The following is a 57,671-nucleotide window of genomic DNA, read 5'->3' on the forward strand; positions in this document are numbered from 1 at the left end:
ATTAAACTCAGTAAGAATATCAAATCTAAAATTGGGGGTACTAATGTCTGCATTAATATTAATGATGAAAATTTAGATATTGAGCTTATTATAGGAATAGATATTAAATAGCTAGAACCAATATCTTTTAAAAATAATGATATATCAAATCCATAAGTATATAATTTGTAAATATAGTATGAAATTAATATAAATAATAATCCAGTAAAAATACGTGAAATAAGTTTTAGTTCTTTCTCAAGTCCAGTCTTTACTTTTATTGCGAATAATAAATATGATAAAGATATAAAGAATAATAAAATAAAAAAGAAACCTATAGCAACTGGAATAAGTCCAACTAGCGAAATATTAGTTTTTGAAACTAGTATAACTATTAAAAATATTATCGATAAAAAAAACATTCCGACTCCCTTTATAGCACTTTTTACCATGGAATAGAATAGTATAATTTTATTATTTAATGGAGAAGGAAATAAATATTGAATATCTGAAAGTGTAAAATTTTTAGGGGTATAATCACATAAGTAAAAGGAGAAAACTCCTAAAATTAATATTGAGGCAAATATAGCTATTCCACCTAGAACTTGTGTGTAAACTATATTAGAAATAGTGAAGGTTATATTGCTCAAATTATCTGTGTTGCTATAATTTCCTGAAAATATTAAAAAAAATACTAAGAAAAATATAGCAGGTCCAAATCTTTTTAGAAATATTAATGGGTTATGAATAGCATCAAGTAATCCATTTTTTATCTTTAAAAAGTCTAAGTATAATAAAATTTTTAAATCTTTCATAAAAAATAGTCCTCCTTTTATATAAAAATAGTATAACTCTAAATACAATTATATACAAATTAGATGTAGAAATTGAAAAAAGTCCTTCAATGTATATAGTTATTTTATAAAGTGAAATAATGTATACATACAATTTGATGAAAATATAATGTATGGTATAATTAGTGAAAATAGAAGTAGTAGGTGATAAAGTTGATTGAAAAGATAAAAAAAGTAGCAACAATACAAGATATGTCGGGAATAGGAAGAAGTTCTTTAACAGTTGCATTGCCTATAATATCTACTCTTGGGGTACAGTGTTGTCCCTTTCCAACAGCAATTTTATCTTGTCAAACAAACTATCCAGAATTTTCATTTTTTGATTTAACTAAAGAAATGAGCAATTATAAAAATGTTTGGACTAAAATGAATATTGGATTTGATTGTATTTATAGCGGATTCCTAGGATCAGAAGCACAAATAGATATAGTAATTGATTTCTTTAAGTCAAATAACAAAGCTTTAATTATGGTTGATCCTGTAATGGGTGATAATGGAGTTATTTACGATACGTATACAAGTAATCTATGTAATAGAATTAAGGAGTTAGTTAGTTATGCAGATATAGTAACTCCAAATGTTACTGAGAGTTTTATATTAACTGGAGAAGTGTATAATGAAAAACAAATCAATTTAGGGTTTTTAGAAAAGTTAGCAAAAAAAATTTCAAATATGGGACCAAGTAAAGTTATTATTACGGGAATAATAATAGATAACGAAGTGTGTAATTTAGCTTATGAAAAAGAAAAAAATGAAATTTTTATAATAAAAAATAAATATATTAAAAAGTATTATTGTGGAACTGGAGATATTTTCTCATCAATAGTTTGCGGAATGCTTGTTAGAGGATTTGATTTTAAAGTTACTATAGAAAAGGCAAGCAAATTTATATACAATGCTATAAAATACACTTCACAATTTGATACAGACCCAAATGAAGGAGTAATGTTCGAAGTATTTTTAAAGGAGTTAATATTAATAAATGAACAAAAATAGACCAGAATATTATTAGTTATTTATTTGAAGATCCATTAGCTATTATTAAAGTATAATAGCTAAATAACCTTGTATAAGTATTATTATAGGGATACCTAAGGTAAACTTTAGGCTTTTTGTTTTATGTCTAAAGCAATGCATTCCTAAATAGGAACCAATAGAACCTCCAATAATAGATACAATAAATAAATTCAACTCACTAATTCTCCATTCGTGTTTAATAGCCCGTCTTTTATCCACTAACATAAGTAAAAATCCGACTAAATTAATTATGGATAAATATAAAAGTATTAAAGTTTGCATAATAATCAATCTCCTTACTAGGAATTGAAAAAAGATAACTAATCTCAAAATTCCTTATATAATAGTATATTATATAGTCTACTTTAGTATAATGTATATGTTTTTTTTATTATATCTTAAATTCTATATAATTTTATAGGGTGTTATATAGAAATTAAGGTATAATAATAGAAGTTGATAACATGGGATTTTACTTTGGGAATCTTCAAAAAGTGATATAATACAAACATAAATAAATTTGGGAGGAAAACATATGAAAAAAATTGCAGCGTTCTTTGATATTGATGGAACAATATATAGAGAAGGGTTAATTACAGAAGTTTTTAAAAAAATAATTAAGTATGAATTATTAGATGAAAAAAAGTGGTATAGAGAAGTAAAACCTGCTTTTATAAATTGGGATAAAAGACAAGGCGATTATGATACATACCTTTTAAAAATGGTTGATATTTATATAGAGGCTATAAAAGGTATTAATAAATATCATATAGATTACATAGCTAAAAAGGTTATAGAACAAAAGGGAGATAGAGTATATACATTTACTCGTGAAAGAATAAAGTGGCATAAGGAACAAGGACATATAGTTATTGCCATATCGGGATCACCTATAGAATTAGTTAGCGAAATGGCTAATAAATATAATATGGACGATTATAGGGGTACAATTTATAAATCTGATGAAAATAACATGTATAATGGAGACATAATTCCAATGTGGGATTCTGAAAGTAAAGAGAAGGCTATACTAGAAATGACTTGTAAATACAATATAGATTTAGATAAAAGTTTTGCTTATGGAGATACATCAGGCGATTTCACAATGTTTAAATCCGTGGGAATACCATATGCTATAAATCCTACTAAAGAACTTTTAGATAAGGTATTAAATGATGAAGATATAAAAGAAAAAATTAAAGTTATAGTAGAGAGAAAAGATGTTACATACAGCTTAGACATAAATTCATTAAACATAGTATAATTATAAATACAAGATAAAAGTATTATAAGACTTTTATCTTGTATTTATTTTTAAAGTGTCTTAAATATATTTATAAATCACTGAACTTGTATTTTATAATCATTTAAACTAATTTTATACTCTAATAACATTTCAATTACAGTATCTCTTAATTCATTTTCATGAGATTTTTTTAGTACAATAGTATTGTGCTCAGGAAAAATCATTTCAGATTCTTTATTATCTTTATAATTTTTAGTTAACATAGATGCAGTTTTCATTATTAAGTCATCCCAATTTTCAACATCTACAGAAAAATTGTTAAGTGAAATCCTAACTGGCGTTAGACCTGTAAAATCATTATAAATAGGTTTATATATATCTAAATTACTTTCTTTAATTTTATCATTTTCTATAAGAGATGCTTTATCACCAATAACATCCATCCATTTAACATATTCATTTAAACTTGTACTGATTTCATGTAATCTTACACAAGTTTCTCTATACTTGTTACTTAGTTCAAAATCTCTATTAATTTTAATGATTTCACTTGATTTATCCTCAATAAAATCAATTGATTTTTCTAGAGTAACTTGAAGGTTTACTAATGCTTGCCTTATATCTTTAGTAGGGGTTGGGAATTCATTGATAATATATTCAATAACCTTAGTATCAATTATTGGATCATCTCTCATATCTTTTTTTGTTTGTAATTCTCTATTGGCTAAAAAATTTAATTTTATAGCAGCCAAAATATCACACCCTTTATTAAAAGTATATAAATAGGAATTTATCCTATAATTAGAGTATATTAATTAGTTAATTAATATATAACTTGAAAATTTAATTAATAATGTTATTGTTTAAAAGTTGTGTTTAAAAATATAGTTGTATATAATATATTCGAGGTGAAATACGTGATTATAGAAGATTTAGAGAATATTGTTCTTAATAATACTTCAGGACTTACCTTAACTAATGGAGAAAGATATTTTAGAAGAGGATTAGTTAAAGAAGTGTCGACAGACATTCACGGTGGTCTTTTAGATTTGTTTGGGACTGTACAGTCAGAGTATAACAATGAAATATTTAATACTCTATTAGAAATAGATTTAAATTGTTTAATGATTACTGATACACAATGTGAATGTGATGATTTTTATAGAGTTTCAAAAAATAAAGATATATATTTATGTAAACATATAGTAGCAGTTTTTAAAAGATATCATAATATTATTGATTCTAGGAATAAAGGGGCTAATAGTGAAAATATAGATGCAACGGCAATAATAGAAGCAAGTGAAATGTTAATAAATTGTATAGATAATAATCTAAAAGATAAAGAAAGAATTAAATTAGAAGTAAGCTTAACTAGAGTTAATAGTTATAGAAGAGAGTATTATGAAGCCGAATTTAAAATAGGATCAAATAAATTATATGTTTTGAAAAATTTAGAAGCATTTATAAATGCTAAAAAATTTGAAACAGAATTAAAATATGGTCAAGAATTTAATTATAATCCAAATAAATATTATTTTTCAAAGGAAGATGAAAATGTAATAGATTTTATTGAAGAATATGTTTCTATTAATGAATCTTTAAGAGGAAATTCTATTTCTGGAACAATATATAGAGTTGTAAATGGTAAATCTTTAATGATATTACCCGATGCTTTAAAGAGATTTTTAAATTGTATAAAGCATAAGGAGATAAGGTTTATTTATGATGAAAAGACTGAATCTTTATTAAAAGATTCACCAGTTAAGATAATTAATGAAGATATACCTTTATGTTTTAACCTAGAAAAAAAGGATGAAGGGATAATTTTAAAAACTGAAAATGATATTCCGACACCCTTAAACTTAAAAGGTGATGTGTTTTTATATAATAATAATATATATTTACCATCAAGAGAACAGTTTAAAGCATTTAAACTGTTCTATGATTTTTTAAAAGAAAGTAAAGAAATCGAATTTAAAAAGGATAAAGCTAATGAAGTATTTAATAAAGTCTTACCTCAACTTGAATGTATAACAAATGAAATATCATTAGATAATAGCCTTAAGAAATCAATAATAAAAACTGGTTTAATGGCAGAGTTTTATTTTGATAGAAATAGAGATAAAATCTGGTGTGATATTAAATTTAAATATGGTGAAGATAAACTTGATTTAAATAGAGCTTTAGAAAAAGGAAAATTTATAATTAGGGATATTAAACAAGAACGTAAAGTAGAAAAAGCCTTAGAGGATTTTAAATTCTTTAAAGAGGGAAGTAAGTTTATGTTTGCTGGAGATGATAATGACCTATATAATTTTTTAAATGAAGGAGCTTTAAACCTTAAGGATATTGGTGAAATTTATTATTCAGATAGATTTAAAGAACAAAGAATATATAAATCTCAATCTATACAAGGAAATATAACTGAAACAAAAGAGGGGTATTTAGAATTTAATTTTGAAATTGGTGATATTGAAGAAGATGAATTTAACAGTATACTAAAAGCTTTTAGAAATAAACGCAGATTTTATAAGTTGAAAAATAATAGCTTCATTGATTTAGAAGAGGAAAAAACTTTAGAATTCATAAATCTACTGGATAATATTAGTGGTGATGGGAAGGTTAATAGTAAAAGTATAAAATTCCATAAAAATAAAGCTATATTTTTAAATGAGGCAATAGATGATAAAGGCCTTAATTTTATAAAAGGAAAAGAAAATGTTCAAAATATTGCAGATAAAATAAAGACGCTAGATAATATAGACTATAAGGTACCACTTGAGCTTAAAGCGACTCTTAGAGAATATCAGATTACAGGTTTTAAATGGTTTAAAACAATAAGTCATTTAGGTTTTGGTGGAGTACTTGCTGATGAAATGGGGCTTGGTAAAACTATCCAAACTATCGCGTTTTTATTATCAGAAAAAGGAAGTAAAACGCTTATTGTTACACCAACATCTTTAATATATAATTGGAAAAATGAATTTGATAACTTTGCACCTACAATGAAGGTTATAACAATATATGGTAGCAAAGCTGAAAGAGCAATTCAAATTGAAAATATAGATGATTATGATGTTATTTTAACAACATATGGAACTTTAAGAAATGATTTTACAGATTATGAAGATAGAAATTTCGATTACTGTATTATAGATGAAGCTCAAAATATAAAAAATCCTTTAGCTCAAAGTAGTGAAGCAGTTAAAGCGATTAAAGCAAAAGTTAAATTTGCATTAACAGGTACTCCTATAGAAAATAATCTTATGGACTTATGGTCTATATTTGATTTTGCTATTCCAGGATATCTTTATAATAAAAGTAGATTTCAAGAAAAGTTCTTAAATAATAGAGATGGTAGTTTTAACGATTTAAAAAAATTTATTCAACCTTTTATGATAAGAAGATTAAAAAAGGATGTTATGACTGAGCTTCCAGAAAAAATAGAGAAGAAGTTTTTTGTAGAAATGACTAAAGAACAGAAAACTGCTTACAGCACATTTGTAAAAGATGTTAAAAGTAAAATGGAAAATAAAGAGTTTATAGATAATAAAATAACAGTGTTTTCCTATCTTACGAAACTTAGACAATTATGTTTAGATCCAACTATTTTACTGGATAATTATACTGGTGGAAGTTCTAAAATAGATGTAGCAATAGATTTAATAGATCAAAATATCCAGGAAGGTCATAAAATATTGCTATTTTCACAGTTTACAACAGTGCTTAAGAATATATCAAAACTTTTAGATCAAAGTTCTATTAACTATAGTTATTTAGATGGTTCAACAAAAGCTAGTGATCGAATAAAAATGGTTAATGAGTTTAACAATAGTAAAAGTAAAAACATTTTCTTAATTTCACTTAAAGCTGGTGGAACAGGTCTTAATTTAACTAGTGCAGATGTAGTAATACATTTTGATCCATGGTGGAACCCCGCTATCGAAGATCAAGCAACAGATAGAGCACATAGATTTGGTCAAAAAAATGTAGTAGAAGTTATAAAACTTATAGCAAGAGGTACCATTGAAGAAAAGGTATTAGCTATGCAAGATAGTAAAAAGGAACTTATAAATAAAGTAATAAATGGCGAACTCGAAAATGGTAGTTTTTTGAAAAGCTTAACCCAAGAAGAGTTATTAGATTTATTAAGTTGACGATTATACTATAGGGGGAATATATGCAAACAGAAGTGAAAAGTATATTGGATAATGTAATATATTTAAATATTGAAACAACAGGACTAGATGAAAAAACTTCTGAAATAATTGAAATAGGTGCAGTAAAGATTAAAGACTCTATTGTAACAACTCTTAATATTTTCATAAAGCCAAAGGGGAGAATCCCCCTTTCCATTTATGACCTCTGTATAGATTTAAGAGAGGAAGACCTATTAAGTGCTAGAAATATTGAATATGTTAAAAGTGAACTATTGGGATTTTTGGAAGGCTTGCCTTTAATTTGTTCTAATGGAGAATATGTTAAAAGTTTTTTTGAATATCACATTATAGAAGTGAAAAATGAAGTGCTAGATTTAATGGAAATGGCAGCTATTTTAGAACCGTGGAGAAAAGAATATAATTTGCAATCACTTTTAAATGATGTAACAACACTAAATAAAAATCAAATGCATAGAGGGCTTCAAGATTCTCTTGATACAATTCTAGTGGTAAATTCTTTTTTATGCAGGTTATGGACTAAAGAAGAGATTTTAGGGGCTCTAGAGCCTATTTATAAAACAATTATTAAAGGTAATAGCCTTCTTAAAAAGTGGAATTGGACTAATTACTTGCTAAAACCAATTATGTTTAATAATGATGAATATATATATGTTTATTACAAAGATAATAAAGAAGAAAATATTCATTTGAAAAGAATGGATATTGACTACAATGAATATGAGGATTTACTAAAAAATTCTGAAATATGGGATAATGAAGGAGATTTTAGCTACGAGTATAGAGAGGAACAAAAGAATATTTCAGCTAAAATACGACAAACAATTGAAAATAAAGAGAGAATATTTATAGAAGCTCCAACAGGTAGCGGTAAAACATTTGCTTATGTATTAATAGTTGCTATAAGCACTTACTTAAATAAACTAGAAAGAAACATTGAAGAAAGTAGTGTAATAATATCTACAGATACAAAAGAACTTCAAAATCAATTAATAGAAAAAGATATTCCAAACATATTAAAAAAATTATCTTTATACAAAAAAATTAACTTTGGTGCAATTAAAGGTAAAAGTAATTATTTATGTACAGAAAGAGTTAGTGACTATAAAGAATTTGAGGTTGATATAAATGGTCCACTTGTAGAATTATTTATTAAAAGGCTAATTACTGGTGGTAAATATGGAGATATTGAAAATATAAGCTTTTGGGCTTATAAGCATTTTGAACTTGATAAATATATAAAGCATATATGTTGTGAAAGTGAAAATTGTAATTTAGATAAATGTATTAGAGAGTGCTATTTAAAGAATAGATATAATGAATTACCTCTTGATAATATAACAGTAATTAACCATTCACTTTTAGCTAATTGGCCCTATGGCGAAAAAAAGAAAATTTATCATTTAATTATAGATGAAGCTCATAATTTAATGGAAAAAGCTTATGATTTTTTTTCAGAAGAATTTAATTCTAAGGAGTTTTTAGATTTACTAGATGAAATTGAAAATGGAAATCCAAGTATTTATTTTATATTAAGACGATTAAATGCTAATTTTGGATATAGAGAATCAATTGAAATAAGTGATATTAAAATTAGAAGAGATGATATAGAATATAATATTTTAAATATAATTAATGAATTTAGAAATATGAATCTTCAAAATAAGGAATATAACTTTACAACTGAGTTTTTTAATTCAAGAGAAGAATATAAATTATCTATGGAAAGTGTACGGGAGCATTTAAGTAACTTGAAAGTTAGTATATATAGTTTGTATAAACTCCTAGACACATATATAAGCAACATAGTAAGTGATGAGGACCCTCATGGAGATAAAGACTATAGAAAGCTCCTTAATTATATAATGAAGCTTAAAATGCAGTTTGATGTAATTGACACCTTTATTACACAATCCAATGAGTATGCTAAAATTTTAGAAGTACATAAGGAGTTTAATTATTTTAAAATTACTAATACACCACTAAAAGTTGGAGAGTTAGTCAATGATAGAATATTAAGTGATGTTAAAAGTACAACATTTCTTTCGGCAACTTTAAGAATAGATAATTCTTTTAATAATATAAAGAAACATTTAGGTCAGGAAAGTGCAAATGAATATAAAATACCAGCAGTATTTAATTTGAAAGAGCAAACAAGAATATTCACTTTAAAGGATTTGGGAAGTTATAATAGTGTGAATTATATAAAAAATATTTCTGGTTTTATATTTGAAACTGCTAAAAAATTAAATGGTCATATGCTTGTTCTTTTTAATAATAATAGTAGAAGAGAACAAACTTTAGAAGAATTATCAATTCTAACTAAAGGAACTACTATAGAGCTACATACAAATAAAAAAGCTCTAAAATATTTAAGAGATAAAAACAGACAAATTATAATGCTTGGAACTAAAGGTTTTTTTGAAGGGATTGATTTGCCAGGGGATGCTCTGACTTGTGTAATTATTGACAAGTTACCAAATCAAAATGTAGAAAACCCTCTTGTAAAAGCTATAACAACTTATGAACATAAGAAATACTATGAAGTTAACTATCCCCAGCTATGCATTAAAGTAAAACAAAGTTATGGAAGGCTTATAAGAAGCACTTTAGACTATGGATATTTTATAATTTTAGATGGAGGAACTAATAATATTACATTAAGAAAACTTGAAAAAGATCTAAGTGGGCCAAGGATAGAAAATGTAAAATCAGAAGAACTTTTAAGTTATATGGATAATGATTATAAAATTTGGAAGATGAATAACTTAAGAACTTTACTAAATAATTTAAGAGTAAAAAGCAAGGATATACCCTCTTCAATTAAAAATGAAGCTGTTTTAAACAACTTATTTTGGGAATTTAAAAGATATGGAGAATGGAGTACAGAATGGTATTTTAAAAATATAAATACTACAATAAAAGTCAATGACTCAGTTAAGGGAGTTGAAAGAAATTGAATACAGAGACTTTAAAATTAAAGCATATACATAAAGGGCGAGTAATTGAATTTGAAGTAGTTTATAGAAAAAGAAAAACAATGTCTATAGAAGTTAATTTAGAAGGGAAAGTACGTATTTGTGCCCCTATTAAATTAAAACTTAAAAACATTTTAGATGTAGTTGGAAAAAAAGCTAATTGGATTTGTAAAAAACAAGATGAACTAATAGAAAGAGGCTCTGTGAGAAGAGTTAATAAATATATAAATGGAGAAACATATCTATACTTAGGGAATGAATATATTTTAAATATAGAATGCAATGAAGATATAAAGAAACCTAAAGTAGTGATTAAAGATAATATTATTCAAATTTCATATAAACAAATAGACAGTGATACAGTTAAGTCTATATTAGAACTATGGTATAGACAGAAAACCTTAGAAGTGGTAATTGAAAGAGTTTCTAATTATACAAAATTCTTTGCTGTTTCTCCTAAGGAGTTAAAAGTAAAACAACAAAAGAGAAGATGGGCAAGTTGTACATATGACAATAGAATTCTTTTTAATTGGAGAATATCTATGGCACCTATAGATGTAATTGATTATATAGTAGTACATGAAATGTGTCATATGGATTTTAAAGATCATTCAAACAACTTTTGGAATAGAGTAAAATCTGTAATGCCAGATTACGAATTGTATAAGTTATGGTTAAAAGATAATGGATTTAAATTAGAAATATGATTAGGAATTCTAAAAAAATGACAAGTCATATATATTGGGTTGTTGTTTTTTGAAGATTCATTAATGAAGGTAATGGTGAAAAATGAATTTTGTTGCAATTGATTTCGAAACTGCTAATGAAAAAAGGAATAGTGCTTGTTCAATTGGAATTACAGTAGTTGAAGATAATAAAATTATAGAAGAAAGATATTGGTTAATTAAGCCTTGTGAGATGAGGTTTGAGCCAATTAATATATGGATACATGGGATTAAAGAAGAAGATGTTGAAAATGAAAAAACATTTTTGGAGCTTTGGAGTGAAATTAAGCCTTACTTAGACGGGAAGCTTGTAGTTGCACATAATGCTTCTTTTGATATGAGTGTATTAAGAAAAACATTAGATAGTTATAACATTCCTTATCCAACTTTAGATTATTTTTGTTCAATGATAATATCTAGAAATTTTTATTCCTATTTAGAGAATTCTAAGTTAAATACTATTAATAATCATTTAGGATATAAGTTTAATCATCATAATGCAAGTGCAGATGCATCTGCATCTGCAAATATAGTATTAGAAATAATAAAGGAACTAAAAGTTGAGGATATAAAGGAATTATCAAAATTAGTTTGTTTTAAAATAGGTAAAATACATAACAATGATTACACTTCGGCGGGTAAATTACAAGGCACATCAATAATTTCCACAAGAGTAAATAAGAATGTGTGTAATAATAAAACTTTAATAAATACTACTGATTTTTTCAGAGACAAAATAGTTGTTTTTACTGGAGGGCTATCCTCTATGTCGAGATTAGATGCTATGCAGTTTGTAAAACAAAATGGAGGAAGCACAGGAAGTTCAGTAACCAAAAAAACTAATATATTAATAACAGCTGTAAAAAATGTTCATGATATTAGTTATACTAATATGAGTACAAAATTAAAAAGAGCTAAGCAACTTAATGAATTTGGACAAGGAATAGATTTGTTAAATGAGGAAGAATTCTTAAGCTATGTGAAATAAGGTGACTGGGGGAAATAAGAAGTCAAGGCGGTATTTATATTTTTTGAAAATGACTAATAATAAAACAGAGTAATATAATTATATATAGTACTCTGTTTTCTCATATTAATACATTTGATTTATATTGAATTTATTATCAATAAAAGCTTTTTTAACTATTTCAATATGTTCATGTCCATTAGTTTCAACAGTAACTTCTAGAAGAACATTTCTAAGCGTGTTTCTTGCCTTAAATTGATTATGTTCAAGTCTTACAACGTTTGCATTTACATCTGAAAGTATTTTTGAAATTTGAAGAATTTGACCAGGAGTATTAGGTAACTCTACTGTAAAGCAGAAAAGTCGGCCCCTTGAAACAAGTCCATTATTTATTAAAGACGATATAGTTAACATATCGATATTACCACCACTGATAACTGAAACAACATTTTTATTTTTAAAGTCTAATTTTTTTAAAGCAGCAAGTGATGTAGCTCCTGATGCTTCTGCAATCAACTTATGTTTTTCACTTAAAGTTAAAAAAGCTTCAACGATTTCATCATCTGAAACAGTAACAATATCATCTACATATTCACGAATTATATTAAAAGTTAAATCACCAGGTGTCTTAACTGCAATTCCATCAGCAATTGTATTCACAGTTTCAATAGATGTTAATTTATCTTTTTTAAAACTCTTTACCATTGCATCAGCACCTTCTGCTTGAACTCCTATAATTTTTATATTTGGATTGATTTCTTTTGCGGCTAGAGATATTCCACTTATTAAACCACCACCACCAATTGGACAAATAATAACATCTACATCTTTAAGATCTTCAAATATTTCAAGAGCAATAGTACCTTGACCATAAATAACATCAATATCATTAAATGGATGAATAAAAACAGAACCTTTTTTATTTTCAATTTTTTTTGCTTCATTATAGGCATCATCATAACAAAGTCCATGAAGAATAACATTTCCACCATAATTTTTAGTAGACTCTACCTTTAAATAAGGAGTAGTAGTTGGCATAACAATAGTTGCGTTAACATTACATAGAGAAGATGCATAGGCAACTCCTTGAGCATGATTTCCAGCGGAAGAACAAACTACGCCTTTAGATTTTTCTTCGTTCGTTAGAGAAAGTATTTTATTTAGTGCTCCTCTAAGTTTGTAAGCGCCTGTTAACTGAAGATTTTCACACTTTAGATATACATTATTATCACATACATTAGAAAATATATTGCTATATAATAATGGAGTCTTAGTTATGATATCTCTAATAGCCTCTCTTGCCGTAAGTATTTCTTTTAAATGCATTTTTTCACCTCATTAGTTTAATTTTTTTATTTTTATAGATTTATTATACCATTTTTTTATAAAGTCTTAAGTCTTTTTTGAAAGTAAGGAATTTTCACTAAAACCAAGTTTATCATGTTAAATTCGTAAAACTTGAATAAAAATAAGAAGTAGTATAAATACTAATAAAGTAAGGAGAGGATATAATGAATATAGATTCAAATTTCCCTAAAAATTTACCGCCTCAACATCAAGATAAGCAACCTGGATGTGAAAATTTAATGAACCCAAAACCTATTTATAACCTAGAGGGTTATAACTTTCCAATTGGAAAGTTAAAAGATAAAGTTGCAATAATAACAGGTGGAGATAGTGGTATTGGTAGAGCAGTATCTTTAGCTTATGCTAAAGAAGGGGCTAAAGTTGCAATTGTATATTTAAATGAGGATGAAGATGCAAATATTACAAAAAAACTAATCGAAAATGAAAAAGGCGAGTGTTTTTTAATTAAAGGCGATATTGGAAATGAAAGCTTTTGTGATTATGTTGCAGTAGAAGTAATAAAAAGATTTAAACAAATAAATATTATTGTTAATAATGCCGCAGAACAACATGAAGCTCAAAATATTACAGATATAACACAATCTCAACTTGAAAGAACTTTCAAAACAAATGTTTTTTCTGCATTTTATATTATAAAGGCAGCCCTGCCACATTTAAATAATGGAGATTCTATTATAAACACAACTTCAATAACTGCATATAATGGTCATGAAACTTTAATAGATTATTCGGCTTCAAAGGGAGCGTTAACAACTTTAACAAGATCTCTTGCACTAAACCTTGCAAGTAAAGGTATTAGAGTGAATGCAGTAGCTCCAGGACCAATCTGGACACCTTTAATCCCTTCATCTTTTGATAATGCAAAAGTGGCTAAATTTGGTCAAAAGACACCGATGAAAAGGCCAGGGCAACCAGTTGAACTAGCAGAGGCTTATGTGTTTTTAGCTAGTAACGGTGCTTCATTTATAACAGGAGAAACCATTCATATTAATGGAGGAGAATTTGTTACTACATAAAATTCAAATAAAAAGAGCTAGATATAACACTATTTTAGCATTAAATCTAGCTCTTTTATCAATAAGGTATCTAAAAAATAAATCAATATGATAGTATGTTTTTTATTATAATTTGTTATTTTTAAAAAATGATTAATTTATAGGTTCTAAACTTTCATTAACATCTAAATGTATATTTTTAAGAGCAAAAATTAAATATACAATACCTATTCCATAATAAAGTATAAAGAACACAGGTATTGTTATTCCAACCAATTTTAAAAATGTTTTAAGTAAAATTGGAACTGTTAGTGCATATGCACTAATTTTTATAAGATTACTGTAAGATAGTTTTTTATTCAATATAGATGCAATTATAAGAGCAGCTAAAGGCATTATTGCAAATACACTTATTAATTTACCTATAAGTAAAAATATAAATATTAATACTAATCCAATTATTATAAATATATTACCGAAGGTATTTACTATACGATTAACATATTCAGAAGTTAAGCTGTTTTTTAATTCTAATGATGAGTATTTGATAGTTGTAAACTTAGTGGAATTTTCTTTAAAAATCAATTCATTTTTACCTATAAAAATCCCACTATTATACTTGTCAAGAGATTTAATATCTAATTCATTGCTAGTATCAATAACAAAAATAGTATTATCCTCTTCATAAATAATAGGCATTTCAGAATCAATTATAAGTTCATCATTATCTAAAGTAAATGAGGGCATTTCTTCATTTAATATTGTCTTCATTTTAGAAAATTCCTTGTTAAAAGAAAATCCCTCCTTTAAAACCATAAAGCCTGATGATACAAAAGCCAATAGTAATAAATAAAGAACAGCCTTTGAGAGTTTTTCTGAAATAAAGTAATTGTAAGACTTAAAATTATAGGTGCTATTTATAAACTTTTTTAAAAAGCTCATTTTTTCATTTTCATACATATTTATAATTATCCCCCTTTTTTATTAGTTATATAATTGTAACATATTAGAAAAAAATAAGATATATTACTAATAATATACCTGCACTAAAAAAATTAGTAATCTCCAAATAAAGAGATTTCAAATGAAATCTCTAGTTAAAAGTACTTGTATTAGAAAGAATTTAATCACAAATTAATAAAATAGAGCAAAGTAATGTAAAACTTTGTTGCAATAATGCTTATGTAATAGTAGTATAATAATAGTTAATTAAAGAGATGGAGTGATAATAATGGAAGAAAGATTACAAAAGTATATGGCTAAATGTGGTATTGCATCTAGAAGAAAATGTGAAGAATTAATTTTAGCTGGCAGAGTTAAGGTTAATGGAGAAATAATAAAGGAACTTGGAGTTAAGGTACTTGAAAATAGAGACATAGTTGAATATGAAAATAAGGTAATAACTCCTGAAGAAAGAAAAAGATATATAATATTAAATAAACCAGAAGGATACATAACTTCTCTTTCAGATGAAAAGGGAAGAAGAACTATTCTTGATATAGTTAAGGTTGAAGAAAGGATATATCCAATTGGAAGACTTGATTATGATAGTTCAGGCTTAATAATACTAACAAATGATGGAGACATTTATAATAAAATAATTCATCCAAGAGTAGAACTTGATAAAAAATACATAGCTGTTTGTGATGGAGCTTTTACTGAAGAAGATATACAAAAATTTAAAACTGGTATTAATATTGATGGGTATGTAACGGCGCCTGCAACTATAAGAACAATAAGTGTTGAGCCAAGCCGTGATAGACGTTTCTCTGATGATGCCAAAATATCTACAGTTGAAATAACTATTCATGAGGGAAAAAATAGACAAGTAAGAAAAATGTGTGAAGCTCTTAACGTCCCTGTTTTAACTTTAAAAAGAATATCAGTTGGTGAGTTAGAACTTGGTTACTTAAAAAGAGGAGAGTTTAGAGAACTTACTGAAAATGAATTAAGTTATATTAAGGGACTATAAAAGGAGATTTAATATGTTTAGATATGTTGCAGATATAAGTAATTTATCTCACTTTATTATAAAGAATTTCTTAGAAAATAGAGTTGTTGCAATAGATGGAACTTTAGGAAATGGATTCGATACAGATTTTCTTTCAGATAATTTTGAAAAGGTATATTCATTTGAAATACAAAAAGATGCCTGTAATAAATATAAAAATAAAAATAACGTAGAAGTAATAAATGATTCACATCATTTATTTAAAGATTATGTGAAAGAAGATGTTGATTGTATAATGTATAATCTTGGCTTTTTGCCAGGAGGGGACAAAGGTATAACAACAATGCATATAACATCCTTGCAAAGTATTAAAATTGGGCTTGAAATGCTTAAATCTGGTGGGATAATGACAATATGTATTTACAAGGGACATATTGAAGGTCAAATTGAAGGAACTTGCATTTTAAGTTATTTATCTAAGTTACCTAAGAGTAAATACGGAGTAATGTCTCATAATTATTTAAATAGGGCAGAAGCAGCACCTTTACTTGTAGTTATAGAGAAAAAATAAACTTTTAACAAAAAAATGAAGTATTGATATAATATTCATTAGATGATAAAATTAATTAGACTGAATATTGGATGAAAAGAAGGGATAACGGATGGATAATAACCGTACAGAAAGCTCAAAAGATTTAATGAGATTAATTCAATTAAAATTTTCAAGATTGAGTAAAGGACAAAAACTTATAGCTGAATACATATTAAAAAATTATGATAAAGCAGCCTTTATGACGGCAGCAAGACTTGGTAATTCTGTAGGAGTATCAGAATCGACTGTAGTAAGATTTGCAAATGAGCTTGGTTTCTCTGGATATCCAAAATTGCAAAAAGCGCTTCAGGAATTAATAAAAAATAAGCTTACGACGGTTCAAAGGTTAGAGTTATCAAATGACTATGTAATGGAAGGCCATGCACTTAAAGGTGTTTTAAAAGCTGATATGGAAAATATTAGAGCGACACTAGAAAAAATAAATTATAATACATTCGAGGATGTTGTTAATAAAATATTTGAAGCAAAAAGAATTTATATAATTGGTCTTAGAAGTTCCACAGCATTAGCAGAATTTTTAGGGTTTTATTTAAATATTATTTTAAAAAATGTTAGAACTGTAAGTTATGGAATATCAGATATATTTGAACAAATGATAAATGTTTCTGAAGGTGACTTAGTTATTGGAATTGGATTTCCAAGATATGCAGCTAGAACAATAGATGCATTAGGTTTTGCAAAAGATAGAGGGGCTGAAGTTGTAGCTATTACAGATAGCTTATTATCACCTCTAGCAGCTAAGACCGATTATACTCTTATTGCACAAAGTAATATGGCTTCTTTTGTTGATTCATTAGTAGCACCATTATCAGTGATAAATGCACTTATAATTGCAGTTGGAATGAGAGAAAAAGAAAATATAGCAGATACTTTTGGAAATCTTGAAAAAATATGGAAAGAATATAATGTATATTCATATAATAATAAAAATGTCGGTGACGATTAGTTGAATAATTTAGTGGTTAGGAAATTATATTTCCTAACCACTTTTCTCTTGGAAATATAATGAAAATATATATATCAACATTGAATAAGCATTACTAAAATGGTATTATGTTAAAAGGTATATTCAAATTACCATTAGGAGGATACACTATATGAAAAAAGTAATTGTAATTGGTGCAGGACCAGCTGGGATGATGGCAGCAATAACAGCAGCAAAAGAAAATGAAGTTGTTTTAGTAGATGGAAATGAACGTGTTGGAAAAAAACTATTCATAACTGGTAAAGGAAGATGTAATGTTACAAATGCAAAAGATATATCAGAATTTTTTGATTTTATTCCAGGTAACCCACATTTCCTATACAGTGCTTTATATACATACACAAATTTAGATACTATGAAGTTCTTTGAAGATGAAGGAATAAAGCTAAAAATTGAAAGAGGTGGAAGAGTATTCCCAGAATCAGATAAAAGTTCAGATATAATTAAAGGATTGTCTAGTGGGCTTTCTAAAGCTAATGTAAAAGTAAAACTTAAGAATAAAGTAACAAATATTATTTATAACGGAAATGAAATAATTGGAGTTGAAATTAATAATAACGAAATTTTAAAGGGTGATTATTTTATAATGGCTACAGGTGGAGCCTCATATCCATTAACAGGTTCTAGAGGAGAAGGCCAAGAATTTGCAAAGAAACTTGGACATAAAATTATTACTTTAAAACCAACTTTAGTGCCTATTGTATTAGATGAACCTTGGGTTAAAGAAATTATGGGACTATCTCTTAAAAATGTTGAGCTTTCAGTTATACAAGAAGGTGTTAAAAAGCCTTTATATAGTAATCTTGGAGAATTATTATTTACTAATTATGGGGTATCTGGGCCTCTTATATTAAGTGCTTCAAGATTTATTCATGAAGGGTTAATTTATAAAATAAAGTTAGATTTTAAGCCAGGATTAACAGAAATAGAATTAGATAAAAGGATCCAAAAGGATTTTCAAAAGATTTTAAATAAACCTTTTAAAAATGCTTTAGACAATCTTTTACCTCAAAAAATAATACCATTAATGTTACAGTTATCTGGGATTTCAAAAGATAAAATGATAAATGAAATTACTAAAGAAGAAAGAAGATGTTTAGTAAATTTATTAAAAAACTTTAATATGAATGTTAAAGGATTGAGACCCCTAGCCGAAGCTATTGTTACAGCAGGTGGAGTTGATACAAAGGAAATAGATCCCTCAACTATGAAATCTAAATTAATAAATAATTTGTCATTTGCAGGAGAGTTAATTGATGTTGATGCTTTTACAGGTGGATATAGTGTTCAAATAGCTCTTGCAACTGGATTCTTAGCAGGAACTTACTTATAATTTATATAAATAAGGGAACTGAAATAAAATAAAGAAGAATCTGACTAGTTATTTTTTGAAGATCCCTAACTACATTTGAAAGGTGGAAATAAGATGAGAATATCAGTAGCAATAGATGGACCGGCAGGTGCAGGTAAAAGTACAATAGCGACATTAGTTGCAAAGAAATTTGATTTAATGTATATAAACACAGGAGCTATGTATAGAACAGTAGCCCTAAAGTGTAAAGATAATAATATATCTATAAATGAAACTAATAAGATTTGTACACTTATAGATAATATGGAAATGAAGTTCGAAAATGATGATTTAATATTAAATGGGGAAAATATTCAAAGTAAACTTACTATGCCTGAAATAAGTGCAGTAGTTTCTAGCTTTGCGTCTATAAAGGAAGTTAGAGAAAGACTCGTGAAGCTTCAAAGAGATATGTCAAATAAATTTGATGTAATTATGGATGGAAGAGACATTGGAACAGTGGTTTTAAAAGACTCTAAGTACAAATTTTTCTTAACGGCTACTCCAGAAGAAAGAGCAGATAGAAGATTTAAGGAGTTAGATGAAAGAGGAATAGATGTTAATTATGATGATATATTAAAAGATATTATTAGAAGAGATTATGAAGATAGTAATAGAGCAATTGATCCATTAAGAAAAGCAGAAGATGCTATTGAAATAGATACTACTGGATTAAATATTCAAGAAGTTACAGATAAAATATGTTCATATATTAGAAAAAATTTAAAATAAATATATAAAATATATTCTTAATTTTAATATTTGTAATATATATAAATATATATAGGCGAGTATCTTTTATATAGGAGTAGGAGTAGAAAAATGAAAAATATAATTTTAGCAGAATGTGCTGGTTTTTGTTTTGGAGTCCAAAGGGCGGTGGAAGAGGCTCTAAAAATAAAAAAACAAGCTAATAAAAGAATCTATACATTAGGACCGCTTATTCATAATAATGATGTAGTAAGACATCTAGAGGAAAATGATATTTATGCTATTGAATTTAATAAGCTAGATGAGTTAGTTAAGGGTGACGTAATAGTTGTACGCTCTCACGGAGTATCAAAGGATGTAATGAAAACTCTTGAAAACTATGGATTTGAAGTTTTTGATGCAACGTGTCCGTATGTAACTAATATTCAAAAAAAAGTAAATAAATATTCAAATCTTGGATATAGTATTGTTATACTTGGTGATAATAAACATCCAGAAGTAGTTGGCATTAATGGTTGGTGTGATAATAAGGCTATTATAACAACTGATGGATCTTTTAAAGAAGCTATACCAAATAAAATTTGTGCTGTTTCTCAAACAACAGAAAAAAAAGATAACTGGGATACAACGTTGAAGAATATTTCATCTAGTTGTAAGGAACTATTAGCATTTAATACAATATGTTCAGCAACCGAAGTTAGGCAAAAAAGCGCAAATGAGCTATCTAAGTTAGTAGATACTATGATTGTTATTGGTGGAAAGAATAGTTCAAATACTACTAAACTTTATGAAATAGCTAAAAATAACTGTGAAAATACTATTCACATTGAAAATTCCAATGAATTAACAAAAGAATTTATTGAAAATAATAACTTTAACAAAATAGGAGTTACAGCTGGTGCATCTACGCCAGATTGGATAATAAAAGAAGTTATAGATATTATGGAGGGGAATTTTAATATGGAAGATCAGTTAAAATTAATGGACGAGTTAGATAGAAAATTCTGTATCGGAGATGAAGTTGAAGGGGAAATTTTATCTATTGGTAAAGACGAAGTTGTGGTTTCACTTGTAGGATATAAATCAGATGGAGTAATTCCATTTAGTGAATTAACAATTTTAAAAAGTATAGAAGAAGCTATAAATGAGCTTCATGTTTCAGATAGTATTACTGCGAAAGTTATTAAACTTCAAAACGAAGATAGAAATGTTGTATTATCAAGACTAGAGTATGAAAAAGATATAGCTTTAAATGAATTAGAAAATTTATTTAATAATAAAGATACATTTAATCTAACTATTAAGGAAGCTAAGGAAAAGGGCTTAGTAGCATATTATAAAGGCGTAAGAATATTTATACCAGCATCTCAAATAGATAGTAAATTTACAAATAGTAAAATTGAGTTTGTAGGAGAAATTTTTGAGGTGAAATTAATTGATTTTTCAAGACAAAATCCATCTAAAATTATAGCTTCTAGAAGAATTATAATTGAGGCTAAGGAAACTATTAAGGAAAATGCTATTTGGGATAATATAAGTATCGACGATATTTTAAAGGCTCAAATAAAAAGATTTACGAAATTTGGCGCATTTGCTGAAGTAAATGGTGTAGATGGATTAATTCATTTATCACAAATTTCATGGAGCCATGTTAAGTCGCCTGAAGATGTATTAAAAAAAGGTGATATAGTAGATGTTAAGGTAATTGATATGGATAGAGATAATAAAAAATTATCTCTAAGTATTAAAGCTTTATTACAAGAGCCATGGGCTAATGTTGAAGAAAAATATCCAGAAGGATCTGTAGTTCTTGGTAAGGTTGTTAGACTTAATGATTTTGGGGCCTTTGTAGAGCTTGAGCCTGGAATCGACGGATTAGTTCATATATCAAAGATAAGTCATGATAGAGTTAATAATCCATCAGATGTTTTATTTGTTGGACAGGAAATAAAAGCAAAAATATTAACTGTAGATAAAGCAAATAGAAAAATTGGATTAAGTATGAAGGATGTTGAGTAGATAATATAAAAATTAGAGTAATTTACAAGAAAAGTCATGCATATAATTTTATATGTATGACTTTTTTCTTGACTAAAAATAAATGGAAGATTTATACTAACTGTATAGAAATTAATATTAGAAAATAAAAACATTGAATTTCTGGATAATAATAAAAAAAAGATACTTAAAAAGGGGACATGTTATGATATCATTAAAAAAATTAACTTCACAAAATTTAGATGAATTTAAAAAAGTATACTCTCAAAGTAAACTTAGTGAGAACTATGATAGAGATTTTTTCAAACTTTATGATGAACAAAATTTTGTTGTGAAATTTATATTTAAAAGGTTTTTAAAATTATTTACATATAATAATGATATTATTGGTTTTATGTGGTATGAAACGCCTATGGATATAAATATAAGAATTTGGGCTTTATATATTGATAATAGATATTTAAGTTTATTAAATGAAAAATTATTAAAAAGTTTTAATAATAGTCTTCTATCATATGAAGCTGTAGATAGTAATAGAAATATAGAGACTTTGCAAAACCTTGGATTTAAAATGGTTAGGCCAACAGTATTTATGAAATTACAAATAAGTAATTATAATAAGGATAGTTACTTATTAAAATACGAAAATGGAAAAGACAATACTAGTAAAATCATTACATTTAGAACCTTTAAAATAGGAGAAGATGAAGAGATTAGGTGTAAAATACAAAATGATATCTTTTCAGATTATAGTAGAATCCCTTTAACTATTGAAGATGTATATAGTGATTTAAATCAAGATTATTATATTAATGACCTTGCTATATTTATAGAAGTTAATAATGTTATAATTGGATATGGACAAATAGTTTTCAATAGAGATATCTACACAGTAGTTAATTTTGGTATTATTGCAGCCTATAGGGGAAGAGGATATGGGAGGCTATTATTAAATAAATTAATTATTCTTTCAACTGCAAAGGCTATGCAACATCTATATATTAGAGTAGATAAGAATAATACAAAAGCAAGAGAATTATATAAATGGGCAGGCTTTGAGGAAAAGTATATGATTTCAAAGTGGGAAAGATAATTGTCCTTGACAAAGGGTACATTTTATCCTAACAAGGTGTCTATTTTTGTGCTAGGAGGTATTAACTATGAATATTCTAAGTAAAGAACAAAGTGAAATATTGATATGATGCTCGAAGGTGTTAATATAAGTACTCTTTATGTATGGAAGGATTTAGGCTTTGTTAGGGTTGAGCTAGAGGAGCGCAGACGTGAACTAGGAAAGGCGGCGAGAAACCAGTTAACCAATAAGGTGACTATGTTAAGAAGATCATAGAGCTTGCTAACAATAGAACAGACCAACGTTAAGTTGCAATCTAATAAGTAAGCTATTGGATCTCCTGGTACTGTTAAAGAGGACGCTAAGGATGTTGGCAATAAAGAATACTACAAAAGGATTTGGATAGCTTAAAGTTTAAGGTTGTTAAGTAGTTTATATGACTATGCCCATAGTAAATACCGATATAAAATTTAATACCCTGACAACTGGAAAGAAGTATATGATGATTGGAATCTTAGAAAACTTACAGCTGTTGAATCTATGGAGCTTACAGTACTTAAAAAGAATACATTTTATAACTTAGTTAAAAAACATGAAGAAAAATAAAGGAATTTTAGGAATAATATCGAAATTAGTATATATCAAATTTACAATGGAGGATATATTATGATAAATAAGAGTGATAAAAATAAAGAAATACAAAATAATGGTACTCTTGAGAAGAGATCATTAGATTTTGGGCTTGAATGCGGACCTAGTCCTTCATACGATAGACCTAAAAGGCCGGGCACTATTACAGAAAATAGTAAAAAAAATAAATAACATGGTAAAAGCTGATGAGATACAAGCAATAATAGATGTATTACCAAACATTTTTATTAACTTTGTTCCAGGATATATTTATATTCAAGTACATAGATATGTATTTAATATAAAAGGGGGAGAAATTAAAAATAATATATTTGAATATATTATGTTAAGCTTTATAATTAATTCTATAGCTATATTTTTACTTAACATATTTAATTATTTTTGTAAAACAAATTTTAGTATGATAATGAAATCTGTACAATTAATCATATATATTTTAACAATCACATTAAGTTATCTTGTTTCTATACTTCTAAAATCTGAGTATTGGAGTAAGAAAATGATACAATTAGGTATAAATAGAAATAATTCGAGTAATGTTTTCCGTGAACTTATAGATTATGAGAAGGGGACTTGGGTAAAAATTTATATGAATAAAGAGAAAATTGTATATGATGGAGCACTTATAAAATTTGATTTTAAAGGGAAGTATGAAGAAAGTTTCATAATATTAGAAAATTATGAAACGTATGAATACGGTGATAGTGGACTTCATAAAAAAATGTTTATTGATAAAGGATCAATTAATAGCCATGTTGCTATAAAAGTTAGTGAAATAAGTAGATTAGAAGTAACTTATGAATCTACTAGTAAAAAAATATCTAAAAAATCAGTTAGTTGAGTTAATATAAAATAAATAAATATAAAAAAGAACTCTAGAAATAGGGTTCTCTTTTATATGGATTAGTAGCGTAATTGTAGTGCGACAGGCTGTTAACCTGTGGGTTGAAGGTTCAAATCACTCCTAATCCGCTTAATACACCCTCTTTTTGGTTTGCAACCCTTTTGTGAGTATATTGACAAAATTTAAACTGCTAATTAAAGGATTTAGAACCTCTTTATCGAATGGTAATATTTGAGAGAGGTGAAATGTATTGTGCTAAATGGTTTGAAAAAAGATTTTATTGATAAAACTAATAATAAATCAAAAATAACTTATCAGAGAAAACTTAGTGTTTTTATAGAGTTCCTTGAAAATGAGTGTGGTGTTAGTAGTCAGAATTACAAAGAAACTTTAAAAGGAATAGATGATGATAAGATACTGAAGAGTATAGTATATTATGTTCATAAATACGGGGTAAAATATAAATGTACTATTGATAATTTTTATTCTGTAATTAAACAATTCTTTGCTTATATCGGAAAAGATGAAGGAATCAAAAATAATATTTTTGATAGTAAAATAGAAGTAGTGAAATTGAACAAACAAGTAGATGATAAATGTAAAGAATTGAAATTAAATCAAACTGACTTAAAAGAAATTATGGGTGAAGAAGAGTTTAGTTCATTACTGAAAGCTTGTAATGAGAGTATTAATAAATATAGTGTTTCCAATTATGAAACAGAGAATAGTCATAAAAAAATAGCTGGATTATTTATTTCAGCGGTAATAATTAAATTGGTAATGTACACAGGAATAAAAAATATAGTTATACCAACTATTTTAAAAAATGATTATGATAGTGAATTAAATAAAATATCAATAAATGGAGTTACTTTGGATTTGCCGGACAACTTAGCTTATGATTTAAAGAAGTATGCTGAGCTAAGGTCGGCGATTTTAAGAAAAAATGGAAGATTGACTAATGATAATGAATATAGTCAATTTTTTATTACACAGAAGGGTGAATATATGAGTAAACCAGAATCGTCAGAAATATATAAACTAATGGGTGAAAAATTGGGTACAACTGAGGGGGAGAGTCTTTGTAAGTATGTTATAATGAAGCAAATTGAAGAGGGTATTGAAGTTCTTGATATTATAAATTTGACGAGAAATTCATTTGATGCTTGTATGCATTGTAAAGAAGAGCTCACTTTACTAGTAGATAAACAAAGAAGTGATACTATAACTTTAAAGTTAAGAGGTAGTAAGTTATATAATATACTATAAATTAATTAAACAGGTGGTAAAGTGAAAATACAATTTGAGTTTAATAGTGATGACGAACGTAACAAATGGTTACTTTATCACTATCTTAAAAAATATTATGTAGATGTTGGTTTAAGTGAAATTGATGCTGAAAAGAACACTGATGAAGTGATACTTCAAAACTCTAAGAATTTATTTGGGTTCCATGGTTTATCCTGGTTCCTAGGTAAAATAAGCTTAGAGTTTTTTTGTTTGTATTATAGGGGTAGCGTCAGCAAAATGCGGATTTACAACGCTAAGTAAATTTGATGTAGTATTTTCAATACTTTAACAGCTCTAATGACCTTTAAAGTAGGAGACATTAAATACTTATTAAAATTAATTAGTATTGTGATACAAATCATATGGGACACTTCAAAGTGTTGATTTTACTAGAATTAAGGAATGTATCAATAGAGTCTATCCTATTGATAAATTCCTTAGCGTTGTAAATCAGCATAAATATGACGATACCCCAACTAAAGTAGTTAGATCAAACGACTATTTGGCAGGACTGGGTGCTTCTTACTATGGACGAAATTACTTTTTAGAGGGATCAGGTAGAAATATTGACTACGCAATAACTCCGGGAGTTACCTCAACAAGCAAGATGTATTGTTCTAAACTCGTTTGGCAATGTTATGACGGAGCAGGTTTACAGTTCAAACAAGCGGATCTGAACATAGTTGCATATACACTTAGTTACAATATTCCATCAATAATATCTCCATATGATTTCGTAGATGATGCTACTGTAAAACATAATGGATTTAGTATTGTGAAAAGTTTTAACTGGTAGTAATTTCACTATCATAATTATATAACTATAAAAGAAAATATTTGAAAATTATTAGTAAAATAAAAAGGAGCTATGTCTGAATAATTAAGACATAGCTCCTTGAAAATTAAAAAATCTATAAATACCCTTTTCCTGAATTAACGACTTTAGTTTTACTTTTATCACTCCACATATAAATTTGCATTACAGATTCATCCTTATAAAATATCACTGATACACTATATGGAAGAACTCCACCTTTAAGCGGATTATAGCATGAACTTATACTTTTTATATCATCTTTAGTATAACCTCCTTCAGATAATTGCCATACAGTAGCTTCTAATATTTGTTCTCTTTCAATTTGATTTCCTGTAAAATATACTTTCTTTCCTAAAATAGCAATGATAAAAAATAATATTATAATTAATATTATTTTTACAATTTTTTTCATATTACCCATCCTTTTTATGTTTCATTTGTTTTTTTATTATATATTATAAGTAATTTAATATCAATATAAACATTTCGAGGTATATTTGGAACATTTTATCTTTGATAGCAAAGTGAATTGCAATCACTACAATACCACTAAACCCTCCTTTAAAATAAATATATGAATTATGTTTTCAAAATAAGTTTAAAAGTAATGTATTACCAATATGTACTGGTAAGTCAGCTTTTGGTGATTTAGGTCCTACGTGTTGCTTATAAACATAAAACTTATATTCTTATTTAGGTTCAACTGCTGAAAAATTCATTAATAAAACAGCAGCCAGGTCTGTACATAGATCAATAAGAGAATATTTAAAAAATAGAAATTAAGCTAGTCTTTATTTTAAATTGATAATTATGGTATAATATTTAGGAGAATTTATAATTAAAGGGGAATAATATATTATGGATAATAATATGATAAAAGTTAAAAATAAACTCTTTTTTATTCAAACCTATGGATGTCAAATGAATGAAGAAGATTCTGAAAAACTTTCTGGTATGTTAAAAACAATAGGGTATTCTAGTACAGAAGTTAAGGAAGAAGCAGGAATAATAATTTATAATACTTGTTGTGTAAGAGAAAATGCAGAGACTAAAGTGTTTGGAAACCTTGGACATTTAAAAGCATTAAAAAGAAAAAATCCAGATCTTATAATTGCAATTTGCGGATGTATGATGCAGCAAGACGGCATGGCCGATAAAATTTTAAAGAATTTTACTTTTGTTAATATAATATTCGGTACTCATAATGCATTTAAATTTCCAGAGTATTTAAATAGAGTAAAAACAGAAGGGGTACAAGTTAAAGAAATATTTAATAAAGAAACTGAAATAGTTGAGGGAATTCCAATAGATAGAAAAAGTGAAGTAAAGGCATTTGTAACTATTATGTATGGTTGCAACAACTTCTGTACATATTGTGTAGTTCCTTATGTTAGAGGGAGAGAAAGAAGTAGAACTCCAAAAGATATTGTTAAAGAAATAGAGGAATTAATTTCAAAAGGGTATAAGGAAATAACTCTACTTGGGCAGAATGTTAATTCTTATGGAAAAGGTTTAGATGAAGAAATAACTTTTGCCATGTTACTTAGAAAAATTAACGAAGTACCTGGAATAGAAAGAATTAGATTTATGACACCACACCCAAAGGATTTAACTGAAGATGTAATCTTAGCTATAAGAGATTGTGATAAGGTATGTGAACAAATACATTTACCAGTTCAAAGTGGGTCAAATAGAATATTAAAGAAAATGAATAGGAATTATACACGTGAAAATTATATAGAGTTGATTAAGAAAATAAGAAAAGAAATACCTGGTGTAACAATTACAACTGATTTAATTATAGGCTTTCCAGGTGAGACAGAGGAAGATTTTGAAGATACATTAAACTTAGCTAAAGAAATACAATATTCATTAGCATTTACCTATCTTTATTCTAGAAGAAATAATACACCAGCTGATATAATGTTAAATCAAGTTGCTGATAATATAAAACATGAAAGGTTTAATAAATTAGTAGATGTAATTAATAAAGGTGTTATTTCACAAAACAAGACATATGAAGGACAAACTGTAGAAGTACTTATAGAGGGTAGTAGTAAAAATGATTTAACTATGTTAACTGGTAGAACTAGAAACGGTAAACTTGTAAACTTTAAAGGTGAAAATATAAAAAGTGGCGATTTAGTTTTAATAAAAATTATAAGAGCTCAACCATTTTCCCTTATTGGAGAAGTAATATAGATACTTTTTATAATGCATAATAAAAAGTATAATAAAAAGAGAAACTCTGATTTAGCAGAGTTTCTCTTTTTGTGATATAATATAGGGATAAGAAAACTTAGGCAGATTTTTTTAATAGACTACAATATTAGTCTGTTATTTTTCAATACGCCTTGAACAAAAGGGGAATAATATGATTAAAGAGATATTATTAGAAAGTTTTAATAGGGATACAACAGGAAGAAATGGTATTAAAGGTAAAAGGATACTAGATAATGACTTAATATCAACTTTTAACTCATTTGTGGAAGATGATTTGATTTATATAGATGCTAAGGTTATTTCGGAAAATTTCTTTAATGAATATTCAACTAAAATTGAAATGGATTTTAGAAATAAATCTATTATTTCTACATACTGTACTTGTATAGATTATGAAAAACATGAATTTGCTAAAAGTAATTACTGCTGTAAACACTTAGTAGCAATTTTTTATAAATTTTTAAGAGAGCTCGATACAAATAGTACTCTTAAAGAAAGGTTTATAGATAGGGAAGATGGAAATGTATTTGCAAATGCTAAAAATGGAATATTAGATATGTTATTATCTGATATTAATTCTAATGAAGAGTTAAAATTAGATGTATATGTAAACAGACAAAACTGGAGTAATAAAATTAGTGCAGATTTTAAAATAGGTCCAAAAAGCATGAGCTCTAATAAGCTGTATGTAATAAAGGATATTAATCAGTTTTTAACAGCTATACATAATAAAGTTCCTGTAAAGTACGGAAAAGATTTTACTTTTGATATTAAAAAGCAAAAAATTAGTGTAGCAAATAGACGATTAATTGATTTCATGGATCAATTAAAAGATATAGATGGAAATTCTAATTCATTTACAAAAAGGCAAGATAAGAATATTGAAGGTAAATCAATTATTCCTCCTAAATATTTAATTAGGGAATTTTTTGAAAGAATACAAAAGCATAGAGTATATCTAAATGAAGGCTTTTTTTATAGACCTGTTGAAACAGATATAATACTAGGTGCACCAAATATCGATTTAGAATTAAAGCTTATTCGTGATACATACATTCTAAAAAGTTCTGGGGGAATGCCGGAATCATTAACAGATAAAGGGGATGTATTTTTTTATGGAAGCTCTATATTTATACCGAATTATGAGTTTTGTTATAAAATAAATCCATATTTAAGTGTGTTTAATAACACAAAAAGTGTGACTATTCCTGCAAGCGATGAGAAAAAGATACTAACTAAATTAATACCAGAGATGCATATGCTATCAGACAATGTGAAATTATCTGTAAATATTAAAAATAAAATAGTTAATGAAGAGGTTGAATTTAGATTTTATTTTGATAAAGAAAATAGTGCTGTTACATTAACTCTAAAGGTTAAATATGGAATTTATGAATTTAACATATTTGAAGACTGTATAGAGAAAATAATATATAGAGATACAAAAAAAGAACAACAAATGCTATCTATGCTTAGAGGTCTTGGATTTGAAGAAATAGAATGTATCTTCCATCTTATAATGGGAGACGACTATATATTTAGATTTTTCAAAAATGAAGTGGATAAACTTCAAGAACACGGTGAAGTTTATTACTCTGAAAACTTTAAAGGCATAAAACATTTAGGATCTAAATCTATAAATGGAGATATAAAAGCGGGAAAATATAATTATTTTGAGATGGACTTTATTTTAGGTGATATTAACACTTCAGAAACAAGCAATATATTAAGAGCTTTTAGAAGCAATCTTAAATATTACAAATTATCAAATGGCGAATATTTAGATTTAGAAGAAATAGAGTTAAATAAATTTCTTAAACTGCTTGATGTTATAAATCCAGATGATGAAATAATTAATAATAAAGTAAGCTTTAATAAAAATAAAGGTGCTTTTGTAGATAATTTCTTAGATGATAATAAAATTAGATTTATTAAGGGTAAAAAAGAATTGAAAGAAATTAGAGATAAATTTAAGTCTATTGATAAATTAAAGTTTAAAGAGCCTAAAGATATTAAAGCTGATTTACGTGAATATCAAAAGCATGGTTATAACTGGTTTAAAACATTAGATTATTTAGGATTTGGTGGAATACTTGGAGATGAAATGGGACTTGGAAAAACTCTTCAGGCAATAACTTTTATAGCATCTAATGAGTCTGCTAAAACTTTAATAGTTGCACCAACTTCACTAATATATAATTGGCATAGTGAAATAGAAAGATTTGCACCAAAGCTAAAAGTTGCAATTGTTAATGGAAACCCTGATGAGAGAGAAACTATGATTAAAAATATAGATAAAGTAGATGTAATAATTACTACCTACAATTTATTAAAAAGAGATTTAGAAACTTATAAAAGCTTAGAATTTGATTATTGTTTTTTAGATGAAGCACAGTATATAAAAAACCCACATTCTCAAAATTCAAAAGCAGTTAAGGAAATTAAGGCTAAATCAAGATTTGCACTTACAGGGACTCCTATAGAAAATTCTCTTATGGAACTTTGGTCTATATTTGATTTTGTAATGCCTGGATATCTTTATGATGAAAAAAAGTTTAGTGTTAGATATCATAAAAAATTAAAAGAAGAACCAGTGGTATTAGAAGAATTAAATAAACTAATTAAGCCATTTATACTTAGAAGACATAAAAAGGATGTTATAACTGAACTTCCAGATAAAATAGAGAAAAAATTAGTAGTTTCTTTAAACGACGAGCAAAAGAAAATATATGGAACATATGCAAGGCACGCTACAGATCTTATTGCTAAAAAAGTTCGGGATGATGAGTTTAAAAGTAGCAAGATAGAAATTTTATCTTATATAACAAAACTTAGACAACTTTGTCTTGATCCATCTATATTAGTTGACGGTTATACAGGTGGAAGTGGTAAAATAGATGCATTAATAGAACTTTTACATCAAAGTATAGAAGCAGGTCATAAGATTTTAGTCTTTTCACAGTTTACATCAGTATTAAAGAATATTTCAGAGAGATTAAATAATGAATATATAACTTACAGTTATTTAGATGGTTCTATTCCATCAGAAAAAAGAATGTCTCTAGTTAAGGATTTTAATGAAGGTGATAATTCTGTTTTCCTAATTAGTTTAAAAGCCGGTGGTATTGGATTAAACCTTACATCTGCAGATATTGTAATACATTTTGACCCATGGTGGAATCCAGCAGTTGAAGATCAAGCTACAGATAGAGCTCATAGAATAGGGCAAAAGAATGTAGTGGAAGTTATTAAACTAATATGTAAGGGAACTATAGAAGAAAAAATAATTTCACTTCAAGATGAGAAAAGAAGTCTAATAGCAAAGCTTATGGGTGATGATTTATCTAGTATAAATAGCCTTACAGCTTTAACAGAAGAGGAAATCATAGATTTATTTAATTAATATTATAAGCTCCTAACGGATATAGGTTATATTTGTTGGGGGCTTTATTTATATTTGTAAAATCTAATTGGGACATTTTTTAAAAGAATCCAGTATTATATCTATAAACTATTTAATAATAGTATTAGAACAAATATAGAACTTAAATATATATTAATAATGATAGTATATAATATTGGAGGTTTCTATGAGTTATAGTGATATGTATAAATCAATAGGTCTTAAGACCGAACTTAATAGGCTTGAAGTTCAAGTAAATATAGGATGGGAAAAGGAACTGCGAACACTTAAGCTACTGGGGTTAAAAGATAATGTTAAAATTTTAGAAATTGGTAGTGGGCCTGGATTTGTAACTGAACGGTTATTGAATGCTTTTCCGAGTAGTAATATAGTATGTTTAGATATAGATGAATTAATGCTTAATATTGCAAAGAAGAGACTGGGGCATTATGAGAACAATAGGATATATATTATGCAAGGAAATGTAATGAATATGAAAATAAAGGATGATTTATTTGATTTTGTAGTTGTTAGATTAGTTTTTCAACATTTAAAAGATCCTATAGGTGCTTTAAAGGAAATTTTCAGAGTTTTAAAACCAGGTGGAAAAGTTATAATAACAGATATCGATAGTGGTATGTGGGGAGTAAGCGAGCCTGAGGTTAATAAAGTTATTAATAAGTTTGGAAACATTCAAGAAGCTGGTGGAGGAGATAGAAAAATTGGAAGGAAGCTCTTAAAAATATTGAAAAGTTCTGGATTTATAGATTTAGATTTTGAAGCTGTTGTTAAACATAGTGATATGGATGGAATGGATTCATTAAAACCTAAAGTAGATATAGATTCAATAATGAAAAATAATAACTTTAATAAAGAACAATTAAGAAAAATTATTTCGATGTATGATAATATATCCGATTCTACAGAATCGGTAGTAATACTAATATTATTAATGGCAAGTGGTAGGAAGCCATCTAATTTAATAGAAACTTAACTAAATAATCTTTTTATGATAAAATAGAATAAAATAAAATAGTAATAAGGGCATTTAAAAATGTCCTTTATAAATGGAGGATACATAATGGCACTTACCCCAATGATGGTACAATATTTTGAGATAAAGGAAAATTATAAGGATTGTATAGTCTTCTTTAGACTAGGTGATTTTTATGAGATGTTTTTTGATGATGCAAAAACTGCATCTAGAGAATTAGAACTTGTTTTAACAGGACGAGATTGTGGAATGGAAGAAAGAGCTCCTATGTGCGGAATTCCTTATCATGCATCTACAACCTATATTTCAAGGCTTATAGCTAAAGGATATAAAGTTGCTATTTGCGAACAAGTAGAGGATGTTTCTGTGGCAAAGGGCATAGTTAAGCGAGATGTAGTTAAAGTAATGACTCCAGGAACATATGTAGAACAAAATGCAGATAGCAAATATAAAAATATATATATACTGACTATTTATGAGGAAGGTGGATATTTTGGTGTTGCCTCTTCTGATATATCAACAGGAGAATTTAAAACAACTGCTTTTATAAATTTAAGAGCTACTCTTTTAGATGAAATATCTAAAGTGTCACCAAAGGAAATTATAATAGATAATAATTTTTCAGATAGTTTATTAAAAGAGATAAGTGATATAACCACTGCCTTAATTACAAAGCGTGACTTGCAAAAGTTCCTAACTAGTGATGAAGAGTTAATTAGTCAATTTAGTGAAGCTGAAGTAGTAGGATTACCAAGTGCTTCTAAAATGGCTTCTGCAGTATTACTTAAGTATATATACGATACTCAAAAAATAAGCTTAAGCAATATAAATCTTTTAGAATACTATGACATAATAAATTATATGACTATTGATTGTAATTCAAGAAGAAATTTAGAACTTACAGAAAACCTAAAAGAAAAGTCCAAAAAAGGAAGTTTAATTTGGGTTTTAGATAAGACTGCTACCTCTATGGGTGGGAGAAGTATTAGAAAATGGATAGAAGAACCTTTAATTATTAAATCAGAGGTAGAGAAAAGATTAAACGGCGTAGAAGAACTCTGCAATAAGATGTATTTTAATGAAGATTTAAGAGTGTCACTTAAAGATATCTATGATATTGAAAGAATTGTTGGTAAAATATCAAATAAAAATGCTCATGGTAAGGATCTAGTATCATTAAGATCATCTTTAAGTAAAATACCTGATATTAAGACTAGACTTAAAGAGTGTAAATCTAACCTTTTAAAAGAATGGTTTAATGATTTAGATGAACTTTTAGATGTAAATGAACTTTTAACTAGATCACTATTAGATGATCCAACGCTATCACTTAAAGAAGGAAATATTATTAGAGATGGTTTCAGTAGTGAAGTAGATGAACTTAGAACTGCAAAACTTCACGGTAAGGAGTGGATAGCAGCCCTTGAGCATAAGGAAAGAGAATTTACTGGAATTAGATCATTAAAGGTTGGATATAACAAAGTATTTGGTTATTACATAGAAATTTCAAGAGCTAATTATGGATCTATTCCTGAAGGAAGATATATAAGAAAGCAAACTTTATCTAATGCTGAGAGGTTCATAACGCAAGAGCTTAAAGAGATGGAGGAAAAGATACTAGGGGCAGAAGAAAAGCTTGTAGGGATTGAATATGACCTTTTTATAGGTATAAGAGAACAAGTTGAAGAGGAAATAGGAAGACTTAAACAAAGTGCTAGAATTTTAGGTAACTTAGACGCATTATCAACACTTGCGTTAGTAGCAGTAGAAAATGATTATATAAAACCAGAAGTAAACGAAAGTGGAATTATAGATATAGTAGACGGAAGACATCCTGTTGTAGAGAAAGTAATTGGAAACGGAGAATTTGTTTCTAATGATACAATTTTAAACAGTGAAGATAATCAACTTCTATTAATTACTGGACCTAATATGGCTGGTAAATCTACTTATATGAGGCAAGTAGCATTAATTACACTTATGGCACAAATAGGTTCTTTTGTTCCTGCTAAAAAGGCTAACATATCACTATGTGATAAAATATTTACTAGAATTGGTGCATCCGATGACTTAGCAGGTGGAAAATCAACTTTCATGGTAGAAATGTGGGAAGTATCTAACATTTTAAAGAATGCAACTTCAAAGAGTCTTGTTCTTTTAGATGAAGTTGGAAGGGGTACTTCAACTTATGATGGATTAAGCATTGCTTGGTCAGTAATAGAACACATATGTAATAATGAAAATTTAAGATGTAAAACATTATTTGCTACTCACTATCATGAGTTAACAAAACTTGAAGGTGTTATTCAAGGAGTTAAAAATTATTCAGTAGCAGTTAAAGAAATAGAGGACAATATTATTTTTCTAAGAAAGATAGTTGAAGGTGGAGCAGATCAATCTTATGGTATAGAAGTTGCGAAGCTTGCAGGTATTCCTATGGAAGTTATAAATAGAGCGAAAGAGATATTAGGTTCTCTTGAAGGAAATAAAACTTTGGAAATAGCACATACTAGAAATACTAAAGAATCTATTATTAATTTAGATACTCCTTGTGATGAACAAGAGATTTGTATAACTTTAGTGAAAGAAAATAATAAAACAGATGAAAATGTCAAGGTAGACAAAGTTAGTGAAGTATATGATACAATAGAAGAAAAAATAACAAATAATAAAATAGATATTCATAATAATAACTTCCAGATGGATTTTACAATGATGGAAAAGGAATCTTTAATAAATAACATATCATCTATTGATATTATGGGCTTAACACCTATGGATGCTATGAATACTTTATATAAAATTGTACAAGAAGCTAAAAGTTTTAAATAAAAATCAAAATAGAGGTAGGGTGGGAATATGAAAAGAATTAATATTTTAGATCAGAATACTTCAAATAAAATAGCAGCTGGAGAAGTGGTAGAGAGACCCTCCTCTGTTGTTAAAGAACTAATTGAAAATTCTATTGATGCAAATGCTAAAAATATTACTATAGAGATTGAGGATGGGGGATCTGCATTAATTAGAATTATAGATGATGGCGATGGCATACATAAGGATGACATATCAAAAGCATTTTTACCTCATGCAACTTCAAAAATTAAATCAGTTGAGGATATTTATTCTATAAGCTCACTAGGGTTTAGAGGAGAGGCATTAGCTTCTATAGCATCAGTTAGCTGTGTAAATTTGAAAAGTAAGCCTCAAGATGAAGATTTTGGCGCTGAAATTACTATAGAGGATGGAAAAATATTAGAGATTAAAGAGGTAGGACTAAATAAAGGAACTATTATGGAAGTTAAGGATTTATTCTTTAACATCCCAGCTAGAAAAAAGTTTTTAAAAACCTCATCAAGAGAAGGCTCTTTAATTAATGATATAGTAAATAGAATATCCTTATCTAACCCAGATATTTCTTTTAAATATTTTAACTTTGGAAAGAAAATTTTACATACATATGGAAGTGGAAACCTCAAAGATGTAATAAGAACTATTTATGGGAAAACTATAAGTGACAATTTAATTTATTTTGAATCTAATGGAGATGAAATATCTATAAGTGGATATATAGGAAAAGAAGAAATAGCAAGAGGTTCTAGAAATAATCAAAGCATTTTTGTTAATGGAAGATATGTGAAAAATAGAACTTTAGTTGCAGCAGTAGAAAATGCCTTTAAATCTTTTGCTACAGTTAATAAATTTCCTTTTTTTGTTTTATTTGTAGATGTATATCCTGAATTTGTAGATGTTAATATTCATCCAAGTAAAGAAGAAATTAAATTTAAAGAAGATAGAGTTGTATTTAAGAAAGTTTTCGAGGCTGTACATAGAGCTTTTAAAGAAGAGGTATTTAACTCTTTCCAAGTGCCAGAAGAAAGATATAATGAACAAAATGAAATACCTTCTGGAGTTGTAGAGAATATGTCTTTCAATATTAATTATAAGGAAGCTCCTTATAATTATGAAAAAGAAGAAAAATTAAAAGAATCACCTGAAAAAGCAGTAATAAGAGAAGTGATGACATCTATAACTATCGATGATGTTAAAAAGGAAGAGGAGCTATATAACAAGTTACGCTCCTTAGGCGATAAAGGTAAGTTAAATACTACTGACGGATCTCCATTTCAATATAATACTGACATAAGCGTTAAAGATAGACTTGTTGTTTCAGCTGATGATAAAGCAACTAATGTAATAAATAGTTTAAGTGATAACAGCATAGATTATGAGAAAATAGAAGTTTATAAATCAGAAATCCATAAAAGTGTTGAAAACTCACCTAAATTTCCAAAGCTTAGAATTATAGGTCAGTTTAATAAAACTTATATTTTAGCAGAATTTGAAGAAGTGCTTTATTTAGTAGATCAACATGCAGCTCATGAAAAGATATTGTTTGAGAAGTATTTAAAACAAATTGAAAGTGGTAGTATTATAATTCAACCATTGCTTATTCCAGCTTTAATTGATTTAACTATTGATGATTATTGCTATTACGAAGAAAATAAAGAGATTTTCAATAAGGCTGGATTTAATATAGAAGCATTTGGAGGAAATACAGTATCTATTAAGGAAGTCCCTTATTTCCTTGGAAAATTAGATCCTAAGAATTTATTTATAAGTATATTAGATAACCTTAAAAACTTAGGGTCAGGAAAAACAACTGAAGTAAAATATAATAGGATATCTACAATGGCATGTAAAGCGGCAGTTAAGGCTAATGACTATTTAACTGAAATAGAAATGCAAAAATTAATTAATGATTTAAGATTTATAGAAGATCCTTTCCATTGCCCGCATGGTAGACCCGTTATTATTAAATTTACTTCTTATGAGTTAGATAAAAAATTTAGAAGAATCGTCTAGATAAGGAGATTACTAACTATGAAAAAAAAAATACTGGTTCTTGCAGGGCCAACAGCAGTTGGTAAAACTGAATTATCTATTAAACTTGCTAAAGAATTAAATGGAGAGATAATTTCTACAGATTCTATGCAAATTTATAAACATATGGATATTGGCTCAGCTAAAATTACTGCTGAGGAAATGGATGGGGTAGCTCATCATATGATAGATATAGTTGAGCCACATGAAGAATTTTCAGTTGCAGAGTTTAAGCGAATTGCTGAAATATGTATTGAAGATGTTTTAAGACGCGGTAAGCTACCTATTTTAGTTGGGGGCACAGGGTTATATATAAATGCCCTAACTTGCAATATGACATTTACAGAGGCAAAGAAGGATGATACATATAGAGCTGAACTTGAATCCTTAGCTAATGAGCATGGAAATGAATACGTTCATGGGTTACTAAAAAAAATTGATCCTATAAGTTATAGGGATATTCATGCTAATAATAGAAAAAGAGTAATTAGAGCATTAGAGGTATATAAAATAACTAGCAAACCTTTTAGTTCTTATAATCTAGGTAAAGATATTTATAATGGTAAATATGATGTTTGTTATATAGTTTTAAATATGGATAGATCTAAACTTTATGGACGAATAGACAAAAGAGTAGATATGATGATGGAAAAAGGATTAGTAGATGAATGTATAAATCTTAAAAATTTAGGTAATACTTCAAATATGCAGTCAATGAAGGGAATAGGCTATAAAGAAGTGTTTTACTATTTAGATGGAGATATATCTTTAGAAGATACTATTGATCTAATAAAACAAGGGTCAAGAAATTATGCTAAAAGACAATTAAGTTGGTTTAGGCGTGACCCAAGGGCAATCTTCTTAGATAAAGATGCTATGAAAGGTGACGAAATATTCAGAAAAATAGTTGGTGACATTGACAGCTTATAAGGTTATAATTAATTTATAAATATAACTAATGTGTCGGAGGTACTAGAAGTGAATAAACAAATAAATAATTTGCAAGATATTTTTCTAAATGGAGCTAGGAAGAATACGGTTCCAGTTACTATTTATTTAACAAATGGTTTTCAATTAAAAGGTTATGTTAAGGGGTTTGATAGTTTTACTGTTGTTTTAGATTCTGATGGTAAACAAATGTTAGTATATAAACATGCAATTACTACTATAACCCCAGGAAAGCCGATATCATTTAATAATAATATTGAAGATAATGAATTTTAGGAAATAGGCAAAATAATTTTGCCTATTTTATTTTTCGTGTTTTTTTAGTATAATTAGTAATAAGGTGTTTAATTTTGTTTAAAAACGCTGAATTCAAGGAGGCTTATTATGTTAAATATAACTAAAGAAATGATGATGAAATCATATAATATAAAAGAAAATACTTTTGAATTATATAAAAAAGCTTTAAAAGACGTTGAAGAAAGCTTTAAAATTTACGATGAAATAAGAGAATTTAATCAATTAAAGGTTCTAAAAGCATTTCAAGAAGAAAGGATTAGTGATGCACATTTTACTAATTCATCGGGATATGGATACGATGATATTGGAAGAGATTCATTAGATAAGGTTTATGCACGAATATTTAATACAGAATCTGCTTTAGTTAGACCTCATTTTGTAAATGGAACACATGCTATAGGCTGTGCATTAATGGGAAATTTAAGACCGGGAGATACTATGGTTAGTATAGCAGGTACTCCATATGATACTTTGCTTAATATTATAGGAATTAACGGAAAAGAAAATATAGGTTCTTTAAAAGAATATGGTATCAAATATAAACAAGTTGATTTACTTAATGAAAAATTTGACCATGAGAAAATTAAAGAAGTTTTAACTTCAGATAATTCAATAAAACTTATACATATACAAAGAAGTACTGGGTACGGGTGGAGAAAGTCATTTTTAGTATCCGAGCTTGGAGAAATAATTAACTTTATAAAGAGTATAAGAAATGATGTTCTTGTATTTGTTGATAATTGTTATGGAGAATTTATAGATATAATAGAACCAACTGATGTTGGAGCTGATTTAATAGCAGGTTCATTAATTAAGAATATCGGTGGGGGAATTGCACCAAGTGGAGGATACATAGCTGGAAAAGCTAATTATGTTCAGCAAGCAGCATTTAGATTAACTACGCCTGGAGTAGGTGGAGAGTGTGGAGCTACATTTGGACTAATGCGAACTTTGTATCAAGGGTTGTTCTTAGCGCCTCATATATCTATGGAAGCGGTTAAAGGAGCTATTTTTGCATCAAGAATAATGGAACTTGCAGGGTTTGAAGTATTACCTAAATATACAGATAAAAGAAGTGATATTATTCAAGCTATTAAAATAGGTAATAGAGAACAGCTTATAAAATTCTGTACTGGAATACAAAAAGGATCTCCAATAGATTCATTTGTAGAGTGTGAACCGTGGGCAATGCCAGGATACACAGATGAAGTAATTATGGCAGCAGGCGCATTTATTCAAGGATCATCAATAGAACTTTCTGCTGATGCACCAATAAGAGAGCCTTTTATTGCTTATTTACAAGGTGGATTAACATTTGATCACGCTAAAATAGGTATTCTTATTTCGTTAAATAATATAATTTAAATATTTATTGATAAATAGGGGACGTGAAAATAAATAGCAAGTCAAATATGCGAAATAAACTCGATGTATTGACTTGCTATTTATTTAAAGTTAACCTTATTCTTTTATAGATTCAGATTTAAAATAAAAATCATATTCATTAACTATTAATTTCCCGTTTGGGGGTGCATTTTTGATAACAAAAATAAAATTTAATAAATCCACTCCAGATTTAATTGAATTTGCACTAGCTATAGCATATAAGAATAAATTAAATCCTAATAAATAGCTTGCTACAGTAGGTATAATAGTAAACACTATAAATGGCAGTATAATTAATACTAATGCTCTTGATTTAGATATAGTCCCGTCGAAATAAGAAACTAATTTTAATTTTATTAAAGAATATCTGATAATTACATTATCTTTAGTTTTATAACATAGTACATGTAAAAATTCATGAGGAATTATTATAAACAAATAACTCACTACTAATAAAACTAAGAATATAAGTCCTGTTTTTAATACTCTATCTAAATAAAAAAGATTATAACCTAGCCCAAAAGCATAAATACAAGCCATAATCAATTCAATAAGTAGTTTTATAAAGCTAAAATGTTTTTTTTTAAGTGAATGAATTGCTTTCCATTCATTATTTAAATCTAAACAGGTACAGTTATATGGAGTATTTCCTTTTAAAAATTTCATAAATAACCCTCACAATCACATATTATTATGTGACTCTAAAGGGTAGGGAACTGAAAGAAAATAAAAAGCCAAAGAACCTGACTGGTTATTTTTTTAAAATTCCTTATACATATTAAATAAAAAAGAGTCACACAATAATGTATGCCTCTTTTTTATCTAATATGTTCTAAATAATCCGACCAACTTTCCTAATATACTACAGTCTTTAACTATAATAGGGGATAAAGCATCATTTTCGGGTTGTAATCTAATATGATCACTTTCTTTATAAAAGGTTTTTATAGTTGCGTGATTATCTATTAAAGCAACAACAATATCTCCATTAACAGCTGTTTGATTTTGTTCTATAATAGCTAAATCACCGTCGTTTATACCTGCATTAATCATACTGTCACCAACAACCTTTAGCATAAATAGTTCCTGATTATGTTTAATATAATCAATAGGAATAGGAAATAAATCTTCTATATTTTCTGTAGCTAAAATAGGTATTCCGGCAGTAACTCTACCTATAATGGGTATATAAAGCATTTCTTTTTTAGGGCAATTTGGATCTATAATTTCTAAAGCTCTAGGTTTAGTAGGATCTCTTTTTAGCAATCCCTTTTTTTCTAATCTTTTTAAATGACCATGAACAGTAGAGGTTGATTTTAAATTCACTGCATCGCATATTTCTCTAACCGATGGCGGATACCCTTTATTGGCAGTGTGTATTTTTAAAAATTCAAAAATTTCTAATTGTTTATCCTTTAAAATATTCATTTTAACACCTCGCTATTATCAGATTATAACATATATATATTAGGTAATCAAACTTATGTTCTTGTTTTAATATTGGTCAATTTTATTATAGTATATACATTAAATAAAAAAAACATCATTTTTCATTGCTTAAATGTATAAAGTTAGCTATAATTAAGTTTGCTTAAATTTTATAAAATAAGTTTATAACTAATAGGTGGTGTTTATATATGAATAAAAAAATATATACAGAAGATGATTATTGTGATGTGTATGAAGGTAAAATATGTGATAATTGTGGAGATTGTTTACAACAAGAAGGTATAGATGTAAGAGCAATAAAAATTGAAGAAATATCTAAAACTGTAGAAGAAAATGAAATTTTAGAAGCAAAATTTAAAACAGAACTAGAAAAATTAAGATTAGAAGCTGATAAGGAATTGGAAGAAAAAACTATTACAGCGGAAGAGTTTCTAGTTGAGGATGATGCTGAAACAGAATACGTAGATGCCTTTGAAAATATAGAGTATCTAGATGATATGGAATTATTTGATGAATTAAATTTAGAGGAAATGACAGAAGAAGTTTTTCCAGGTGTTAGAAGATTTAAAAATAAATAATGAATACTTTTCCCTCCTTTGTTTACACTATATTTATAAGGTAAATAAAAGGAGGATATTTTTATGAAAAAAAGAGTTGTTATATCATTACTGACATTAGCTACTATAATAACTGTATTTGTATCTTGTTCTACAAATGAAAAATCAATAGATAATACTAAAAATGTAGTGGAAAAAGGAAAAGAGATGATAACTGGTGATGAAACTACTGGAAAAACAGTTAAAAACTATAGTGATAATAAAAAAGTAAGTGATTATAATCTAGAAAATTTCAAGTTAGATATGGAGTCAAAAAATTATAGAGTAGAGATCATAGCCAAAGATAAAGATTTTTTTGACGCTCCGAAGTTTGAAGTAGAAATTGGGGAAGATAAGGTTTCTGCATATGATTATGAAGAACTTAGTACTTTAGAAAAAGATACCTCAGCTATAACAGAGAAGGGGTTAGTTATTAACGGGACAAAATCATCTTGGAATAAAACACCTCATTATTATAAGAAAGGTGAACTTCTTATAATTTATGATGGAGATGATATTAAAATTATAAACTCTTTATATGAGATACTCGGTTCAGAATTATACAACACATAATAAACATTATGTAAAACTAATTTAAAATATTTTTAATTATAAAAGAGAAAAATGCCATTTTCAAAGATTTAGAACATCCGTTCTGAATCTTTGAAAATGGCATTTTAATAATATATCTAAAAAAAACAAATAGATTATTTAATATTAGCAAGAGGATTAGAATTTACAGCATCACGTAACGTATCATTATCTACATGTGTATATATCTGGGTAGTTGCGATATTTTCATGGCCTAGGATGCTTTGAAGACTACGTATATCCACATTGCCATGCTTGTACATTAAAGTTGCAGCTGTATGTCTAAGCTTGTGAGGTGTATATTTATCATTACTCATCCCTGAACTGCGAACATGTTTTTTGACTAGGACCTCAACAGTTCTTTTATTGATAGGTTTTTGACGAGAGGAGAGGAGTAAGTATTTTTTTTCATCATCAGTAGCTTTAAAATCCTCTCTAACAGCTAAGTAAGCATAAATAGATCTAATGCAAGCTGCATTTAAATAAACAGTCCGTTCCTTATTTCCTTTACCTATAATAGTTAGAATATCACCTTTTATTTTATCTATTTTAATACTGCATAACTCCGATAATCGCATACCGCAATTCAAAAATAGAGTAATTATACAATAGTCACGTTCAAAATTTTTATTTTCTTTATTCATTGAATGTAATAAATTTACACTTTCATCTAAGGTTAAGTAAACAGGTTGCCTTTTGTTTATTTTAGGAGATTCTAACTCTAAAGTTGGGTTATCATCAATAATTTTAGATTTACCTTGTAAGAATTTAAAGAATGATTTCAAGGTTGCTACTTTACGAGCCCTTGCGTGAGTACCATTACCTCTTTGTTTTTCGGTAAAGGATAAAAAAGCATATAAATCCGTAAGTTTTATTTTTCTTATGAAGCTATTGTCGATATCGTTTATTTGTATTTCTTCAAATTCTAAATTTTTATCGAATACTAGACCTTTATAAACTTTTAAAAATCTAAAAAACATAGTTAAATCAACTTTATAAGCTTCGATAGTGTTATTTGACTTACCTTTAATAGTTTCTAAATAATTCAAGAAATCTATAACACATTGAGGTAAATTAATTATTTTAGCTTCTGAAATTCCGAATTTATCTTTAATTTCTAACTTGTAATTATTATCTGTCAGTTTATTTAAAACCGGGCTAATTTTATTTTTGCTAGATATTTTGCTAGCTTTTTTTAGAGTTCTATTTAAACCTAATTCTTTAAGCCAAATTTGAATATATCGAATGCCAACATTATAAATTTTTGATAGTTGACTAGTTGGCAATTTATGCTTTTCTACTAATATATATAAATCCTCGATTATAAACTCATATATTCGTTCTGAATTCAAATTATAGTAATTAGAATATATATTATGAAGTTTCTTTTTGTCAGTAGAATTTAAATCTATATTAATTAAGTCTTTAATTTCTTTAGTGTACTCATAATTTTTATATTTATAAGATTTCGTTGTTAATTGCACTTTTTTCAAACCCCCAATAGGCTTCAAAGCCTTGAATCTATTATAACACAGCTGTTTTTTTCTTTCAAGTACACGAATTGCGCTAAATATACATTTAGCGCAATGTTTTTGAAGTGAAAGTTATAGTAATTTTTTATAATATAAAAATTTCATATTATAAAACTAGTTTTAATAACTTATTTTACTAATATACGCACTCTTTTAGTCTAATCTTAGTAAAATAGATATTATCAATGATAAATGCACAATCGATTTATAGAAAAAAATGAATTGAAGTTTTTAATAATAATAGATTTACTTGCTATGAAATATTTTAAAAATAATTTTGTCGTTAAAATCGATTATGTGTCGTATGCTATGTGTACCTAAAATTTTATATATTATTTTGCTATACATTAATTTTGTATGTTTATGTGCACAATTATATCCACAATATGTTATTTATTGCTAAATCAATAATATTAAAAATTGAAACTTTTTATAACACTTTATTTCCCGTAAAGTATTTTTTAAAAAAACGTATCTATTATTAATTATCAAAAAAAATACACCTAAACTAATAGGTGTTATAATTGCATATTTTATAAATGATCTATCAATAGCTAATATCATTATATCTATTATTTTCTAAAGATTTTAAAATCAACTCATCAGAATTAATAACTTCTTCTTTAAGTAAAGACGTGAATATTTCTTTTGAATAACCTCTAGCAAAAATATTAGAATAAATATCTTTGCTAATGCTCTTGTTTAAACTTCCCTCCTCTATTTGCCAAAACTTCAATTTTGGCATTATGTAACCGGATGTTTTCCATTTATTTTTTATCAACTGAATATCATTACTTTCTTTATATTTATGCTCTAAATCTAAATCAGATATAATTAATATGTTTTTAGGGATTTTATTGTTTGATAAATCTTTTTTGATTGAAGTAAATAGCAACAAGTCTAAGGCTGATTCAATATTATTTGGAGTTGATAACTTAAAATTTTTCATGTTATTAACTTGTTCGACTATGCTACAACTCTGCACTTTAGCAAAATAAGGATCTTTTTTAAAGTACATATAATAATCTTTAAAACTACTAGAATTAAAATTATTTAAAAAAAGAACTGTTGATATACATACTTTATACGCTTCAGCACATGCTTTTATCGCTTTATCAGATATAGCAATAATAACATAGGTATCCTGTAATATTTCTTTATAATTATCACAAACAATATTCCATATATTTTCATAAATAGATTTAGTTTCATGAGTTATACTCCCCTTATTGTTCATAATTAATTCTATTATATTAAAAGGAGTTTGGGTTAGATTCTTTATTATATCAGTATTCAATTTTAATTTATCATTTTTATTATATATTTTAATATGTTTCATATAACGTTCCCTATCATTGCGAATAAATGAGTTTTTATATCTTAAACACGTATCTAATGAAAATTTAGAATAATCTATAGAATTAAAATTTCCTGCACTAATTTTTTTCTCTATTATATCTATTTTTTTTCTTAATGATGATAAGATCAATCTATACTCTTGAGATGTATACCCTAAAAGTCTACGAGTTCTAACTGCTAGCTTCCTTGAATTCTTAGATGAGGTATTTTCAGATTTTAACCATTTACCTAGCATTGATGGAGTTTTTGAATTTAAATCAATAGAAAGTTGATTTCTGAATAATCTAATTACTTCTTCTTCTAAAGGCGTATAAAACAAAACATAATAATCATCCCATCGACCATATTTATAAATTAACTGTAAATTTTTTACTAATACTTCACTTTCATTAAGGGCTAGATAATTTATTATTACTTTAAAAACCCTTCGTTCACCTAGTCCGCAAACTTTATCACGAATATAGAAAAGAGCTTTAATTGCTAGTAATCCATTACATTCAAAAGCAGAAATAAAGCACTCTATAATTTCAGCTTCACTTTTATTGCGTAAATCTTTTGAAGTTGTTAAAAATTTTAGTATAGCCTTATTATCATTTTTTAGATCCTTAATTACATATTCAAAATCTTCCACTTCCGATACGTTGTAGAGTTCTTTTCTTAATTTAGTCAAAAATTTTATAGCCATACTAATACTCCTCCTAAAAATTATTACAAGACACATTATTATTTAAAACAAATTACATTGTGTGAATAATTGCTGTAAGTGTCTTTATCAAGATACAGTTTAGATCACAATAAGTGATTATTTGCTGTCTGTATCTTTACTTAATAATATATTATATGAAATCAAATTAATTTATAGAACAAAAAAAAGTGCCAAATTGACACTTATATCTTTTCTTGAAATTTAATTATTAACGCATTGTTTATTAACTCTGATTTAGAAATTCCTTTTCTAAAATATCTTATTTGTTTATATTTTATTCCTTCCATTTCAAAATCCAAAATATCTATCCTATCACCTGTATATATAATAGGCTCTTTTTTACCCTTTACCGTAATCCATAATTCCATAAAAGACACTCCTTTTTACTTATATATTATACTAAAAAAGAGCCTAAATAAGGCTCTTAAAATTACTTTTTAAATATTCCAAAAGGCTTTCCTACAGGTAAAAATATTCTGCCAAAATGTTTGTTTAGAACAGCAGCCCCTGATCCGTAAAATGACATTATAGCAATTGATAATTCTGACCAAGCAGCTAAACTATGTGCAAAGTGTGGAATAATTTCAAAAGCATTTAAAGTTAATCCTAAGAATAAAAAATCAATAAATACAAATATTATAAATAATACTTTATGTGTTTCCATTGCTCCTATAGTCATAAATATAGTGAATATTAAATATCCAAGAAAAGCAAAACCTAATTGCTTAGTATCTGCACCGGCTGCAAGCTTTTCTCCAAATACTCCATTTTGTATTAACCAAGTGAACCCCATAGCATACCAGAAGAATGCATATGCTCCAAAAGCAGTTGATCCAAATGTATTATCATGTTTAAAATCATTAATACAAGCTAATAATTGAGCTGAAGCACCTAAAAATATTGCCCAAGGCAAAACTAAAGATACCCCGCTAGTTAATCCTAATTTTTGTGACGATGCGACTAATGTAATTATAGCTAGTCCAAATAATCCTAATGCCGAGGGATCGGCTGTAACTATCTTAATTTTTTTTGTTTCTTCCATGATTTCCTCCTTAGTAAAAGTAATTATATTTAACCTTAACAAAGATAACAGATTTTTAAGTTGTTGTCAATATTATTATATATTAGAAGTTAACCTATAAAAATATATTATTAATAAAATAAATATGATATTTATTTTATTAAAAGTATATCTTTATATAATTTACCATTGAATATTTAGCGTTATATTACATAATAGGGTATAATATAACTTGATAAGATGTATTGTTATATTATTTAAAATTTCTTAAATAAATGGAGGCTTACTATGGATGAATTTTATATGAACATAGCTATTGAATGTGCTAAAAATGGAATTGGACGTGTACAGGCTAATCCCTTAATAGGGGTTGTAATAGTTAAGGATAATAAATTAATAGGTAAAGATTTTTATGAAAATACAGATAAAATAAATTTAATAGAAAAGGTCATATTAAATAATAATATAATCGATATGCAGTTAAACAAGTCAACTATATATATTACTTATCCCGATTTTAAAGAAGACACCATTAAATATATTGCAACGAAAAACTTTTCACGTATTGTTTCTGGAACTCTAAATCCAGAAGTAGTATTAATGAGTTCAAAAGTAGCAAAGATATGCGGATTAGGATTGCAAGTAAAGGTTGGTATCTTAGAAAATGAATGTAATAATTTAAATGAAATTTATAATAACCAATTTATTAATAATAGACCCTTTGTTCATGTGAAATGGTGCATGACACTGGATGGTAAAGCAGCCTCTTATATTGGTAATAATTTAGATATTACTACTAATAAATGTTATGCATATTCTCACGAACTAAGGAATAAATATACAGCTGTAATGGTTGGAATTAATACTATATTAAGAGATGATCCAACTTTGGTTTGCAAACATCCAGGTGGTCGTAATTCATATAGAATTATAGTAGATAGTAAATTACGAATACAAATGGATTGCAACGTTCTTAATGATGCTTATAATACACCAACATTTATAGCTGTTACTCATAATTATGATAAAGTTAAAGCTAAAATATTACAAACACGGGGAGTTAGATTTATTATATGTGAGGAAATCAATGGAAAAATTGATTTAGTAAATTTAATGGTTAAGCTATCAGAGTTAAATATTGATAGCGTTTTAATAGAAGGAGGAGGAAATTTAATATTCTCAGCAGTTGAAGCTGGAATTGTTGATAAAGTATCTGTATTTATAGGAGCAAAGATTATAGGTGGTAAAGATTCCCTTTCTCCAGTAACAGGCAATGGGATTGATTTTATGAAAAGCGGAATACCATTAAATGATATAAGTATAAAACAGTTCGGAAGTGATATATTAATTGAAGGGTATATATAAAAGAAGCCCCATAAATTAGGGCTTCTTTTAGTAAAAATTAAGAAGTCTTATACCCTTCTATTTTTAGTAGTATTTCATTTAAGTATTCCCATCTTTCATACAACTTCTCAAGTAACTCCTCTAATTCTCTTTTTGACTTAACTAATTCATTTAGCAATCCATAGTTAGAAGAATTTTCATTAATTTTTTTAGTAATTGACTCTATTTCAGATTCTGTTTTTATAATATTATCATCAATAGCTTCGTACTCTTTTTGCTCTTTAAAAGTAAATTTAGGTTTATCTTCGCGCTTCTTTTGTTCTGATTGTTTAGTTTCATCTTTTATTTTAGATGGTACAGATTCTTCTTTTTCTTTAAAATTCTCTATTTCTTTTGAAATTAAAAAATTACTATAATTACCAGGGTAATTTTTTATTTGGCCATTGCCTTCATAAGAAAATATTTTATTACAGATTCTATCTAAAAAGTATCTATCATGAGAGACAACTATTACAACACCCATAAAATCATCTAGAAAATCCTCAAGAGTTTTTAGTGTTTCAATATCTAAATCATTTGTAGGTTCATCTAGTATTAAGACATTTGGAGCTTCCATTAAAATTCTTAATAAGTGAAGTCTTCGTCTTTCTCCACCTGATAACTTAGATACCGGAGTATATTGCATGGTACCATCAAACATAAACCTCTCAGCAAGCTGAGATGCTGTTATTTTAGTGCCATCTTCAGTAGGGATAGTCTCTCCACCTTCTTTTACATAATCAATAGCTCTTAAAGAACCATCCATTTCTTTATCATCTTGAGTAAACACTCCTATTTTAACTGTTTCTCCAATTTCTAATGTTCCTGAGTCTTGTTTTAGAACTCCGGTTATAATGTTTATTAGTGTAGTTTTCCCCATACCATTATCTCCAACTATACCAACTCTATCATCTCTTAAGAATATATAGTTAAAGTCAGAAATAAGATTCCTATCACTAAATGATTTTGATATATTATATAACTCTACTACTTTTTTACCAAGTCTTCTACCAACGAAAGGCATTTCGATAGCACCTTTAACTTCTATATGTTCTTCATTAACTAAATCATCATATCTTTGAATTCTGGCCTTTTGTTTTGTAGTTCTTGCTTTAGCACCTTTTCTAACCCATGCTAATTCTTTAATAAGGAGTTTTTGCCTTTTATCTTCCGTAACTGATTCAAGTGCTAATCTTTCTGCCTTTTTTTCTAGAAAGTCACTATAATTACCTTCATAAGAAAATAGCTTTCCCCTATCAAGTTCAATAATTCTATTAGCGACTCTATCTAGAAAATATCTATCATGTGTAATCATTAATAATGCGCCTTTTCTAGCGTTAATATATTCTTCTAACCACTCTATCGAGTTTGCATCTAAGTGATTAGTAGGCTCGTCTAGAACTAATAATTCACAAGGGGTTATTAATGACGAAGCTAAGAATACTCTCTTTTTTTGACCACCGGATAATACTCCCATTTTAACAGTGTAATCCGTTATTCCAAGTTTGTTAAGTATGGATTTGGCATCACTTTCTAAATCCCAAATGTTCATATCATCGATTTTTCCTTGAAGCGATATTAACCTGTTATTTTTCTCTTCATCATAATTAGCATCATTTATATCCTCAAGTAAAGTTTCATACTCCCTTAGTAATTTCATTTCCGGAGTATCCCCTCTAAATATTTGTTCTAGTACTGTAAAATCCTTATTAAAATCAGGATTTTGGGATAAGTACTCTACCCTTATATTTTTTCCTTTTATAACTGAGCCGTTAAAAAATTCATCTCGGCCAGTTACAATTTTCAATAAAGTAGATTTTCCTGCACCATTTATTCCAATTAATCCAATTTTCTCTCCAGTTTCTATACCAAGAGATACATTGTCTAATAATACTTTCTCACTATAACTTTTACTTATGTTCTCTAATGTAATTAAATTCATACTTTTCTCCCTTATGTAATTAAATTATAACTAATGTTCAATTGTTATTCTATCACTATCATAGACAATTTAAAACACTGTTTTACTTATTTATTAATTAAACTTAAAAGGAGAAGTAATTAAACCTCTCCTTTATGCACAAAATTATTAACTTTTAGCTAAATTAAGTTTAGTCCCATATTTATTCTTTAATAATAAAGCTAATGGAACTCCTATAATTGAAATAATTATAAATTCACTTAGTCCAACCTCTACCATTGTTAACAATAAAGGAGCTCCTGACACTATATTTAACATCCAACCTATAATTACTCCGTTAAATACTACTGGCCATATAGAAGCAATTGCAAGGCTGAATTTATTAGTTTTCAATATTTTGGACGTTAAGCTTATAGATACAACACTTATAAAAGTTGCAAAAGTTCCAAGTATAATATCTAACGGACCATTACCACCAAATATGTTTGAAATTAAGCAACCAAGTGTTAATCCACCAATATAAAGTGGATTAAAGAAAGCTAGTAATACCATAACTTCTGATACTCTAAATTGAATTATTCCATAGGAAATTGGAGCGAGCATTACAGTTAAAACTGTATAAAGTGCTGCAACTACTGCTGTTTTTACTAATTTGTTTGAAATGTTTTTTTTCATATTAATCACCTCTAAATATTTGATTTAAATTCTATTCTTCATTGCTATATTTTTTAATCATATTATCTTTTAAAGTCCAAAGTTCTTTAGATAAATCTACATAGAAAGTATGTGGATTTTCAAACCTTGTTACCTCTTCCCATAAAGTATTAACTTGGATTAAGCAATATGATCTTATATCATTTAAACAAGGAGATGTATATACAACCTCTCCATTTTTAAATATAGGAACCTGTAATTCTTTAACATAAAAATTTTTAAGTTTTTTCTTCTTCCAAATATGAACTGGATCGAAGATAGTATATGGTTTATTAATATCTATAACCTCATGAGCTAATGTGATAACGTCACAAATTGCTTTGTTACTATCTTTATCAAAAAATCTATATACTTTCTTATGCCCAGGATTACTTACTTTCTCAGCATTTTCTGAAATCTTAATTCTAGCTTCGGGCTCCATATTTTCATTTTCTACAGCAACTAGTTTATAAACCCCTCCAAATACAGGCTCAGCTTTTGAAGTTACAAGTCTTTCTCCTACTCCAAAAAGATCTATTTTTGCACCTTGATTAAATAAAGATGTAATTGTATATTCATCAAGCGAGTTAGATGCAACTATTTTACAATCAGTTAACCCAGCTTCATCTAACATTTTTCTTGCTTTTATTGAAAGATATGCCATATCACCGCTATCTAGTCTTATACCTTTTAATCTACAACCCATAGGCTCTAATACTTCTTTAGATACTTTTATAGCATTTGGAACACCCGATTGTAAAACAGAGTAAGTATCTACTAAAAATGTACTTGAGTCCGGATAATTTTCAGCGTAAGTTTTAAATGCAGTATATTCGTCTTCAAACAATTGTACCCAGCTATGCGCCATTGTCCCTGATACAGGTATTCCAAACACCTGTCCAGCTAAAGTTGTAGCAGTAGCTATTACGCCACCAATATAAGCAGCTCTAGCACCATATATTGCACCATCATATCCTTGAGATCTTCTTGCACCAAATTCCATAACTCCTCTTCCATTTGCAGCTCTAACTATCCTATTAGACTTTGTAGTTATCAATGATTGGTGGTTTAAAGTTAATAAAATCATAGTTTCTATAAGCTGTGCTTCTATTACAGGAGCTTTAACTGTTAAAATAGGCTCATTTGGAAATATAGGTGTTCCTTCTTCAAACGCATATATATCTCCTGTAAACTTAAAGCTAGATAGATATTGCAAAAATTCTTCATCTAAACAATTTTTAGATCTTAAGTAATCTATATCATCTTCATCAAATTTTAAACCTTCTATATATTCTATTACTTGTTCAAGACCTGCCATAAGGGCAAATCCACCATTTTCAGGAACTTTTCTAAAGAAAACATCAAAATAAACTACTTTATCCTTTAAGCCATTTTTAAAATATCCATTACTCATAGTTAATTCATAGAAATCCATTAGCATAGACATATTTCTTTTATTTTTCAAATTTATTTTACTCATAGTCATCCTCCGTATTTATTGTACTATTTGAATCTAAGGGATGTTCAATAAAACATTTATAAATTATTATATCTTAATTGATTTTACAACCTTGATACCATTTAATTTAAGCTTATATAAGTCTAACATTTTAAAAATCATCCTATATATTTATAAATTCTTTTAATATTAGTTTTTTATTTAATGTATATAGCTTTGAAGGTCTATAACTACCTTCTCTTTTAGTATATGATGTTTCTTCAACTATTTTAGATATCCACCTTCTAAAGTTAGGTTTAGTAAGCTTGCGACCAAGCAATAGTTCATATACTTGTTGAAGTTCTGTTAAAGTGAAATTTTTAGATAGTAGGCTAAATGCAATTGTTGTATATTGTACTTTATTACTCATTCTTTCTAATGCATAGCTTAGTATTTCTACATGATCAAAAGCTAATGTAGAATTCGAACTTTTTTCAACTTCGAACTTATAATCAACTTTTGTATTGAATCCTATAAAAATATTAGTTTCTTTGATCTTATATATAATTTTTATATCTTTTTCATTACTTATTAAAGATATAATGTAGTTTTTAATAAGTTGACCATTTTGAGTTGTATAATCACTTATCAACTCTTTACTAATGGAGAACCAAGCTAAATCATTTACCTCATCCCCTGCCTTTTCTTTTAATCCTTGTTTATTAACTAATGCAATATATGAAGCAGATACTACTCTCATTCTTGGATCGCGATTAACCTCTCCCCAGGTATATAGCTGTTCCATATAAACATCTTCTATATTCGCGTCTTTGGTAAGTTCTCTATAGGCTGCATTATCTACACTTTCATTAATATCAACAAAGCCACCAGATATTCCCCAAGTTCCTATGAATGGATGCTCATTTCTTTTAATAAGAAGAATCTTAAGTTCTTTTTCAGGTAACCTCTTAATATCTTCGTTTCTAATTTCATCTAATGTGAATAATAGTATATCTACAGTTAAGGAAGGTTTTTCATATTTAGATGAATTATATTTTTCTAAATATTCTTCTTCAGTTAGACCTTTAATATCCTTCATAAATAACCCACCTTGCTTATTATCTGTTTGATAATATGTATGTTTATAATATATTACTAACGCCTTAAAATGTCAATAATAACTTAGGAATATTCAAAAAAATAACAAGTTGATATGCTCGTCTAGTTTAATAGGCTACGTCGCATTCTGACTTATTATTTTTTTGAAAGGCCTTATTAAATTTTAAATTCCAATAAAAATTCTTCTGCAATTTCTTTAATCCTTCTAATTTCACTTTTTTTATTTAACCACCAATCCCTACTCCAAACTCTAACTATATTACAACCGATACTTTCTAAATAGTTACGTCTATATATGTCAACTTCTCTAGCATTATAATTACTATTATATATAATGTCATCACACTCTAATATTAAAATCGGTATTTTATAGTTATTATTATAAAATACTAAATTAAGATTATATCCTGAAATATTAACGTTTATTCTAATTTTATAGCCTAATCCTATAAATGTATCATAAAGTTCTTTTTGCAAATAACTTTTGAATTTAAAATCATCTTCAAATAATTCATCTAAATTAGAGCATTTAGATTTCAATTTTGTAGTCGTGTATTTTGAGGAGGTAGTATTTAATAAGCACTTTTTAGGGTTTTCAACAGATTCTCCTGTAATTATATGTGTATTTTCCTTATATATATCATCTTCTATATCATCTTCATAAATATTACTTCCATCATAGAAGATAACAACATCAAATAATCCTTTTATATTAGGTAATACATTATGAACATTATTAAAATTCAATATAACACAAGGGTATATATCAAATATAATAAATTTAAATAATGTTAAAAAATCATAAATTTCTAATTTAGATTCAGGATTATTTAAATAATCAGCTATATTAGGATTAGTTATATCTTTTATTCTTAATAATTCTGAAACTTTATTATCCCAAATATATTTTATTCCTAAAGGAATAAATGAAATCTTAGTATTAATAGAAAGTTGAATTTCTTTTAATATAATCTCGAAATTTTTATAATAATAAAGAATATCTGTTTCAGTAGCTTCTATTTTTTCTATATTATAGTTTACATATAAACTAGGGATACACCTTAATAAAGTTTTTATATCTTCTTTTTTTTCAGTATTATTATAGCAGTAAGTTAGAACTTCACTTTCTATATTATCGAAATGATTTATTTCTTCAGTTGATTTTTTAAAGCTTTGATATATATTTAATATATTTTTTAAGTTTGTTAGATAATCAATAATATCTTCATTTTTTAATAAAGTTTTTATGAAATTATTGTACTCATCCTTATTTATAATATCTTTCATAAAATCAAAAGCTTTGATATAAAAGTTGATATTTTCTAGATTTTCTAAAAATTCTAAATAAATTTTTTTTTCAAGATTATTAAATATAACTTCTTTATCTTGTTGAATCTTAATTATAGATCTATGCCTTATCCAATAAATAGGACTCCATTTATTTATTATAGTATCTTTATTAAGCATAGAAGAATTATGCTTTGAATTTATAAGTTGAGCCAATGGTTTAATAGAGTCAACTTTAAGTGTATTATTAATTGAAAATGCAGAAATAAAGTCATTTTTATACTCTGAAGTATATAGAGGTAATTCAAAGGCTAAAGGATTGTTTAAAAGCGAGCTAATTTTTGATATTGCTACCGACAAACTATTTTCGCTAATATTATTAATTAATTTAGAAAATAATTTATTCTTTTTAAACCGTTTATATTTAACATATCTATCTATAATATCTTCATTAAGCAATTTATTAACAGAGCTAATTATTTCATCATATTTATAATTAACAAATGGGTTTTTAATTCTATAAATTTTATAATACTTATATAAAATATGGGTATTATTTATTTTTTCAGTTGTTTTATACATATCTAGTAAATTTAAACCACAGGGTCTAACTGTATAGAATAATTCATTTATGCTATTTAATATTTCAATTTTTTTATCTATATCTCTTGATAAAACTTTTATTTTACTTAATGTGGTACTACCAGTATTTTTTGATAATTGATTTATTGATCTAGATATATTTTTATAAAAACAATCTAAATCAATATCAGAATCTACTAGCAAGCTTATTTGATTGTTTATATAATTTAATCTTCCATAGATACTATTAAGTATATTTAAGTTCTTAGATATAAGTAAGACTCTCTTTCCTTGATATAAGCTGTTGGAAATTATATTAATGATAGTTTCTTCTTTACCACTGCTAGGTGGACCATCTATTATCAAGCTATTATCTTTATTAGCAAGGATTACAGCTCTTTCTTGTATATAGTCCAATTGGGATATAAGGAATAAATTTTCTTCTTTAACATCTAAACATTTCATAAATATACGCTGCTAAAGTGCAGCCCCCCTTTTTATATTGAATTTTAAACTATCACATTAGTTATATAGATAAAAGCCTATACTAATTGATATCTATATATTCTATGAAGACTATTCAAACATAATTACAAATACTTATTTAAATTTAATAAACACTTAAGAATAAACTATAGTAATTTATTCTTAAGTGTTTTTTTATTTCCCTTTTATTTCTTTTTCAAAATTATAAATTTCTGTTTTCTCTTCCTTGCTAAGTTCTATTTCAAGTTGACCTTTTGCTTGTTTCTCTCTTTTTTCAATTAGCTTTTTATATCTTTCAAATCTAGCATCTCCAAGTTTTTTCCTTATAGTATCACTTCTAAATTCTGAAAGTATTTGTCGTTCTTCTACAGTTAAATTTTCACCTCTTTCAACTTTGCATTTTAATACATTTAACTTTTCTTTTTCTTCAGAACTTAAAAAACTTTCATTCTCACTATTCCAAAAACTCTCAATTTTTTCTTTATCATGAGGTCTTTCTATATTAGTTTTATTTATATAATAGATTAGATTCCCTTCTATTGGATTATTTAATGTAGTTGAATTAAAGGTAAGAGTAGAATATTGCTGAAAGTTTAAGCTAGCTATTAGAATCACAAGTAATATATTTTTTTTCATCTATATCCTCCTTAAATGTATTTACACTTAATAGTATGTGAATAATAAATTTAATTAATCATATACTATACTAAATTTTTAAATATAAATACTTAAAGGAACTACTAATAGATAATGATCATTAATTATTAGTTCAGGCATAGTAGGTAA

The 57,671-nt window shown here is 27.0% G+C and carries 48 protein-coding genes and 1 tRNA gene (2 of these 49 only partly in view); 30 read left to right on the plus strand and 19 right to left on the minus strand.

From position 1 onward, the window contains the following. A protein-coding gene (locus J1C67_RS15070) for a putative ABC exporter domain-containing protein (RefSeq protein WP_167865051.1) crosses the window boundary here: on the minus strand, positions 1-794 show its start. Its footprint begins 832 nt before the window's first position; the window shows 794 of its 1,626 coding nt (coding positions 1-794); it begins with the start codon at positions 792-794; the stop codon falls past the left edge of the window. Between the two features lie 192 nt (positions 795-986). Here J1C67_RS15070 and J1C67_RS15075 point away from each other — a divergent pair, with 192 nt between their 5' ends. Then, positions 987-1,829: a pyridoxamine kinase gene (locus tag J1C67_RS15075; RefSeq protein WP_243176615.1), complete on the plus strand. Its 843-nt coding sequence runs from the start codon at positions 987-989 to the stop codon at positions 1,827-1,829. 45 nt (positions 1,830-1,874) lie between these two features. Here J1C67_RS15075 and J1C67_RS15080 read toward each other — a convergent pair whose 3' ends face one another. Beyond that, on the minus strand, positions 1,875-2,132 hold the full coding sequence (locus tag J1C67_RS15080; protein ID WP_167865052.1) for a DUF1294 domain-containing protein: 258 nt from the start codon (positions 2,130-2,132) through the stop codon (positions 1,875-1,877). A 253-nt stretch (positions 2,133-2,385) separates the two neighbouring features. Here J1C67_RS15080 and J1C67_RS15085 point away from each other — a divergent pair, with 253 nt between their 5' ends. After that, positions 2,386-3,114 carry an HAD-IB family hydrolase gene (locus tag J1C67_RS15085; protein WP_089965982.1) on the plus strand — a complete coding sequence of 243 codons (729 nt, stop codon included), beginning with the start codon at positions 2,386-2,388 and terminating at the stop codon, positions 3,112-3,114. Positions 3,115-3,191: 77 nt separating this feature from the next. On the opposite strand, the gene J1C67_RS15090 is transcribed toward J1C67_RS15085, so the two are convergent. Then, on the minus strand, positions 3,192-3,848 hold the full coding sequence (locus J1C67_RS15090; protein ID WP_167865053.1) for a hypothetical protein: 657 nt from the start codon (positions 3,846-3,848) through the stop codon (positions 3,192-3,194). Between the two features lie 156 nt (positions 3,849-4,004). Here J1C67_RS15090 and J1C67_RS15095 point away from each other — a divergent pair, with 156 nt between their 5' ends. The 4 genes from J1C67_RS15095 to J1C67_RS15110 all read left to right on the plus strand — a co-directional run bounded on the left by J1C67_RS15095 (position 4,005) and on the right by J1C67_RS15110 (position 11,965). After that, positions 4,005-7,253 (plus strand): DEAD/DEAH box helicase, encoded by a 3,249-nt coding sequence (locus J1C67_RS15095; protein WP_167865054.1) that lies wholly within the window; start codon positions 4,005-4,007, stop codon positions 7,251-7,253. Positions 7,254-7,276: 23 nt separating this feature from the next. After that, on the plus strand, positions 7,277-10,234 hold the full coding sequence (locus J1C67_RS15100; protein WP_167865055.1) for a helicase C-terminal domain-containing protein: 2,958 nt from the start codon (positions 7,277-7,279) through the stop codon (positions 10,232-10,234). Continuing rightward, the gene (locus tag J1C67_RS15105) at positions 10,231-10,959 is read left to right on the plus strand and encodes a M48 family metallopeptidase (RefSeq protein WP_167865056.1); all 729 of its coding nucleotides are present in this window, start codon (positions 10,231-10,233) and stop codon (positions 10,957-10,959) included. The genes J1C67_RS15100 and J1C67_RS15105 overlap by 4 nt, the downstream gene beginning before the upstream one ends. A gap of 82 nt (positions 10,960-11,041) precedes the next feature. Further along, on the plus strand, positions 11,042-11,965 hold the full coding sequence (locus J1C67_RS15110; RefSeq protein ID WP_167865057.1) for an exonuclease domain-containing protein: 924 nt from the start codon (positions 11,042-11,044) through the stop codon (positions 11,963-11,965). A 105-nt stretch (positions 11,966-12,070) separates the two neighbouring features. Here J1C67_RS15110 and ilvA read toward each other — a convergent pair whose 3' ends face one another. Continuing rightward, entirely contained in the window at positions 12,071-13,270 is a 1,200-nt protein-coding gene (ilvA, locus tag J1C67_RS15115) for a threonine ammonia-lyase (protein WP_167865058.1), read from the minus strand. A gap of 185 nt (positions 13,271-13,455) precedes the next feature. On the opposite strand from ilvA, the gene J1C67_RS15120 reads away from it, so the two are divergent. Next, positions 13,456-14,328 (plus strand): SDR family oxidoreductase, encoded by an 873-nt coding sequence (locus J1C67_RS15120; RefSeq protein WP_167865059.1) that lies wholly within the window; start codon positions 13,456-13,458, stop codon positions 14,326-14,328. A 132-nt stretch (positions 14,329-14,460) separates the two neighbouring features. Here the strand turns inward: J1C67_RS15120 and J1C67_RS15125 are convergent, their stop codons facing one another. Next, positions 14,461-15,267, minus strand: a complete 807-nt coding sequence (locus J1C67_RS15125; protein ID WP_167865060.1) for a DUF1189 domain-containing protein — start codon at positions 15,265-15,267, stop codon at positions 14,461-14,463. Positions 15,268-15,538: 271 nt separating this feature from the next. Between J1C67_RS15125 and J1C67_RS15130 the strand changes: the two genes are divergently transcribed. The 12 genes from J1C67_RS15130 to J1C67_RS15185 all read left to right on the plus strand — a co-directional run bounded on the left by J1C67_RS15130 (position 15,539) and on the right by J1C67_RS15185 (position 26,569). Beyond that, positions 15,539-16,279 carry a pseudouridine synthase gene (locus J1C67_RS15130; RefSeq protein WP_089965999.1) on the plus strand — a complete coding sequence of 247 codons (741 nt, stop codon included), beginning with the start codon at positions 15,539-15,541 and terminating at the stop codon, positions 16,277-16,279. Positions 16,280-16,292: 13 nt separating this feature from the next. Further along, positions 16,293-16,829 carry a tRNA 5-(aminomethyl)-2-thiouridylate-methyltransferase MnmM gene (mnmM, locus tag J1C67_RS15135; RefSeq protein WP_167865061.1) on the plus strand — a complete coding sequence of 179 codons (537 nt, stop codon included), beginning with the start codon at positions 16,293-16,295 and terminating at the stop codon, positions 16,827-16,829. 91 nt (positions 16,830-16,920) lie between these two features. Further along, entirely contained in the window at positions 16,921-17,817 is an 897-nt protein-coding gene (locus tag J1C67_RS15140) for a MurR/RpiR family transcriptional regulator (protein ID WP_167865062.1), read from the plus strand. 151 nt (positions 17,818-17,968) lie between these two features. Then, positions 17,969-19,189, plus strand: coding sequence for a BaiN/RdsA family NAD(P)/FAD-dependent oxidoreductase (locus J1C67_RS15145; protein ID WP_167865063.1), 1,221 nt, complete (start codon positions 17,969-17,971; stop codon positions 19,187-19,189). Between the two features lie 93 nt (positions 19,190-19,282). After that, positions 19,283-19,939 (plus strand): (d)CMP kinase, encoded by a 657-nt coding sequence (gene cmk / locus J1C67_RS15150; RefSeq protein ID WP_167865064.1) that lies wholly within the window; start codon positions 19,283-19,285, stop codon positions 19,937-19,939. A gap of 90 nt (positions 19,940-20,029) precedes the next feature. Beyond that, complete coding sequence (locus tag J1C67_RS15155) at positions 20,030-21,937, plus strand: bifunctional 4-hydroxy-3-methylbut-2-enyl diphosphate reductase/30S ribosomal protein S1 (RefSeq protein ID WP_167865065.1); 1,908 nt, start codon at positions 20,030-20,032, stop codon at positions 21,935-21,937. Between the two features lie 184 nt (positions 21,938-22,121). Beyond that, positions 22,122-23,009 (plus strand): GNAT family N-acetyltransferase, encoded by an 888-nt coding sequence (locus tag J1C67_RS15160; protein ID WP_167865066.1) that lies wholly within the window; start codon positions 22,122-22,124, stop codon positions 23,007-23,009. 645 nt (positions 23,010-23,654) lie between these two features. Beyond that, positions 23,655-23,810: a hypothetical protein gene (locus J1C67_RS15165; RefSeq protein WP_167865067.1), complete on the plus strand. Its 156-nt coding sequence runs from the start codon at positions 23,655-23,657 to the stop codon at positions 23,808-23,810. Position 23,811: 1 nt separating this feature from the next. Then, positions 23,812-24,480, plus strand: a complete 669-nt coding sequence (locus tag J1C67_RS15170) for a hypothetical protein (RefSeq protein ID WP_167865068.1) — start codon at positions 23,812-23,814, stop codon at positions 24,478-24,480. Between the two features lie 59 nt (positions 24,481-24,539). Further along, positions 24,540-24,611 (plus strand) — tRNA-Asn (locus tag J1C67_RS15175). Between the two features lie 136 nt (positions 24,612-24,747). Next, positions 24,748-25,752 carry a hypothetical protein gene (locus J1C67_RS15180; protein ID WP_167865069.1) on the plus strand — a complete coding sequence of 335 codons (1,005 nt, stop codon included), beginning with the start codon at positions 24,748-24,750 and terminating at the stop codon, positions 25,750-25,752. 523 nt (positions 25,753-26,275) lie between these two features. Beyond that, the gene (locus J1C67_RS15185; RefSeq protein WP_207253525.1) at positions 26,276-26,569 is read left to right on the plus strand and encodes a hypothetical protein; all 294 of its coding nucleotides are present in this window, start codon (positions 26,276-26,278) and stop codon (positions 26,567-26,569) included. Between the two features lie 115 nt (positions 26,570-26,684). Here the strand turns inward: J1C67_RS15185 and J1C67_RS15190 are convergent, their stop codons facing one another. Continuing rightward, on the minus strand, positions 26,685-27,002 hold the full coding sequence (locus J1C67_RS15190) for a DUF3139 domain-containing protein (RefSeq protein ID WP_167865070.1): 318 nt from the start codon (positions 27,000-27,002) through the stop codon (positions 26,685-26,687). Positions 27,003-27,448: 446 nt separating this feature from the next. Between J1C67_RS15190 and miaB the strand changes: the two genes are divergently transcribed. From miaB to J1C67_RS15230, 8 genes are all read left to right on the plus strand, one after another. Then, the gene (miaB, locus tag J1C67_RS15195) at positions 27,449-28,792 is read left to right on the plus strand and encodes a tRNA (N6-isopentenyl adenosine(37)-C2)-methylthiotransferase MiaB (RefSeq protein ID WP_167865071.1); all 1,344 of its coding nucleotides are present in this window, start codon (positions 27,449-27,451) and stop codon (positions 28,790-28,792) included. Between the two features lie 172 nt (positions 28,793-28,964). Continuing rightward, on the plus strand, positions 28,965-32,216 hold the full coding sequence (locus tag J1C67_RS15200) for a DEAD/DEAH box helicase (protein WP_167865072.1): 3,252 nt from the start codon (positions 28,965-28,967) through the stop codon (positions 32,214-32,216). Positions 32,217-32,403: 187 nt separating this feature from the next. Continuing rightward, positions 32,404-33,210 carry a class I SAM-dependent methyltransferase gene (locus J1C67_RS15205; protein ID WP_167865073.1) on the plus strand — a complete coding sequence of 269 codons (807 nt, stop codon included), beginning with the start codon at positions 32,404-32,406 and terminating at the stop codon, positions 33,208-33,210. Positions 33,211-33,297: 87 nt separating this feature from the next. Then, the gene (mutS, locus tag J1C67_RS15210) at positions 33,298-36,042 is read left to right on the plus strand and encodes a DNA mismatch repair protein MutS (RefSeq protein WP_167865074.1); all 2,745 of its coding nucleotides are present in this window, start codon (positions 33,298-33,300) and stop codon (positions 36,040-36,042) included. 27 nt (positions 36,043-36,069) lie between these two features. After that, positions 36,070-38,073, plus strand: a complete 2,004-nt coding sequence (gene mutL, locus J1C67_RS15215) for a DNA mismatch repair endonuclease MutL (RefSeq protein WP_167865075.1) — start codon at positions 36,070-36,072, stop codon at positions 38,071-38,073. Between the two features lie 18 nt (positions 38,074-38,091). After that, positions 38,092-39,021, plus strand: coding sequence for a tRNA (adenosine(37)-N6)-dimethylallyltransferase MiaA (gene miaA / locus J1C67_RS15220; RefSeq protein ID WP_167865076.1), 930 nt, complete (start codon positions 38,092-38,094; stop codon positions 39,019-39,021). Between the two features lie 48 nt (positions 39,022-39,069). Then, positions 39,070-39,315 (plus strand): RNA chaperone Hfq, encoded by a 246-nt coding sequence (gene hfq / locus J1C67_RS15225; protein ID WP_089966026.1) that lies wholly within the window; start codon positions 39,070-39,072, stop codon positions 39,313-39,315. Positions 39,316-39,423: 108 nt separating this feature from the next. After that, a complete protein-coding gene (locus J1C67_RS15230; RefSeq protein WP_167865077.1) occupies positions 39,424-40,701 on the plus strand; it encodes a methionine gamma-lyase family protein in 1,278 nt (425 codons plus the stop codon). Positions 40,702-40,797: 96 nt separating this feature from the next. Here the strand turns inward: J1C67_RS15230 and J1C67_RS15235 are convergent, their stop codons facing one another. Next, on the minus strand, positions 40,798-41,388 hold the full coding sequence (locus tag J1C67_RS15235) for a DUF3267 domain-containing protein (RefSeq protein ID WP_167865078.1): 591 nt from the start codon (positions 41,386-41,388) through the stop codon (positions 40,798-40,800). A gap of 156 nt (positions 41,389-41,544) precedes the next feature. Beyond that, on the minus strand, positions 41,545-42,150 hold the full coding sequence (gene lexA / locus J1C67_RS15240; protein ID WP_167865079.1) for a transcriptional repressor LexA: 606 nt from the start codon (positions 42,148-42,150) through the stop codon (positions 41,545-41,547). Between the two features lie 209 nt (positions 42,151-42,359). On the opposite strand from lexA, the gene J1C67_RS15245 reads away from it, so the two are divergent. Then, the gene (locus J1C67_RS15245; protein WP_167865080.1) at positions 42,360-42,749 is read left to right on the plus strand and encodes a hypothetical protein; all 390 of its coding nucleotides are present in this window, start codon (positions 42,360-42,362) and stop codon (positions 42,747-42,749) included. 63 nt (positions 42,750-42,812) lie between these two features. Further along, complete coding sequence (locus J1C67_RS15250; RefSeq protein ID WP_167865081.1) at positions 42,813-43,340, plus strand: hypothetical protein; 528 nt, start codon at positions 42,813-42,815, stop codon at positions 43,338-43,340. 134 nt (positions 43,341-43,474) lie between these two features. Here the strand turns inward: J1C67_RS15250 and J1C67_RS15255 are convergent, their stop codons facing one another. The 4 genes from J1C67_RS15255 to J1C67_RS15270 form a co-directional block, all read right to left on the minus strand. Beyond that, positions 43,475-44,455 carry a tyrosine recombinase XerC gene (locus J1C67_RS15255; protein WP_244980288.1) on the minus strand — a complete coding sequence of 327 codons (981 nt, stop codon included), beginning with the start codon at positions 44,453-44,455 and terminating at the stop codon, positions 43,475-43,477. A gap of 982 nt (positions 44,456-45,437) precedes the next feature. After that, entirely contained in the window at positions 45,438-46,934 is a 1,497-nt protein-coding gene (locus tag J1C67_RS15260) for a DUF2828 family protein (protein ID WP_167865082.1), read from the minus strand. A gap of 203 nt (positions 46,935-47,137) precedes the next feature. Next, positions 47,138-47,323: a hypothetical protein gene (locus J1C67_RS15265; protein ID WP_089966040.1), complete on the minus strand. Its 186-nt coding sequence runs from the start codon at positions 47,321-47,323 to the stop codon at positions 47,138-47,140. A 62-nt stretch (positions 47,324-47,385) separates the two neighbouring features. After that, entirely contained in the window at positions 47,386-47,997 is a 612-nt protein-coding gene (locus J1C67_RS15270; protein ID WP_167865083.1) for an acetate uptake transporter, read from the minus strand. Between the two features lie 267 nt (positions 47,998-48,264). On the opposite strand from J1C67_RS15270, the gene J1C67_RS15275 reads away from it, so the two are divergent. Beyond that, complete coding sequence (locus tag J1C67_RS15275) at positions 48,265-49,341, plus strand: RibD family protein (RefSeq protein WP_167865084.1); 1,077 nt, start codon at positions 48,265-48,267, stop codon at positions 49,339-49,341. Between the two features lie 37 nt (positions 49,342-49,378). On the opposite strand, the gene J1C67_RS15280 is transcribed toward J1C67_RS15275, so the two are convergent. The 7 genes from J1C67_RS15280 to J1C67_RS15310 form a co-directional block, all read right to left on the minus strand. Beyond that, a complete protein-coding gene (locus J1C67_RS15280; RefSeq protein ID WP_167865085.1) occupies positions 49,379-51,301 on the minus strand; it encodes an ABC-F family ATP-binding cassette domain-containing protein in 1,923 nt (640 codons plus the stop codon). 147 nt (positions 51,302-51,448) lie between these two features. Beyond that, positions 51,449-51,955 (minus strand): QueT transporter family protein, encoded by a 507-nt coding sequence (locus J1C67_RS15285; RefSeq protein WP_167865086.1) that lies wholly within the window; start codon positions 51,953-51,955, stop codon positions 51,449-51,451. Positions 51,956-51,986: 31 nt separating this feature from the next. Further along, complete coding sequence (locus J1C67_RS15290) at positions 51,987-53,453, minus strand: nicotinate phosphoribosyltransferase (RefSeq protein WP_167865087.1); 1,467 nt, start codon at positions 53,451-53,453, stop codon at positions 51,987-51,989. A 142-nt stretch (positions 53,454-53,595) separates the two neighbouring features. Beyond that, positions 53,596-54,510, minus strand: a complete 915-nt coding sequence (locus tag J1C67_RS15295) for an NUDIX hydrolase (RefSeq protein ID WP_089966049.1) — start codon at positions 54,508-54,510, stop codon at positions 53,596-53,598. Between the two features lie 176 nt (positions 54,511-54,686). Beyond that, positions 54,687-56,864 (minus strand): hypothetical protein, encoded by a 2,178-nt coding sequence (locus tag J1C67_RS15300; RefSeq protein ID WP_167865088.1) that lies wholly within the window; start codon positions 56,862-56,864, stop codon positions 54,687-54,689. 195 nt (positions 56,865-57,059) lie between these two features. Continuing rightward, positions 57,060-57,521: a hypothetical protein gene (locus J1C67_RS15305; protein ID WP_167865089.1), complete on the minus strand. Its 462-nt coding sequence runs from the start codon at positions 57,519-57,521 to the stop codon at positions 57,060-57,062. Positions 57,522-57,599: 78 nt separating this feature from the next. After that, positions 57,600-57,671, minus strand: the end of a protein-coding gene (locus J1C67_RS15310) for a DUF6414 family protein (protein WP_167865090.1). It continues 867 nt past the right edge of the window; 72 of the gene's 939 nt are visible here — the last part of the coding sequence; its start codon lies off the right edge, out of view; the stop codon is at positions 57,600-57,602.

It is taken from the genome of Clostridium gasigenes, assembly GCF_017348895.1.
Lineage (GTDB): Bacteria > Bacillota > Clostridia > Clostridiales > Clostridiaceae > Clostridium > Clostridium gasigenes.

Coding starts and splice junctions, on each gene's coding strand:
- lexA (WP_167865079.1), bottom strand. CDS start 42,150: ATGAATATTTTAAAGGATAAACAATTAGAAATTTTTGAATTTTTAAAA.
- J1C67_RS15300 (WP_167865088.1), bottom strand. CDS start 56,864: ATGAAATGTTTAGATGTTAAAGAAGAAAATTTATTCCTTATATCCCAA.
- J1C67_RS15200 (WP_167865072.1), top strand. CDS start 28,965: ATGATTAAAGAGATATTATTAGAAAGTTTTAATAGGGATACAACAGGA.
- mutL (WP_167865075.1), top strand. CDS start 36,070: ATGAAAAGAATTAATATTTTAGATCAGAATACTTCAAATAAAATAGCA.
- J1C67_RS15275 (WP_167865084.1), top strand. CDS start 48,265: ATGGATGAATTTTATATGAACATAGCTATTGAATGTGCTAAAAATGGA.
- J1C67_RS15305 (WP_167865089.1), bottom strand. CDS start 57,521: ATGAAAAAAAATATATTACTTGTGATTCTAATAGCTAGCTTAAACTTT.
- J1C67_RS15125 (WP_167865060.1), bottom strand. CDS start 15,267: ATGTATGAAAATGAAAAAATGAGCTTTTTAAAAAAGTTTATAAATAGC.
- ilvA (WP_167865058.1), bottom strand. CDS start 13,270: ATGCATTTAAAAGAAATACTTACGGCAAGAGAGGCTATTAGAGATATC.
- mutS (WP_167865074.1), top strand. CDS start 33,298: ATGGCACTTACCCCAATGATGGTACAATATTTTGAGATAAAGGAAAAT.
- J1C67_RS15250 (WP_167865081.1), top strand. CDS start 42,813: ATGAAAAAAAGAGTTGTTATATCATTACTGACATTAGCTACTATAATA.
- miaB (WP_167865071.1), top strand. CDS start 27,449: ATGGATAATAATATGATAAAAGTTAAAAATAAACTCTTTTTTATTCAA.
- J1C67_RS15110 (WP_167865057.1), top strand. CDS start 11,042: ATGAATTTTGTTGCAATTGATTTCGAAACTGCTAATGAAAAAAGGAAT.
- J1C67_RS15260 (WP_167865082.1), bottom strand. CDS start 46,934: ATGGCTATAAAATTTTTGACTAAATTAAGAAAAGAACTCTACAACGTA.
- J1C67_RS15190 (WP_167865070.1), bottom strand. CDS start 27,002: ATGAAAAAAATTGTAAAAATAATATTAATTATAATATTATTTTTTATC.
- J1C67_RS15130 (WP_089965999.1), top strand. CDS start 15,539: ATGGAAGAAAGATTACAAAAGTATATGGCTAAATGTGGTATTGCATCT.
- J1C67_RS15085 (WP_089965982.1), top strand. CDS start 2,386: ATGAAAAAAATTGCAGCGTTCTTTGATATTGATGGAACAATATATAGA.
- J1C67_RS15235 (WP_167865078.1), bottom strand. CDS start 41,388: ATGAAATTTTTAAAAGGAAATACTCCATATAACTGTACCTGTTTAGAT.
- J1C67_RS15120 (WP_167865059.1), top strand. CDS start 13,456: ATGAATATAGATTCAAATTTCCCTAAAAATTTACCGCCTCAACATCAA.
- J1C67_RS15145 (WP_167865063.1), top strand. CDS start 17,969: ATGAAAAAAGTAATTGTAATTGGTGCAGGACCAGCTGGGATGATGGCA.
- J1C67_RS15285 (WP_167865086.1), bottom strand. CDS start 51,955: ATGAAAAAAAACATTTCAAACAAATTAGTAAAAACAGCAGTAGTTGCA.
- J1C67_RS15295 (WP_089966049.1), bottom strand. CDS start 54,510: ATGAAGGATATTAAAGGTCTAACTGAAGAAGAATATTTAGAAAAATAT.
- J1C67_RS15205 (WP_167865073.1), top strand. CDS start 32,404: ATGAGTTATAGTGATATGTATAAATCAATAGGTCTTAAGACCGAACTT.
- mnmM (WP_167865061.1), top strand. CDS start 16,293: ATGTTTAGATATGTTGCAGATATAAGTAATTTATCTCACTTTATTATA.
- J1C67_RS15265 (WP_089966040.1), bottom strand. CDS start 47,323: ATGGAATTATGGATTACGGTAAAGGGTAAAAAAGAGCCTATTATATAT.
- J1C67_RS15245 (WP_167865080.1), top strand. CDS start 42,360: ATGAATAAAAAAATATATACAGAAGATGATTATTGTGATGTGTATGAA.
- J1C67_RS15160 (WP_167865066.1), top strand. CDS start 22,122: ATGATATCATTAAAAAAATTAACTTCACAAAATTTAGATGAATTTAAA.
- J1C67_RS15170 (WP_167865068.1), top strand. CDS start 23,812: ATGGTAAAAGCTGATGAGATACAAGCAATAATAGATGTATTACCAAAC.
- J1C67_RS15165 (WP_167865067.1), top strand. CDS start 23,655: ATGATAAATAAGAGTGATAAAAATAAAGAAATACAAAATAATGGTACT.
- J1C67_RS15290 (WP_167865087.1), bottom strand. CDS start 53,453: ATGAGTAAAATAAATTTGAAAAATAAAAGAAATATGTCTATGCTAATG.
- J1C67_RS15155 (WP_167865065.1), top strand. CDS start 20,030: ATGAAAAATATAATTTTAGCAGAATGTGCTGGTTTTTGTTTTGGAGTC.
- J1C67_RS15230 (WP_167865077.1), top strand. CDS start 39,424: ATGTTAAATATAACTAAAGAAATGATGATGAAATCATATAATATAAAA.
- cmk (WP_167865064.1), top strand. CDS start 19,283: ATGAGAATATCAGTAGCAATAGATGGACCGGCAGGTGCAGGTAAAAGT.
- J1C67_RS15280 (WP_167865085.1), bottom strand. CDS start 51,301: ATGAATTTAATTACATTAGAGAACATAAGTAAAAGTTATAGTGAGAAA.
- J1C67_RS15080 (WP_167865052.1), bottom strand. CDS start 2,132: ATGCAAACTTTAATACTTTTATATTTATCCATAATTAATTTAGTCGGA.
- J1C67_RS15100 (WP_167865055.1), top strand. CDS start 7,277: ATGCAAACAGAAGTGAAAAGTATATTGGATAATGTAATATATTTAAAT.
- J1C67_RS15270 (WP_167865083.1), bottom strand. CDS start 47,997: ATGGAAGAAACAAAAAAAATTAAGATAGTTACAGCCGATCCCTCGGCA.
- miaA (WP_167865076.1), top strand. CDS start 38,092: ATGAAAAAAAAAATACTGGTTCTTGCAGGGCCAACAGCAGTTGGTAAA.
- J1C67_RS15140 (WP_167865062.1), top strand. CDS start 16,921: ATGGATAATAACCGTACAGAAAGCTCAAAAGATTTAATGAGATTAATT.